The 56,650-nt window shown below is 64.3% G+C and carries 55 protein-coding genes and 1 tRNA gene (1 of these 56 cut by a window edge); 29 read left to right on the top strand and 27 right to left on the bottom strand.

The window, feature by feature from the left end; genetic code table 11:
* The 15 genes from AC6CHY_RS17010 to AC6CHY_RS16940 form a co-directional block, all read left to right on the top strand.
* On the top strand, positions 1–190 hold the 3' end of the coding sequence (locus AC6CHY_RS17010) for a VG15 protein (protein ID WP_498227483.1). It extends 554 nt beyond the left edge of the window; the window shows 190 of its 744 coding nt (coding positions 555–744); its start codon lies beyond the left edge, outside the window; its stop codon occupies positions 188–190.
* 107 nt (positions 191–297) lie between these two features.
* The gene (locus AC6CHY_RS17005) at positions 298–810 is read left to right on the top strand and encodes a hypothetical protein (protein ID WP_498227482.1); all 513 of its coding nucleotides are present in this window, start codon (positions 298–300) and stop codon (positions 808–810) included.
* A 12-nt stretch (positions 811–822) separates the two neighbouring features.
* The gene (locus tag AC6CHY_RS17000; protein ID WP_498227481.1) at positions 823–1,197 is read left to right on the top strand and encodes a hypothetical protein; all 375 of its coding nucleotides are present in this window, start codon (positions 823–825) and stop codon (positions 1,195–1,197) included.
* A 16-nt stretch (positions 1,198–1,213) separates the two neighbouring features.
* Entirely contained in the window at positions 1,214–2,230 is a 1,017-nt protein-coding gene (locus AC6CHY_RS16995) for a major capsid protein (protein ID WP_498227480.1), read from the top strand.
* Between the two features lie 313 nt (positions 2,231–2,543).
* Positions 2,544–2,924 carry a hypothetical protein gene (locus tag AC6CHY_RS16990; protein WP_498227479.1) on the top strand — a complete coding sequence of 127 codons (381 nt, stop codon included), beginning with the start codon at positions 2,544–2,546 and terminating at the stop codon, positions 2,922–2,924.
* A gap of 8 nt (positions 2,925–2,932) precedes the next feature.
* On the top strand, positions 2,933–3,280 hold the full coding sequence (locus AC6CHY_RS16985) for a hypothetical protein (RefSeq protein ID WP_498227478.1): 348 nt from the start codon (positions 2,933–2,935) through the stop codon (positions 3,278–3,280).
* An 809-nt stretch (positions 3,281–4,089) separates the two neighbouring features.
* Complete coding sequence (locus AC6CHY_RS16980) at positions 4,090–4,674, top strand: phage tail tube protein (protein WP_498227477.1); 585 nt, start codon at positions 4,090–4,092, stop codon at positions 4,672–4,674.
* 100 nt (positions 4,675–4,774) lie between these two features.
* Positions 4,775–5,152 (top strand): hypothetical protein, encoded by a 378-nt coding sequence (locus tag AC6CHY_RS16975; protein WP_498227476.1) that lies wholly within the window; start codon positions 4,775–4,777, stop codon positions 5,150–5,152.
* A gap of 93 nt (positions 5,153–5,245) precedes the next feature.
* Positions 5,246–5,839: a hypothetical protein gene (locus AC6CHY_RS16970; protein ID WP_498227475.1), complete on the top strand. Its 594-nt coding sequence runs from the start codon at positions 5,246–5,248 to the stop codon at positions 5,837–5,839.
* Positions 5,840–5,897: 58 nt separating this feature from the next.
* Positions 5,898–9,575, top strand: coding sequence for a peptidoglycan DD-metalloendopeptidase family protein (locus AC6CHY_RS16965; protein ID WP_498227474.1), 3,678 nt, complete (start codon positions 5,898–5,900; stop codon positions 9,573–9,575).
* Positions 9,572–10,426, top strand: a complete 855-nt coding sequence (locus AC6CHY_RS16960) for a hypothetical protein (protein ID WP_498227473.1) — start codon at positions 9,572–9,574, stop codon at positions 10,424–10,426. The genes AC6CHY_RS16965 and AC6CHY_RS16960 overlap by 4 nt, the downstream gene beginning before the upstream one ends.
* A 9-nt stretch (positions 10,427–10,435) precedes the next feature.
* The gene (locus AC6CHY_RS16955) at positions 10,436–11,602 is read left to right on the top strand and encodes a hypothetical protein (RefSeq protein ID WP_498227472.1); all 1,167 of its coding nucleotides are present in this window, start codon (positions 10,436–10,438) and stop codon (positions 11,600–11,602) included.
* Entirely contained in the window at positions 11,599–12,585 is a 987-nt protein-coding gene (locus AC6CHY_RS16950) for a hypothetical protein (RefSeq protein WP_498227471.1), read from the top strand. Before AC6CHY_RS16955 ends, AC6CHY_RS16950 begins: the two co-directional genes overlap by 4 nt.
* A 66-nt stretch (positions 12,586–12,651) precedes the next feature.
* Complete coding sequence (locus AC6CHY_RS16945; RefSeq protein WP_498227470.1) at positions 12,652–13,152, top strand: hypothetical protein; 501 nt, start codon at positions 12,652–12,654, stop codon at positions 13,150–13,152.
* Positions 13,153–13,224: 72 nt separating this feature from the next.
* Positions 13,225–15,099, top strand: a complete 1,875-nt coding sequence (locus AC6CHY_RS16940; RefSeq protein WP_498227469.1) for a hypothetical protein — start codon at positions 13,225–13,227, stop codon at positions 15,097–15,099.
* A gap of 59 nt (positions 15,100–15,158) precedes the next feature.
* Here the strand turns inward: AC6CHY_RS16940 and AC6CHY_RS16935 are convergent, their stop codons facing one another.
* A complete protein-coding gene (locus AC6CHY_RS16935; protein ID WP_498227468.1) occupies positions 15,159–15,389 on the bottom strand; it encodes a hypothetical protein in 231 nt (76 codons plus the stop codon).
* Between the two features lie 86 nt (positions 15,390–15,475).
* Here AC6CHY_RS16935 and AC6CHY_RS16930 point away from each other — a divergent pair, with 86 nt between their 5' ends.
* From AC6CHY_RS16930 to AC6CHY_RS16900, 7 genes are all read left to right on the top strand, one after another.
* Positions 15,476–15,814 carry a hypothetical protein gene (locus AC6CHY_RS16930; protein WP_498227467.1) on the top strand — a complete coding sequence of 113 codons (339 nt, stop codon included), beginning with the start codon at positions 15,476–15,478 and terminating at the stop codon, positions 15,812–15,814.
* Positions 15,815–15,915: 101 nt separating this feature from the next.
* Positions 15,916–16,239 carry a hypothetical protein gene (locus AC6CHY_RS16925; RefSeq protein WP_498227466.1) on the top strand — a complete coding sequence of 108 codons (324 nt, stop codon included), beginning with the start codon at positions 15,916–15,918 and terminating at the stop codon, positions 16,237–16,239.
* Between the two features lie 15 nt (positions 16,240–16,254).
* Positions 16,255–17,727 (top strand): autotransporter outer membrane beta-barrel domain-containing protein, encoded by a 1,473-nt coding sequence (locus tag AC6CHY_RS16920; RefSeq protein ID WP_498227465.1) that lies wholly within the window; start codon positions 16,255–16,257, stop codon positions 17,725–17,727.
* A gap of 10 nt (positions 17,728–17,737) precedes the next feature.
* A complete protein-coding gene (locus AC6CHY_RS16915) occupies positions 17,738–19,162 on the top strand; it encodes a peptidoglycan-binding protein (RefSeq protein WP_498227464.1) in 1,425 nt (474 codons plus the stop codon).
* A gap of 159 nt (positions 19,163–19,321) precedes the next feature.
* The gene (locus tag AC6CHY_RS16910) at positions 19,322–19,552 is read left to right on the top strand and encodes a hypothetical protein (RefSeq protein WP_498227463.1); all 231 of its coding nucleotides are present in this window, start codon (positions 19,322–19,324) and stop codon (positions 19,550–19,552) included.
* Positions 19,553–19,871: 319 nt separating this feature from the next.
* Complete coding sequence (locus tag AC6CHY_RS16905; RefSeq protein WP_498227462.1) at positions 19,872–20,075, top strand: hypothetical protein; 204 nt, start codon at positions 19,872–19,874, stop codon at positions 20,073–20,075.
* A gap of 71 nt (positions 20,076–20,146) precedes the next feature.
* A complete protein-coding gene (locus AC6CHY_RS16900; RefSeq protein ID WP_498227461.1) occupies positions 20,147–20,896 on the top strand; it encodes a helix-turn-helix domain-containing protein in 750 nt (249 codons plus the stop codon).
* A 65-nt stretch (positions 20,897–20,961) separates the two neighbouring features.
* On the opposite strand, the gene AC6CHY_RS16895 is transcribed toward AC6CHY_RS16900, so the two are convergent.
* The 11 genes from AC6CHY_RS16895 to AC6CHY_RS16845 all read right to left on the bottom strand — a co-directional run bounded on the left by AC6CHY_RS16895 (position 20,962) and on the right by AC6CHY_RS16845 (position 31,456).
* Positions 20,962–21,399 (bottom strand): hypothetical protein, encoded by a 438-nt coding sequence (locus tag AC6CHY_RS16895; RefSeq protein WP_498227460.1) that lies wholly within the window; start codon positions 21,397–21,399, stop codon positions 20,962–20,964.
* A 63-nt stretch (positions 21,400–21,462) separates the two neighbouring features.
* Positions 21,463–22,641, bottom strand: coding sequence for a tyrosine-type recombinase/integrase (locus AC6CHY_RS16890; protein WP_498227459.1), 1,179 nt, complete (start codon positions 22,639–22,641; stop codon positions 21,463–21,465).
* Positions 22,642–22,726: 85 nt separating this feature from the next.
* Positions 22,727–22,803 (bottom strand) — tRNA-Pro (locus AC6CHY_RS16885).
* An 84-nt stretch (positions 22,804–22,887) separates the two neighbouring features.
* Positions 22,888–24,426 (bottom strand): ribosome biogenesis GTPase Der, encoded by a 1,539-nt coding sequence (gene der, locus AC6CHY_RS16880; protein ID WP_217389952.1) that lies wholly within the window; start codon positions 24,424–24,426, stop codon positions 22,888–22,890.
* A gap of 141 nt (positions 24,427–24,567) precedes the next feature.
* A complete protein-coding gene (cmk, locus tag AC6CHY_RS16875; RefSeq protein ID WP_498227458.1) occupies positions 24,568–25,230 on the bottom strand; it encodes a (d)CMP kinase in 663 nt (220 codons plus the stop codon).
* The gene (locus AC6CHY_RS16870) at positions 25,230–26,333 is read right to left on the bottom strand and encodes a prephenate dehydrogenase (protein ID WP_217389954.1); all 1,104 of its coding nucleotides are present in this window, start codon (positions 26,331–26,333) and stop codon (positions 25,230–25,232) included. Before AC6CHY_RS16870 ends, cmk begins: the two co-directional genes overlap by 1 nt.
* Positions 26,334–26,337: 4 nt before the next feature.
* Positions 26,338–27,411, bottom strand: a complete 1,074-nt coding sequence (locus AC6CHY_RS16865; RefSeq protein WP_217389955.1) for a pseudouridine synthase — start codon at positions 27,409–27,411, stop codon at positions 26,338–26,340.
* Between the two features lie 30 nt (positions 27,412–27,441).
* Complete coding sequence (gene scpB, locus AC6CHY_RS16860) at positions 27,442–28,071, bottom strand: SMC-Scp complex subunit ScpB (protein WP_217389956.1); 630 nt, start codon at positions 28,069–28,071, stop codon at positions 27,442–27,444.
* Positions 28,068–28,982: a segregation and condensation protein A gene (locus AC6CHY_RS16855; RefSeq protein ID WP_498227457.1), complete on the bottom strand. Its 915-nt coding sequence runs from the start codon at positions 28,980–28,982 to the stop codon at positions 28,068–28,070. The genes scpB and AC6CHY_RS16855 overlap by 4 nt, the downstream gene beginning before the upstream one ends.
* A complete protein-coding gene (locus tag AC6CHY_RS16850) occupies positions 28,982–29,878 on the bottom strand; it encodes a ParA family protein (RefSeq protein WP_336245137.1) in 897 nt (298 codons plus the stop codon). The genes AC6CHY_RS16855 and AC6CHY_RS16850 overlap by 1 nt, the downstream gene beginning before the upstream one ends.
* A gap of 261 nt (positions 29,879–30,139) precedes the next feature.
* Complete coding sequence (locus AC6CHY_RS16845; protein WP_498227456.1) at positions 30,140–31,456, bottom strand: cation:dicarboxylate symporter family transporter; 1,317 nt, start codon at positions 31,454–31,456, stop codon at positions 30,140–30,142.
* Between the two features lie 193 nt (positions 31,457–31,649).
* Here AC6CHY_RS16845 and AC6CHY_RS16840 point away from each other — a divergent pair, with 193 nt between their 5' ends.
* A complete protein-coding gene (locus AC6CHY_RS16840; protein WP_217389958.1) occupies positions 31,650–33,341 on the top strand; it encodes a sensor histidine kinase in 1,692 nt (563 codons plus the stop codon).
* 65 nt (positions 33,342–33,406) lie between these two features.
* Entirely contained in the window at positions 33,407–34,117 is a 711-nt protein-coding gene (locus AC6CHY_RS16835) for a response regulator (protein WP_498227455.1), read from the top strand.
* A gap of 37 nt (positions 34,118–34,154) precedes the next feature.
* Here the strand turns inward: AC6CHY_RS16835 and AC6CHY_RS16830 are convergent, their stop codons facing one another.
* The gene (locus AC6CHY_RS16830) at positions 34,155–36,056 is read right to left on the bottom strand and encodes an AMP-binding protein (protein WP_498227454.1); all 1,902 of its coding nucleotides are present in this window, start codon (positions 36,054–36,056) and stop codon (positions 34,155–34,157) included.
* Between the two features lie 163 nt (positions 36,057–36,219).
* Between AC6CHY_RS16830 and AC6CHY_RS16825 the strand changes: the two genes are divergently transcribed.
* The 4 genes from AC6CHY_RS16825 to AC6CHY_RS16810 are packed head-to-tail and all read left to right on the top strand — an operon-like array spanning position 36,220 to position 40,465.
* Positions 36,220–36,864 carry a GntR family transcriptional regulator gene (locus AC6CHY_RS16825; RefSeq protein ID WP_217389961.1) on the top strand — a complete coding sequence of 215 codons (645 nt, stop codon included), beginning with the start codon at positions 36,220–36,222 and terminating at the stop codon, positions 36,862–36,864.
* Positions 36,865–38,382, top strand: coding sequence for an MmgE/PrpD family protein (locus AC6CHY_RS16820; RefSeq protein WP_498227453.1), 1,518 nt, complete (start codon positions 36,865–36,867; stop codon positions 38,380–38,382).
* A complete protein-coding gene (gene prpB, locus AC6CHY_RS16815) occupies positions 38,382–39,311 on the top strand; it encodes a methylisocitrate lyase (RefSeq protein ID WP_498227452.1) in 930 nt (309 codons plus the stop codon). The genes AC6CHY_RS16820 and prpB overlap by 1 nt, the downstream gene beginning before the upstream one ends.
* Positions 39,312–39,328: 17 nt before the next feature.
* Positions 39,329–40,465, top strand: a complete 1,137-nt coding sequence (locus AC6CHY_RS16810) for a bifunctional 2-methylcitrate synthase/citrate synthase (protein ID WP_498227451.1) — start codon at positions 39,329–39,331, stop codon at positions 40,463–40,465.
* A gap of 103 nt (positions 40,466–40,568) precedes the next feature.
* Here AC6CHY_RS16810 and AC6CHY_RS16805 read toward each other — a convergent pair whose 3' ends face one another.
* From AC6CHY_RS16805 to AC6CHY_RS16740, 14 genes are all read right to left on the bottom strand, one after another.
* Positions 40,569–42,194, bottom strand: coding sequence for a gluzincin family metallopeptidase (locus AC6CHY_RS16805; RefSeq protein WP_498227450.1), 1,626 nt, complete (start codon positions 42,192–42,194; stop codon positions 40,569–40,571).
* A 4-nt stretch (positions 42,195–42,198) separates the two neighbouring features.
* Positions 42,199–44,256 (bottom strand): caspase family protein, encoded by a 2,058-nt coding sequence (locus tag AC6CHY_RS16800; protein WP_498227449.1) that lies wholly within the window; start codon positions 44,254–44,256, stop codon positions 42,199–42,201.
* 186 nt (positions 44,257–44,442) lie between these two features.
* Complete coding sequence (locus AC6CHY_RS16795; RefSeq protein ID WP_498227448.1) at positions 44,443–45,807, bottom strand: hypothetical protein; 1,365 nt, start codon at positions 45,805–45,807, stop codon at positions 44,443–44,445.
* On the bottom strand, positions 45,794–46,312 hold the full coding sequence (locus tag AC6CHY_RS16790; protein ID WP_498227447.1) for an RNA polymerase sigma factor: 519 nt from the start codon (positions 46,310–46,312) through the stop codon (positions 45,794–45,796). Before AC6CHY_RS16790 ends, AC6CHY_RS16795 begins: the two co-directional genes overlap by 14 nt.
* A gap of 47 nt (positions 46,313–46,359) precedes the next feature.
* The gene (locus AC6CHY_RS16785; RefSeq protein WP_498227446.1) at positions 46,360–46,917 is read right to left on the bottom strand and encodes an 8-oxo-dGTP diphosphatase; all 558 of its coding nucleotides are present in this window, start codon (positions 46,915–46,917) and stop codon (positions 46,360–46,362) included.
* A 15-nt stretch (positions 46,918–46,932) separates the two neighbouring features.
* Positions 46,933–47,859 carry a site-specific tyrosine recombinase XerD gene (gene xerD / locus AC6CHY_RS16780; protein ID WP_217389997.1) on the bottom strand — a complete coding sequence of 309 codons (927 nt, stop codon included), beginning with the start codon at positions 47,857–47,859 and terminating at the stop codon, positions 46,933–46,935.
* A gap of 162 nt (positions 47,860–48,021) precedes the next feature.
* On the bottom strand, positions 48,022–48,687 hold the full coding sequence (locus tag AC6CHY_RS16775) for an NUDIX domain-containing protein (RefSeq protein WP_217389969.1): 666 nt from the start codon (positions 48,685–48,687) through the stop codon (positions 48,022–48,024).
* A gap of 4 nt (positions 48,688–48,691) precedes the next feature.
* Positions 48,692–50,380 carry a CTP synthase gene (pyrG, locus tag AC6CHY_RS16770; protein ID WP_217389970.1) on the bottom strand — a complete coding sequence of 563 codons (1,689 nt, stop codon included), beginning with the start codon at positions 50,378–50,380 and terminating at the stop codon, positions 48,692–48,694.
* A gap of 86 nt (positions 50,381–50,466) precedes the next feature.
* Positions 50,467–52,200 (bottom strand): DNA repair protein RecN, encoded by a 1,734-nt coding sequence (gene recN, locus AC6CHY_RS16765; protein WP_498227445.1) that lies wholly within the window; start codon positions 52,198–52,200, stop codon positions 50,467–50,469.
* Positions 52,197–53,231: an NAD kinase gene (locus tag AC6CHY_RS16760; RefSeq protein ID WP_498227444.1), complete on the bottom strand. Its 1,035-nt coding sequence runs from the start codon at positions 53,229–53,231 to the stop codon at positions 52,197–52,199. The genes recN and AC6CHY_RS16760 overlap by 4 nt, the downstream gene beginning before the upstream one ends.
* Before the next feature lie 54 nt (positions 53,232–53,285).
* The gene (locus tag AC6CHY_RS16755; protein ID WP_217389973.1) at positions 53,286–54,092 is read right to left on the bottom strand and encodes a TlyA family RNA methyltransferase; all 807 of its coding nucleotides are present in this window, start codon (positions 54,090–54,092) and stop codon (positions 53,286–53,288) included.
* The gene (locus AC6CHY_RS16750) at positions 54,089–54,307 is read right to left on the bottom strand and encodes a hypothetical protein (RefSeq protein ID WP_217389974.1); all 219 of its coding nucleotides are present in this window, start codon (positions 54,305–54,307) and stop codon (positions 54,089–54,091) included. Before AC6CHY_RS16750 ends, AC6CHY_RS16755 begins: the two co-directional genes overlap by 4 nt.
* A 14-nt stretch (positions 54,308–54,321) precedes the next feature.
* Entirely contained in the window at positions 54,322–55,314 is a 993-nt protein-coding gene (locus tag AC6CHY_RS16745; protein ID WP_498227443.1) for an HAD-IIA family hydrolase, read from the bottom strand.
* Positions 55,315–55,329: 15 nt separating this feature from the next.
* Positions 55,330–56,145, bottom strand: a complete 816-nt coding sequence (locus AC6CHY_RS16740) for a hypothetical protein (protein ID WP_498227442.1) — start codon at positions 56,143–56,145, stop codon at positions 55,330–55,332.
* Positions 56,146–56,301: 156 nt separating this feature from the next.
* Here AC6CHY_RS16740 and AC6CHY_RS16735 point away from each other — a divergent pair.
* Positions 56,302–56,650 (top strand): hypothetical protein (locus tag AC6CHY_RS16735; protein WP_498227441.1); only part of this gene is annotated, 349 nt, incomplete at its 3' end.

Genomic DNA, 56,650 nt, shown 5'->3' with positions numbered 1-56,650 from the left:
TGCTTGCGATTGCCAGGTTATTGCGGTTGATGATGAGTCGGATTATCCGGAGGACTTCAACCCACGCGAGGCGTTCGAAATGTATTCGATTGCTCGCGACGAATCCGGTTCGGGCGATATTCGTGACATCTTGCAAACGATGCGGCGAACGTTTCCTGACCAATTGAAAGACGGCGTTCACGCCCACTAGACCAACCGCCCGGCCAAGCGCTGTGGCGGTTTTTTCATGCTACCCCGTAGCTCGATGCTGCGGGGTTACTTGCCGTGCGATGCGGCTTCTATAAGGAGAGTCACCCCATGCCAGATCCCGTTGATCCGACACCCGTGCCGACACCAACCCCCGCACCCGCTCCTGAGCCGAAGGCTGATGAGCCTTTGGGTGAGGGTGGAATGAAAGCCTTGCAGGCTGAGCGCGAAGCTCGTGCCGCCGCTGAGGCTGAATCCAAGCGGCTCAAGGCCATTGTTGATGCCTCCGAGGCTTCGAAGCTTTCGGACATTGAGAAGGCGCAGAAGGAACGGGACGAAGCGTCGACCCGCGCCTCAACTCTTGAGCGCGAGAACTGGCGTCTTGCGGCTCTGGCCGAACACCCGGTGTCAAAAGATAACCGCGACATCGTCGTCGGCAATGACGCGGAATCGTTCCTGGCTTCCGCTAAGCGGATCTCAGAGCTGGAAGCCGCCGCGAAAGGCACCGCCAAGAGTGGTGTCGTTCAGAAGTCGGGGACGAGCGGAGGAGATCCGGCCCCCACGGGCGGGTCCATTGACACGGGTCGTGACCTCTACACCTCGAAGCACAAACCAACCTCTTAGAAAGGGGCAATCATGCCTCGTCTTACTTCCGAGTCTTTCGGTAGCGGAGATCAGTCTTGGCTTGGGTCCGCGCACGGCATTAGCAATGCGCGCACCGAAGCCGTGGACGTTTCCGCTTTCACTGTCGTCGACGGTTACATTCCGTCCGGCACTCCTGTAGCCAAGGTTGGCGGTGTCCTGGTTCCGTATGACGGCACCGAGGGAACCGTTACGGGTGCTGGCATTCTTGCCGGGTTCATCCTGTTTGACCAGCCCACTGACGGCGTTGCCGATTTCCCGGCTGCACTGCTTGACCACGGTCGCGTAAAGGCTGCCAATGTCCCCGGAACCTTCGTCGCGCCTGTTGCGGCTGCGAAGAAGTCCGCTACCACCATCGTCTTCGTCTAAGAAAGGGGGATAAATCATGGCACTTTGGACTGATTTGATCACTCCAGCCGAACTTACCGGCTACGTCCGTGCAGCTCTTGAGGATCTTGAGGTCAATCAGACTTCGCTTGCTCCGTGGCTGCCCAACACTCAGGTGAGTGACATCACCGTTCGCTTCGTGAAGGGCCGGAATGGCCTTGTTGCTGAGGCTTCGTTCCGTGCGTTCGATGCTGAGCCGGAGATCGCTGGTGGCGTTACCGGTCAGCGTGTGACTCTGGAAATGCTGCCTCTTGGTCAGAAGCGCATTATCTCCGAGTACGACCAGCTTCGTGCGCGTAATGCGTCGGATGAGGTTCTGCGTAACAGCATCCTCAAGGAAGCGCGCAATGTGGCTCGAGCTATTGCCGACCGTATTGAGCGTCTTCGTGGCACGGTCCTGGAGACTGGCAAGGCGACTGTCACTGGCGCTGTCAGCTTCGATGATGACTTCGGTCGCTCTGCCGGCCATAACCTGACTGCGGGTTCCTTGTGGACCACGTCCGCGGTTGACCGTCTGAGCTACCTCCAGACCCTCGTTGACACCTACATGACCACGAATGACGGCCAGGCTCCGGGTGCCATCGTGACCTCCCGTCGCGTGTTCACGGCACTGTCTGCTGGCGACCAGTTCAAGACCACTCTGGTTGGCGGCGCTACTCGCCCGGCAATCCAGTCTGAGGTCAACGACTACCTTGTCGCTGCGGGTCTTCCGCCGTTCACGCTCTACGACCGCCGCACTTCCGGTGGGCGCGTGCTGTCCGATGACAAGCTGATCCTGCTCCCGGCTCCCGTGGCTGCGAACGGTGGCGAGTCCGAGTTGGGTGGCACCTTCTGGGGCCAGACGCTGACGTCGATGGAGCCCGATTACGAGCTGGCTGATGTTGATCAGCCGGGCGTTGTGGTTGGTGCTCACAAGGCAACTTCGATCCCGCACATTGCGACCGTCGAGTCTGACGCAATCGCTCTGCCGGTGCTGGCGAACGCTGACCTTTCCCTGGTGGCAAAGGTTCTGTAGAGCCTGTTCTGGTTGGGGCGTGACCGTGATGGTTGCGCCCCAACCTTTCACCACCACTGCGATAGGAGGCCACTGTGCCGAAGTTTTCTGTTCATGTGGCGCTGTCGTCTCCCGACTTCCGCGCTGTTTCCTTTGCCCCTGGCGATGAGGTTCCTGAGTGGGCTGTCGATCAGGTTGGCGAGCATTGCTTGATGCCCGATGTCGCGCCCGCTCCTGACGCTCAGGAGACCGAGGACGCCCCGGTGGCAACACCTGCTGCCCCTGACTTCACTGCGCCGGCTCCGAAGCGTGGGCGACCGCGTAGGGCCGAATAATGGCGATGCCGTACGCGACTGTCGCGGATTTGCGGGATCTCTGGCCTGACCTTCCGGTTGACCGTGAGGCTGAGGCGGGCGTCAAGCTGAATCTCGCGTCGGTCAAGGTGCGGGCGCTCTACCCTTACACGGATTCCAAGATTGTGGCGGGGACGCTTGACCCTGCTGCGGTCGCGATGATCGTCACGGAAATGGTTTATACGGCCATGAACGTTTCCCCGGCGCTGGAAAATGTTGCGTCGGCGAACGAGCAGGCGGGTCCGTTTGGGCGGCAGCTCACGTATACGAACACTGACGGGAAGCTGTATTTGACGGCTGACCACAAACGTATTTTGCGTGGACGTCTTGACACTGGCGTTCCATTCACGATCTACACGTAGGGGGCGTCATGGCTATGTTTCCGACCCCGTGGACCGCGCAACACTTCCCGTACGTCGAGGGTGCTCGCGATGAGAACTATGAACCAATCGACTCTTGGGCGGAAACGCCTACGGACGTTCCCGTTTATGGTTGGGCGACTCCTGGTTCTGATGCTGAGCATGAGAAGCATCGTACGACGGTTGTTCGTGACCTTGATTTGTATTCTCCGTCGAATCCGTTTGGTCCGAAGGATCGTGTGGGGTTGGCGGGGGATGTGTTTGAGGTTATCGGATATGCCGAGGATTACAACCATGGGCCGTTCTCCTTTTCCCCTGGCTACCGTCTCAACCTAAAGCGGGTGGTGGAACTTGGCTAAGTCAAGGTTTGTTTGGACGCGGAATGTTATGCGGTCGTTGCGTATTTCGCCGATGGTTTTCGATGAGCTCAAAAAGCGTGGCAATGCGATTGCTGCTGATGCGGGTTCGGGTCATGAGGTGACTGCGATGATCACGCGGGGTAAGCGTGAGAAGAATCGTGCGCGTGTTCAGGTTACTGCGGTGACGTTGGATGCGCGGCGTGCTAATGCTTCGGGGCATGCGTTGTTGCGGGCGTTGGGTCGCAATAGTGGCTAATCGGGTGTTGCGGGTTAGTGCTGAGACTGTGGCGATCACTTATTTGAATGCGCGTTTGAGTGGTGGGGTGAAGGCGTCCACGAAGAAGTCCAGTGTGTTGCCGTGCGTGACGGTGGAGCGTGTTGGTGGTTCGCATTTGTCGCCGTCGCATGACTCTACGATGTTGACGTTTCAGGCGTGGGCTTCAACGACTGTGAGTGCTGAGCGGTTGGCTGCTGAGGTGATGTCGTGGCTTGAGGTCATGGATGAGCCGAATGCGTGGTGGTCTGGCGTTATCGGGGGGCTCATCAACTACCCCGACCCTGTTAGCGCGTCTCCCCGATATCAATTCACCGTTTCTTTGATTACGAAGGCGAGTGCGGCATGACACGTATCAAGCACCCTCGAATTGTGAGTAGCCGCATGGATGTTGCGGCGTCCAAAATTGACGACTGGTTAGCGGCTGGCTGGCTGTTAGACGAGCCACCGCCGCCTACTGACCCAACCCCAACTACTCAGACATTCCCCACACCGGGGGATGTCTTTTCTGTTTCACACACTTTAGGAGGCCCACGTGGCTAACAATGCTTTGAACGTTGCGGTTGGTAAGCCGCACCCCAATGGCGGTATCTACCGCGCCCCGCTCGGAACCGCCCTTCCCGTCGATGAGGCTGTCGCCCTCGGAGCAGGATTCGTTAGTTCCGGCTACGTGTCTTCTGAGGGTGTGACTCGTGCGATCTCGCGCGCGTTCTCCGAGTTCAATGCTTGGGGCGGCGACATGGTGAAGAAGGTGCAGGGCAACAAGGGCGTGACCATTGAGTTCTCCCTGATTGAGTCCCGAAACGCCGAGGTGCTCAAGTCTGTCTATGGCGAAGGCGCGGTCACTGTTACCGCGGGCACGCCATCCGCGGGCACGAAGATCGCCATCGCGTTCGACGGCGCGGAACTGCCCGTCGAAGAGTACGTGTTTGAGCTCAAGGAAGGCCTCGGGCGTACGCGTATCGTGTGCCCGCGAGCCCAGAACACGACGGAGGATGTCTCGGTGACTTACTCGGATGAGTCGATCATCGAGTACGCGGTCAGCCTGACTCTCTTCCCGGACGCCTCGGGTAAGTACTTCTACGAGTACACCGACGACGGCGTTGTAGTCCCTGTCTAACTAGGCCAGGTTGGGGCGCGCGTGGTGTGCCCGCGCCCCAACCTTCTTTACCTCTTTTTGGCACACCCCATGTTCAGACTTTTAGAAAGGCACACCAGCCATGACCGAAGCAAAGACTCCCGCTGTCCGCAAGCCCGCTGCTAAGGCACCAGCACGCAAGGCCCCGCAGGATCGCAAGCCGAAAGCTGTTGAAGCTGCCGAGCCGGAAGCAGTAACGATTACTGTTGACGGGTTCTGCTTGATCGTGGACCCTGACACGTTGGATGACTTTGAGCTGCTCGAGAACGTTGCCCGCGTTGAGGATGGCGACTTGTCGCGTCTTCCGCAGGTGTTGCAGCGCATGTTTGGTGCTGAGCAGTATGCGGCGGTGAAGGAACACTTGCGCAATGATGCGGGTCGGATTACGACTGAGGCGGCGGCGACGTTCTTTGAAGAGTTTGGTGCTGCCGCTGCCGCCCAGCGAGCTTCCGGGGAGTAGTCCGTGAGTGCCGTGGCCCGCGTTGTCGGGGGGCGGCTTCACGTTGGCAGTCTGCGGCTACGGGTGCGGCATGAGGCGTTCGATGATCCGGGCGTGTTGCGTCTGATTTCGTCGGGCGCGCTTGGTGCTATGCCGCGAGTGCTGTCTGCGGTGCTGTACGAGGACGATTACTTGGCAGTGCGGCAAGTGCTCGCGGAAGAAGGTGCGGGGGCTGCTGCGGGCATCCTACGGGCTGTCGTCGCACACTCTGCCCCGCACCTGCCAACGTTCATGTGGATGCTGCATGAGCATCCCGGCGCGCTCGGGGCTGACTTTCAAAGGTTCTACCAGATGAAGCTCCGGGATGCCTTGGATGATGAGTCGCCACGCTACCTATCCGAGCTGGCGGTGAACCTGCCTGCTGAGGGTGCGTTGCATCGTGCGGCTAATCCCGATTGGCAGTGGGACATTCACGCGCACCTGGCCGCCGCCCAGATCGACATCCTGCAAATGCTGCGTTGGGAAGCCGCGAAACTGGCCGGCGCAAAGCCTGGTAAGAAACCAGAACCAGTTGAACGTCCTGGCGTGAAGCCAAATAAGGATGTCAAGACGATTGGCAAGGGCGAGGGCTTCGAAAGTATCGAAGACTTTGATGCTTGGTATGCCGAAGAGCAGGCGCGGATGAAGCCCGCCATTGAAACCGAATAATCGATCTAATGGGCACCTCCGGCTGGGGGTGCCCATTGGCGTTCCGTAGGGGGCTTACGTGTCTGAATCCGTGGAATTGGGCGTGGCCTATTTGAGCTTGGTGGCTTCCACCAAGGGCATGAAGCCTTCCGTCCGTGCCGCCATGAAGGAACTGGATCTTGAGACTGGGAAGGCCGCGCAGAAGACTGGCAAGACCTGGCAGGACAAGGTCGGCAAGTCGATGCAGAAGTCACTCAAGTGGGGCGCGCTGGGCATCGCGGGCATTGGCGCTACTGTTGCGACTCTGGCGGCCAAGGGTGGCATTAGTCGAGCGCTGAATATTGAGGATGCGCAGGCGAAGCTCAAGGGCCTTGGGCACGATACGAAGACTGTTGACACGATCATGTCCAATGCGCTGGCTTCTGTAAAGGGCACGGCGTTTGGCTTGGGTGACGCCGCTACCGCTGCTGCTGCTGCTGTGGCGTCCGGGGTCAAGCCGGGCAAGGATCTGATCCGCACTCTCAAGCTCACTGGTGATGCTGCGACGATTGCGGGCACGGATTACGGTTCCATGGCCGCGATCATGAATAAGGCGTCTGCTTCCAATAAGGTGCAGGGCGACATTCTTGCTCAGCTTGGCGATATGGGTATTCCCATTGTTCAGTTGCTGGGTAAGGAGATGAAGCTTTCCGCGTCTGAGGTTTATGAGGCGGGCGAGAAGGGTGCTATTAGCTTTGCTCAGTTGCAGAATGCGATTGAGTCGGGCATGGGCGGTGCGGCGTTGTCGTCGGGCAAGACGTTCCGTGGTGCGTGGGCTAATACGATGGCTGCGCTTGGGCGTGGTGGCGAGACGGTTATCAAGCCGGTCTTGGATTTGTTGCGCGATGGGTTCAATAAGGCGATTCCTGTTATTGACAACATCACGAATGCGTTGAAGCCGTTTATGGCGACGTTTACGGAGAAGGCCCCTGATGTGATCAATGAGATCGCTGGTGGCTTCCGTGCGTTTAGTGAGTCGTTCCGGATTGCTGATGGCGATATTACGTCGTCTGGTTTCCCTGGGTTTATGGAGCGCCTTGGTGGTGCCGCGGGTATCACTTGGGATGTGTTGCAGAACAAGGTTGTTCCGGCGTTGAAGGATGCCGTTGAGTGGATCAAGCAGAATCGTCAGTGGATTGAGCCGTTGACTGTTGCGGTGCTTTCTGGTTGGGCTGCTTGGGTTTTGTATAACGGTGTCACGGGTGCGTACACGAGTATTGCTAAGCGCATTACGGATGTCTTGAAGGGCCAGACTGTTGTTCAGTGGGCGCTCAATGCGGCGATGAAGGCTAACCCGATTGGGCTTATCATTTCTGCGGTTGTGGCTCTTGTTGCTGGGTTCATTTATTTGTGGAAGACGAATGAGGGTTTCCGGAACTTCTTCATTGGCATGTGGAATGGGATCAAGAGCATTGTCGGCACTGTTGGCAAGTTCATTGGTGGTGTTTTCCAGGCTATTGGTGATTGGGTTTCGAAGACTCTGGGCCCGGTGTTTGAGTGGTTGCGGGACACGATTGTTAAGCCGGTTTTTGATGCGATTAGTGGCGCGGTTTCGGCTACGGGTGACAAGGTTGGCGGCGTATTCACTGCGATTTCGGATTTCATTCGGAACACTCTTGGGGCTGCGTTTACGTGGTTCCGCGATTCGGTAGTTACTCCGGTGATGAATGGTGTTCGGGCTGCGATTGATGCGGCGTGGGCTTTCCTTGAGCCGATCTTCCGGGCTATTGGCGATGTTGTGATGAAGGTTCTGGCCCCGGTGTTTGATCACTTGTACAACAATGTGATCAAACCTGTTTGGGGTTTGATCAAGTGGTACATCGATTTCGTTGCGAACGTTCTGCTGTTCATTTTTGACTTGATTGTTTTCACGGTGACGAAGGTTCTGGCTCCTGCATTTGTGTGGCTGTATCAGAACGTTATCAAGCCGATGTGGGCGAACATTCAGAAGTTCATTGGTGTGGCTTGGGCTGTCATCAAGGGGATCTTTACGGCTGCTGTTGGGTTCGTGAAGACGGTTCTTGGTGCGGTGTTCATTTGGTTGTACCACGGGATTATCAAGCCTGTTTGGAATAGTATCAAGTCGTTTATTTCGACGGCTTGGACTGGGATCAAGGCTGTGTTCACGATCCTTGTGAATTACGTGAAGACAACTCTTGGGAACGTGTTCAAGTGGTTGCGTGACTCGATCATCAAGCCCGTGTTTGACGGTATCAAGTGGGTTGTGTCGACGTGGTGGGCTGGCGTGAAGATCATCTTCAACGCGGTTCGTAACTTCTTGCGTGACACTCTTGGGCCGATCTTCCGTTGGTTCCGTGACAGTGTTATCAAGCCTGTTTGGGATGCTATTTCCCGGAAGGTGAAGGATGTTTGGAATAACGGTATCAAGCCGGTGTTCAGGGCATTTGGCGATTTCATTGGTGACAGGGTTGTTCCTGCGTTCAAGAGTGCTGTCGAGAAGATCGGTGACATTTGGGACGGCATCAAGAAGGCTGCGGGTACGCCTGTTTACTTCGTGATGGAAACGATTTATAACCAGGGCATCAAGAAGGCTTTTGATGCGGTTGCGAAGAACATTGGTTCGGATGCTCGTTTGCCGGGTATGGATACGTCTGGGATTCCGCACTTTGCTAAGGGTGGTTTGGCTCGTAAGGGTTGGGCTGTTGTTGGTGAAGAGGGTCCGGAGTTGGTGAACTTCACTGATCCGGGGCGTGTGTATACGGCGGCTGAGACTCAGGCTATGTTGGCTGGTCGTGCGCAGGCTCCAACTGATTCGTTGTCGGCGCTTTCGGGCGCTAGTCCGGGTCAGGCGAAGCTTGCTAATGGTGGGTTCTGGTCTGACACTTGGGGCGGTATCGCTGGCGGCGTGAAGGGCGCGTTCGACAAGGGCGTGAGTTGGGTTCGTGGTGGTTTGGCGAAGGCTGCTGAGCTGGTGTTGAATCCGATCAAGAACCTGATGTCGAACAAGTTGGGTGCGGGCGGGTTCGCCGGCCTGTACTCGGGTGCGTTCACGAGCGCGATTGACAAGGTTATCGGTTGGGTTCGCGGCAAGGATGAGGAGTTCCCTGCTGATGCTGGTTCTGCTGGTTCTTTCTCGGGTCCGAAGGGTATGTTCCATCGTCCTTCTGCTGGTCCTTATACGTCGATGTTTGGTCCTCGTTGGGGCGCTTTCCATGCTGGTGTTGATATTGCTGGTGGCGGCAAGACGTTCGCCGCGTTGAACGGCATTGTTGAGTTCATTGGTAAGGGTGGCGGTCTTCCTGGGCGCACGGGTCACGGTATCCGCTTGGGTCACGGTGGAGGTTTCCAGACTTACTACGGACACAACCCTTACAACGGGGTTCAGGTCAAGGCGGGACAACAGGTCAAGGCGGGGCAGCACATTGGTTATCAGGGTGCTACCGGCAATGTGACTGGTACTCACCTTCACTTCGAGACGCTTCAAAATGGTCGCGCAGTGAACCCGATGTCATACCTTCACGACAGTGGCGGTTGGCATGCTCCGGGAACCATGTCCTACAACGGACTCAAGGAACCCGAAGCAATCCTCACGCCGGGGCAATGGTCGTCCATTGAATCCCTGGCACTGAGTAAGCAGACCGGCAATCAGCGGGTAACCGTTGTTATCGGCAACCGCGAATTCGAAGGTTACATGGACGAACGAGTGGAGGCCGGAATGGGCAAGGTTGCTGTTAGTGCTGGAGGTCGACGCCGATGAGTGTTGTCTTTGGTGAACCGACCCCGTTCTTCCTCGAGCTCGAGCCGTTGAATGATGGTGTTCCGCGTGTGCGGATCACCATCTACAACGTTCCACCGGGGACGACCATTCAGATTCGCCGCACGAGTGGCGGCGAAACAATGGTCGTGCAGGGCATCTTTTCTCAGGTCACTTCTGATGCTGGCGTGTTTGTCGATTGGGCTGCCCCACTGAATGTGGAGGCAACGTACACGGTTTTGGTTGATGGGCAGGCGCAGTATTCGGGGTCGGTTACTTTGACTTCGGATACTGCGTGGATTCAAGACCCATTGCAACCGGATCAGGCGTTGCCCGTGCATCCTTCGTCGGCGGCCATTCCGGGGAACCTGGTGTTGGACGCTGAGGCTTTGGCTTCGGTGGCTTATGCGGCTCCGGGTGAGACTGTCCGAATTATGGGGTCGCGTTATCCGCGGTTCTTTGGTGGGGGCAGGCAGGGCGGCACTGGTGTTGCCCTGCCTTTGTTGGCGATGACACCTGAGATGCATGATGCGTTTCTGGGTGTTATTGCTGAGGCTCCGATCTTGTTGTTCCGTCCGTTGCCGTCGATGCGTCCGTTGCCGCCTGTCTGCTATTTGCGGGCTGACGTGACGGACGCACCGCCGAACACTGTGGCGGGGCGCGAGATAGCCCGCTTCACGGTTGAGGGCGACCTCGTGAAAGCCGTCCTCCAAGCCGCCGTATCAGGGTTCATCACGTACGCGCAGGTTGACGAACTGCTCGCCGGGTATACGTACGGCGACGTTCAAGCTGCCGCTGCTTCGACCATGTACTTGGACTGGCAGAAGAACCCACTCATATTCACATCCCTGTAGGAGGCCATTGTGCGCACCATTCCACCCGCGATGCTTGAGGCGTTGGCCGGCTCAACACCGGACGCACGTTTGTCGTGTGAAGCCTTGTATGGGGGGGCTGTGGCGGCTGCTGAGTTGGATGTGTCGTCGTGGTCGATGTCGTGGCGGTTGGGTGATCAGCAGATGGTGCAGGGCTCGGCCAGTTTCACGGTGCAAGATCCTGATGGGTTGCTTGCACCGTGGAGCTTTGATGAGCCTTTGTCGGTGGGTGGTTCTCGTATTCGGACTTTGTTTGAGTGTGGGGGCGAGTCGCTGCCGATGGGCGAGTGGGTGATTTCTCGGAATCGGCCGAATGAGGTTTGGCGGATTGTTGGCCCGAATCTTACGTGGGTTCATGGTGGTGCGACGGTTCCGTTGGATGGGGCTGATTTGACGCAGTTGTTGGCTGATGATCGGTTTATGTCTCCGGAGGGGCCGGGGTTTGGTGCTACGGCGTTCTCTGAGATTGAGCGGTTGTGTGAGGGCATCATTGGTGTGGTGTTTTCTGGGGTCACTGATCGCGCGGTTCCGGCGAACACGGTCTATCACGAGGAACGCGTGAATGCTGTTGCTGACCTGGTGAAGATGATCGGCGGCGAGTACCGGGTGAATGGTGATGGCCTGCTCGAGGTGTTCAATCCGGCGCGTCCTGCTTTGCCGATGTGGGAGATCACTCCGGGCGAAGAGGGCGCACTGGTTGCTGTGGGGCGTGAGCAGTCGCGGGACAACTTGTATAACGCGGTTGTGTCGACGGGGCAGACGGATGCGGGCGATGAGCTGCGCGCGTACGCGACCTTGGCTTCGGGTCCACTGCGGTTTGATGGGCCGTTTGGTCGCAAGCCAATGTTCCACACTGCTCAGGCTCAAACGCAGTCGGGTGTGCAGGCTGATGCTGATACGACGCTGCGGAATCGGGTGGAAGCGTCTACGACGATTCTTGAGGTTCATTGCGCGCCGTCCCCACTCTATGAGATTGGGGATTGGGGGGTTGTTGCTCAGCCTGTTGTTGATGGGACTGTTTACCCGCTTGTTGGGCGGTGTGTGGAGGTTTCGTTGTCTGGTGGTTCTGATGGTTTTGCGGCGATGAAGCTGTCTATGGAGTGCGCGACTTCTGATGTGTTGGAGGTCGCCCGGTATGTGAGGCGGTCAATGCTGTGAGGCGTCTTGAGGATGTGATTGATCCGGCTAAGGATCGGGTTCGTCTTGTGCCTGGTTATGCGGCTGATGGGAATCTGGTGTCGATTGGCGGTTTGGTGCAGTCGGCTATTTGGACTACGGGTGTGATCGCTGTGAAGGGTGATCCGATTCAGGTGCTTGTGGTTGATCGTCCGGACGCGCCATCCATGTTCTTGGTTATTGGTCGCACGGGCCGTTATGAGGCTCCTGCGCCGGCTCCTGAGAGGCCGTGGGAGGGCACTGTGGCTACGGCTCCGGTGGGGTCGGACACGATCACGGTTGACACGACGGCTTTGGGTACGGTGACGGCAACGTTCGTTGCTTCGTATACTCCCGCGGTGTCGGATCGTGTTGGCTTGCAGTGGTTGGGGAACAAGGTTCGCGTGGTTGGCAAGGTTGGTGTTACACCGACACCTCCACCGGACCCTGAGCCGGAACCTGCCCCGGAGAAGCTGGCCCCTGTCGCACCGCCTCCGCCGAAGAAGTCTACGGGCACGAATACGTTTACGGCGTCGAACTCGGGCACGTTCTCTTCCGGGTACGGGGTTTGGAACAGCTATTACAAGACGGACTTGTACCAGGGGTTCTGGTCTGGTCCGGGGAACAATCGTGGCGCGTGGTTTTATCACGGCAAGCCTGGGTTGTTGAAGGGCAAGAAGGCGACGAAGGTTGAGATTTGGTTGCCGCCTCGCAGGCGCGCGGGTTCTTACAACTCTTCGGTGGATATCAACATTTATTTGCATGGGTCGAAAACGCGGCCATCGGGTGACGTGACCCGAGGCGCGTCCACGTCAATCACGATCCCCGCCAACTTTGGTGGCGGCTGGAAGCCCCTGCCCGCATCGTGGGGCGACGACATTATTAGCGGTGACGGTATCGGCATCGCGGGCGGATCTTACGCAGGTCTTGAGGGCATCGGGCGCAGGTCTGCCTCCGGTCAAATTCGAATCAACTGGGAGGCCTAAATGGCTGCTACATGGAACGGGAATAGTGTCCCGTCTGAGACTGACCCTTGGGCTTTGGTCGCGGACATGGGGAAGATGGCGGCACTGAACAACCGCGTCATCCCCGTGTATTCGAAGGCTGAACGTGACGCACTGGCGGTGACCGCGCCCGCTGGAGTGATCCCGGACGGCACAGTGGTGTTGCGGCTGGATCAGGTTCAGTACGGCGCGGTCATGGATGTGTTCACTGGTGGCGTGTGGGTCGACGGGTTTACCGAGTGGATCAACGTAACACTGAATGCAGGTTTCGCGGTTCAGTCACGTTTCCAGTACGCACGCTTGAACGGCATCTACATGTTCCGTGGTGGCGTGAGTAGCACGGGGCTGACAACTGAGAGCAACTTCAACGTTGGGTTCATTCCTTCCAGCTCTGCACCGGGAACGTTCAACTATTGGACGGTTGCCACGGATAGTGCTAATCACCAGGGGCGCGGCGAGTTGCGGGCTGACGGTCAGGTCTGGTTGCGCACGGGCTCGTCGGTGCGCGCTTACTACATGTACGACGTGGCGCGTTGGGGCCTCGGATAAATCCCACCACCTCTCACCCTTCTTCTTTCGCACCCCACTGTGGGTGCTTTTCTTTTGCCCTAGGAGGCTGTCATGCCACTGACTCATATTCCCGCGCAGATTGCGCTATCGAAGATCACCGGGACGGTTGTCGCCGGAGGTACTGGAACGCTTTACGCGTTCAATGATCCGACCTTCATCACGCCGTTGCAGGCGTACAGCGGAGACGGAACGCCGATACCAACCCCGAATTCGAACGCGGCTGGACGCATCCCTGAGTTCTGGGTGAATATCTCGGATCAAGACCCAGGGATTTATTGGGTGGCTGGCGGGACCGACCCAACCTTCGTGTACTCGGTGAACGGGTTCCGCGGGAAGTCCGCATACCAGCATGCCGTTGAGTCCGGGTATGTGGGGGATGAGGCAACTTTCGGGCTGCTTCTTGCCAATGTTTCGGTGGCGTCAGAAAGTGCTCAGTCTGCTGCTGCTTCTGCTACTCAGGCTGCCTTGGATGCTCAGGACGCTGCTGGTCTTGTGGGTGCTCCTGCTGGTGAGGCTGTTCTTGCTGCGGTGTCTGATGGTGGTGCGGCTCGTGATGAGCTTTTGTCGTCGTTTGTTGAACGTCGCGGTGAGCGTGGTGTCACCCGCACGATCTACGTGCGCGCTGATGGTCTGGACACCAACGATGGGAAAACCCCTGTCACCGCCTTCCGCGAAATCCGAGCCGCCGTCGACTCCCTCGCCGCGGACATGCCCGTGCTCCGTGGCTCCGTTGTCATCGACGTGGGGGCAGGCAGCTACAAGGGTGGCATCCGGTTGCCGAACACTCGCACCATGTCGCAGGACGCGTTCTTGACGATCAAGGGGCCTTCTGTTGGCGGGCATCCGAACGTGCCTACGGTGCTGATCGACTACGCGCTGGACACGGCCCCTACGTGGGGTCTGCTTGCGGAGAATGGTTGGTGGCTCTGGGTCGAGGACATCAAGTTCATCGGCGCATTCAACACCGCGCTGGACTGCCGATCCGACGTGACACTACAACGCCGCAACGTGCACATCGACGGGGCCGCGATTGGTGTCAACCTCACCAACAGCGTCATCGATAACGCAACGGGCGGCATCGTCGAGAACTGCACCAACACTGGCGTGCAAGAAATGTATGGCGCACTTCGCACCTACTCGGGCGGGCCAGGCGGCGCAACACTCTTCCGCAACAACCGGTACGGCATCTACTCGAAAACGAGCCGCGGCGGGCACCTGGATAACGTTGAGTTCGACGGCAACCAAGTGGCATTGCACCTTGACCGGTCAAGCGCCAACGTCACCGGAATAAAGATCAGCAACTCGACCATCGTCGGAATCTCACTCAAGGATTCTGAGATCCACGGCGAACTGTCGATTGTCTGGACAAACAATTTGCGGCGCGTCCTGGTCTACGGTCCAGGCTCGAGCGAGTCAGGGGCTTACGGCTGGGGCGACGAGCCACAGGCAACGTTGCGAACCGGCATTACTCCGCCGATCTGCATCGCGCAGGACTACACGCCCCAGACGGTTACTGGAACGCTGGTCGCAACAACGGTCGCGAGCTTCAATGAGATCCTGCAAGCCGACCGTTATGCAGTCAAAGGGCGGCGGCTCAAGGTGCGGGTTGTTGCATCGACAAATGCGACGCTTGCCGGTGTCGTGTATTTCCGTATCCGCGTTGCCACGTCGAACACGATGACGGTTGCGGTCCCTGCTGGTGTTACGGGTGGGTCGGTCGTTGTTGAGGCTGACATGGTTTGCACGGCGGATGGAAACAATCAGCTATGGAGCACCACCCATATGACGGGGAACGGTAACTCGCGTGGCTATCATGCTGCGACGACGATTGATCTGACGTCGGCGGCTCGCTCGGTTGATGTGCAGGTTCAGCCGTTCGCCACTGGTGATTCGATCACGGTTCACGCGGTCGAAGTCTTCGGCTAAGCCAAATGGAAGTGCTCGCGGGGCACGTATCAGTGCGCGCCCCGCGAGCACTTCAAAAGTCAGCCGCCTACAGCCAACCCGTAGCGAACAGATTGTTCATAATCGATGAACTCGCGGACCTGCTCAACCGATTGCCGGGCGGCCTCGGCAACTTGCTCGTCGCTCGCCCCCGCGTCTCGCGCTTCAAGAATCGACTCCAGCAGGTCTCCTGACCCATCCTGGTCTTGCGGTTCCGACCCGTTACGTTCTTCCGCGTTTCGCACCGCTTCAAGAGCCTCATCAATAGTCATGCGCCCAGCCTACCCGAGCGCCCCGACATTTAAAACCTCCCGAAAGGCACTCCTATGCCCCAACATTCTTACGCCGGGTAGCCGTCATGCCCGACTGGCTCCCGTACCTAATCGCAACAGTCGTCGGCATACTCGCCGCGACCATCGGCTGGATCATCAAAAAAGCTTGGCCGTTCCTCCGCAAAGTAACCCACTTCTTCGACGACCTCATAGGCGAACCCGAACGACCCGGATCACCAGCTAGGCCCGGGCTCATGGAACGCGTCGCAACCATTGAACACGAGGTCCGCACTAACCACGGCACATCGCTCAAAGACTCGGTAAAGCGCATCGAGGCCAAGCAGCTCGAGCAGGGCGAACAGTTGGATGAGCAATCTGACAAGCTCGAAAATCTGCACGACCGCTACGTACGCCCAACCGACTAAACCTCAAGCCCGCCACGTGCGGGCCTTTTCATTGACCGAAAACTCGTCGGGGGGCGAGCCAACACACTTGGGAGAACAAATTGGCTATTCAAACCGCAGCAATGAAAAACCCGGTCGCCACCGCCTACGGGGCAACCGCCACACACGGCGCACTCTACACCACGACCCCCGGCGCAACAGCAGGCACCGAACCCACAGGCGGCACCCCAGCCTACGCACGCAAACCCCTCACGTGGGGCGCACCAACTAACGGCGTCATCCAAGCCGTCGCAACATTCGACATCCCGGCAGGCACAACCATCGTCGGCCAAGGCGTACACACCGCACTAACCGCTGGCACCTACCTCGACGGCGGGGCTGTAACGTCACAATCGTTCGCCACACAAGGCACCGCAACCGTCACGTTCACCTACACCCAGACATAAGGGTAGGCGGTCGGGATGAGTGTCATCCAGCAGGCCACAGGACAGTTCAACGGCAACGCACCCTTCACGGTCGCGCTCCCCGCCGCATCCTCAGCCGCAAACACGGTCATCGTCGTCATCGCAGGCAACGCAGCAATAGCCACCCCCACCGGATTCACCCTCCGCACCAGCCAGGTCAACTGGATGGGCCACTACCTCTGGGACCGGGCAGGCGGGGGGACGTCCTACAGCTTCACCGCCAACGGACAAGGCATCTGGTGGATAGCCGAAGTAACAGGCGCATATGACACCGCACAATCGGCAAACAACACCGCAACCGGCACCACCTACACCAGCCCATCGATCACGCCCGCAACAGGAACCCGAACCCTTATCGGATCACTCGGGAGCATCCAGCCGGGCACGCCTCGAACCGTAACGTTCAGCGCCGGATGGACTGAGCAATTTGATGGGTTCGTAACTGCTGGCGACTACCCCTCGCATGCCCTTGCTGTCCGGGAATCACCTGGCAGCACGGCGTACACGTTCACGGGCACGTTCTCGGCTGGTACGGGTGGCAGGTCTGCGATTATCGCGGCCTATGTTTCCGGTGATGCGGGAACGGCGCTTAGTTGGACGGCGAACTTTGCGGGCGCTGGGTCGCTTTCCGCTACGTCCAATCCGGCACTGGTGAAGGCTGGGGCGCTCTCGGGTTCGGGTGCGCTTGTGGGTGCGTTGAAGCCAGGATTCGCAAAGTCTGCCGCACTGGCCGGCGCGGGATCACTGACAGTCACCCTAACGCCAGCCACAACGGCACAGGGCGCACTCACGGGCGCTGGGACACTCGCCGGGGCACTCGCACCCAACACCCAGATAACAGCCGCCCCAAACGGCACCGGGACGCTCACAGCAACACTCACCGGAACAACCCAACACCAATGGACAGCAACCCTCCAAGGCGAAGGCGCACTAACCGCGACCCTCACCAAAGGCATAAGCATCCATTACGTGTTCAACGGCAACGGGGACAACACCGCCACACTCGCCCCCACCCTCACAATCTCCGCAACCCTCAACGGCAGCGGAACCCTCACCGACGCACAGGAGCCAAACATGGCACAACCATCCCCAGACTGGGGCCTCGTCCTACTCAAATGGGCAGGCACGTACCTCGACGGAACCCCATGCGCCGGACGCCTCAAGCTCGCATTCACAGGCGGCATCCGACAAGACGCCGACATCGAAACGCCACTCTCCATATACCCCGCACCGTTCAGCGTCACCCTGACAACCAAAACCGTGTTGTTCTCCGGGACGCCACGCACGGTCGGGTACGCGGAACTCTGGGTGCCAGCAACCGACGACCCCGACATCACCGGAACCGGCGACGCCTACTACACCCTCACCGAAGAACTCAACGCAGGCGGCGGGCGCACCGCAGTCAAGTTCCTCGCCCCAGTCGCCGCACCAATCGACGGCATCTGGCTCAACACACTCGAATCACTCTAAGGAGCCCGTCGTGCGAGAACAACTAGTCATGGGCTCCACCCAAACATACGGCGGCGTGAGTCGGTGTACGTCCATCACCGTTCATGAGACAGCGAACACGACCGCGGGAGCGAACGCTCAAGCCCACGCCAACCTACAAACAAACGGGAACGTCCGGCAAGCATCCTGGCACATCACCGTCGACGACACCGAAGCGATCCGCTCCTACCCGGACACTGCCCAGTGCTGGCATGCAGGCCCAGAGGCAGCGCACAGTATCGCCGTCGAAATCTGCGTGAACAGTGACGGCGACTACGACAAAGCATTCGCTCGAGCAGGCCAAGTCGTCGCGGACCTACGCGCCGAACACGGACTCACACGCGCAGACGTGAAACAGCACTGGACATGGACCGGCAAAAACTGCCCATCCAACATGATCCTCGCCAACCGCTGGCCCGAATTCCTAAACCTCACCGACCCCAAGGAGAACCACATGGGCAGCATGGTAAGCCCATTCGAAGGACGCCTAACCGCCAACCACCACACAGGCGGCGGATACCGTGGGCACCGCGGCATGGACATCGCACCACCCAAGCCGGGACAAACCGGCAAGCCTGTGTACGCGGCGTTCGCTGGCACCGTGAAAGAGATCCACCGAGGCGCGCGACATGGCAACCGCAACAGCACGTGGGCACCGCAACGCACCGGCAATGGTGGACTCATCGCAAACCCGGACGGCGAGGGCAACGGTTACAACCACGTGACCATGCTCGCATCGCTCAAGGTGGGCGACTGGGTGAACGCTGGCGAACTCATCGGACACAACGACACGTCCGGCACACAGTCCGGCCCACACCTCCACTTCGAAATGTGGGGAAGCTGGAAAGATCCGTACTCGGACTACAACCCGCGCCTCGCATTTGACGCGCACGGAGTCAAGCCAGGTTCCGCACCGGCTCTCATCGTCGCGCCCGTCGCGGTCGTGAAGCCTAAGCCGAAGCCCACGAGCAAGCCCGCGACGAAGCCTAGCTCGAGCGGCAACTCCAAGGCCGACAACATCGCCATCCAAAAGGCACTCAAGGCAATGGGCCTGTACTCCGGGATCATCGACGGCGTCGACGGGTCCATGCAGAAGGCCGCGGTGAAGGCGTTCCAAAAGAAGCACGGGCTCGTTCAGGACTCTTACTGGGGTCCGGTCGCGCAAGCCAAGTACGAGGCACTGGGACGCCCGACGAAGCCCGCCGCAAAAAAGTACACCACCGTCCGCCGCGGCTCCCGTAACTCCACCGTGGGGCGCGTGCAGCAGGCTCTCCGCAGCAAGGGCTACACCAAGCAGATCGTTGACGACGACTTCGGCGCACAAACCGAAGCCAACATGCGCGACTGGCAACGACGCAAGGGCCTCGTGGTCGACGGAATCGCTGGAGCAATCACACAGAAGTCGCTCGGCATCTAATGCTGTATCGGCGTCCCGTGCTCACGGGTACGGCCATGCTGACTGGTGCGGTCCTACTCGGCATTGCGTCCGGCGTCCTATTCCTCGAAGGCATCTTCGCCGCATTCGAACGCCCCCTCAACGCGCGATACCGCGCACACAACCACTGAAAGGCATCTGATGCTGAAAGACATTCTTCCTGCCAAGGTTCGATCCACTTTGTACACTGTGTACGCAATTCTGGCACTCGCACTCGGTGCAACTCAGGTCGGATTCGCGTCCGCTGATGCAGGACAGCCTACTTGGCTGACTGTCACGCTGGCCGTGTTCGTGTTCGTTGGTGCCGGTCTTGGCTTCACTGCTACGGCGAACACCCCGAGCACTGCCAAGCGCGGCGTTCACCTGGACTAGCACGCCGCACAAGTTTCCCCGTTAGCGGGGGTCGCGTCACGGCGACTGGACCGTGACATCGTCGGACGGCGCACCGTGCACAGGTGCGCCGCCTGACACAACCCATGTTCTCCCTACAGAAAGGCGCTCAACATGCGCAAGCTCTACGTAACTCTCTCTGCCGCTGTCGTCGCTATGGTCCTCGGAGCTGGCCCCGTCGCCGCAGCTATTCACTTGGATTGATCTAGACACATGAAACGCGCCTCATCCTTCACCGGGTGAGGCGCGTTTTGTGCGTTACGGGGTTGCGTACATTACCGAGTATCGCTAGACTTGGGATATGAGCAAAACACCAGACCTCAACGAAAACCTAGCCCACCTATCAAACCAAGTGCGCGCCGCCGAAGTGAAGCTAGCCGAAGCACGCGAAGCACGCGACCAACTGATTCGCAAGCAAGTCGCCTACAACGAGCGCACCATGTACGCCATCGCAAAGATCACCGGCATCACACAAGCCGGCGTCCGCAAAATCGTCAACAAGTAACCACCCAAGTAAAAGCCCCCGCGAAGACTGGCATCTTCCGAGGGCGCGACCGAATCACGGAAGGATTCGATATGCAACAGGATACCACCCAAGCAACACTCACAGTCAAAGGCTTCACCCCCTACGCACAAATACCCCGATGGATCATCCGGTCAGGAGACGCCCTCTCCCACGGCGCAGTACGACTCTACGGCGCGATCATGACCTACGCGGACAACGACACCAAAGCCGCATTCCCAGGCCGTGAGAAGTTGGCCGAAGACATCGGAGCAAGCGTCGCCACAGTCAAACGCGGCATCAAAGAACTCGAAACATACGGCGCACTCATCGTCACCCGCCGACGCAACCAGCGCACCGGAAACTTCTACTCCAACCACTACGTCTTGGTGTTCGAAAACCCGCGGGTCATCAGTGACCCACCGCCAAGAGCCATGGATGACCCGGTAACTACATCCAAGGTAACTAGACCCACCTCTTGCACGTCCGATGAATCAGACAAGCAAAACACTTTCACGGTCGAACAAAGTTCAACCGCGACAAATCCAGGAGAGCTCAGCCAAGGGCAACGCAAGATCCTCCGCGGACAACTAGTCGTCATAGGCAAAATGATCGAGGGTGGAAGAAAGTTCCATGACGCCGACGTGCAATACGAATGGGACACCTTCATTGGCATGGTCGAAGAAGCTTTCCCCGCCGACTTCGACGCGCAGTTCAGTGACTTGCTCTGGAATCAGAAGTGGACAGTCAGCGCCAAGGTCGCCACACCCTACGGTGCCGGCGTCGAGCTGAACAAGATCATCAACACCGCACTAGGCCAATAAGCACAAAGATGCCCCCGAACCTTCCGGAATTACCGGATAGTTCGGGGGCGCTTTTTTGTTCACAACTATTCACATGTGAACCGCGCCATGGGATCTTCCATGATCTGCTCAACAGTCAGCCCAGGGAACATCCCATCTGGGCCGTGAACACCTTCCGCATAATCACGCAAGCACTCAGGGTCGACTTCCGCGGCGGGGGCAGGAGTGTACGCGGGCAACTTATCAAACTCAGCCTCAGCATCACGGAACCCCTCACACACCGCCACCACATCCGGATCATCCAAATGAGCCTCCAGGGTGTCGCCCTCCAAGTCCGCGACACCCTGCGCCCACTCACGCAAACACTCGTCAAACGCCGCCGTGTCACCGCTGGGGGCCTCCGCAGTGGTCGACTGGGCAACCGGAGCCGCTGGTGATCCTGGGGCCGCAGAAGGCGCAGGAGAACCGCACGCCGAAAGGGTGAGCAAAAGACCAGCGGCCAAAATACCAAGTGAGTGCTTCATGGTTCGAGTATCATCCTTCAAAGTTAGAAAAGCAATGGGGAAAGTGGGTCGAGTTCTCATGCTTCAAGCTCTACACGCTTGCGACCCCGCGACGGCCTTCACGGGGTCGATGTCGAACAGCCCACCCATCGCTGCGCCCATCGTCTCGGCACCCCGGCGCAGCGCCTCGGGCATAAGGTGCGAGTAAATCTTGGATGTCGTATTGATCGACTCGTGGCCCATCAGGCGGGACAGGTCGAAGATGCTCATCGGCTTCTCTCCGCTCAGCATCCATGAGGCGTACGTGTGGCGCAGGTCGTGGATGCGCGGCGACTTCTTTAGGCCAGCAGCCTGTGCAGCCGCTACAGCCGGCTTCCACGCCTTGTGGAAGATCGCTTGCGAGGTCACCTCTCCCCCGGCCTTCATTCGGAACACCTGCCCATCAGCCGCACACGCCTGTACCTGGGGCGCAACAGCTCTCGCTAGGGCCGGGTCCATCGGGACGGTCCTGCGCGCCCTCTCGGTCTTCGGTGGGCCTATCGTGCGCCCGTTCTTCTGGTCGCGCTTCCATGCCTTAGTGACGCGCACCGTGTACTCGCCGCCCTGGTCGCTGAAATCTCCCGGTGCCAATGCGGTTGCTTCACTGAACCGTAGCCCGGTGCCGACAAGGAAAAGGATGAACGGGTGGAAGTGCTTGTCCATGTGTTGCAGGATTAGCGCCAATTCGGCCTTGGTGAGGAAGGTCGTCTTGTCCTCGGTGTGGTCGTTCTTTGGAAGTCGCGTGTGCTCGCATGGATTGTCTGCGCGGTACTTCTTGTAGATCGCCGTCTTGATGATCGAGTACAGGAAGCCGTGTGTATTGCTGATCGTCTTGGGTGACAGGTCTTTGCCGCGCATGTAGGTGACCCACTCGGCGAGGTCTTCTTCGGTGAGCAGGTTCACCGGCATGTCGCCCAGTGTGGGGTTGATGTGATTCTCAAGCATGCGTTCGTAGGTGTGCATGGTGTGAACGCTGATGTCGCTTAGTCGCTTGAGGTGGGTCTGTGCGACGTCTCGGATTTTGGGGCTATCAGAGGACGCGGCGAGGATTTGACGCTCTGCCTTGAGGGCGTCGTGGTCGCATGCTTCGAGCACCTTTTTGAACATCAGCGCTTGGGGCTCGGTATCGAAGGATTCGTTGTGCTGCTTGCCTTGTACGCGCCACTTCACCTGATAGGAGGTGGTGATCCCCTTCGCGTTTTTGCGGGGTATGAGACTAGCCATGTGCCCAAGTTTAACTGACCTTGGGAACGGAAGCGAGAGAAATGGGAACAGGCCCGGAAACATCTGCATGTTTCCGGGCCTGCATTGGTCGGGCTAGCGGGATTCGAACCCACGGCCTCCTGACCCCCAGTCAGGCGCGCTACCAAGCTGCGCCATAGCCCGGTTGCTTTCGCAGCCGTTCTCCCTCACTCTCGTGAAGGTGCCGTCTGCGAAAAGCTCCGTGATTACCCTACCCTATTTTTTGGGCTACTTCGAACGCTGGCGCTTTTCGCGCACTCGCATCGAGACTTCAATGGGGGTTCCCTCGAAGCCAAAGGTCTCGCGAAGCCTGCGGGTAATGAACCGGCGGTACCCCGGATCCAGGAAACCTGTGGTGAACAGCACAAATCGCGGCGGACGCGAGGAGGCCTGGGTGCCGAAGAGAATACGCGGCTGCTTGCCTCCGCGCAGGGGGTGCGGGTGCGCCGCCACAAGCTCGCCCAGGAAGGTGTTGAGCTTGCCGGTGGAGATGCGCTTGTCCCAGGATTCCAGGGCCGTGTGCAGGGCGGGAACGAGCTTGTCCTTGTGCCATCCGGTCTTGGCCGAGATGTTCACGCGCGGTGCCCACTCGACGTGTGCCAGGTCGGTTTCGATCTCGCGCTCCAGGTAGCGGCGGCGGTCATCGTCCATCAGGTCCCACTTGTTGAACGCGAGCACCAGGGCGCGGCCCGAGTCGATGGTCATCTGCAGGATGCGGACATCCTGCTCGGAGAGGACCTCGTCGACGGCCAGCAGCACGACGGCGACCTCGGCCTTTTCCAGGGCGGCCTGGGTGCGCAGCGAGGCGTAGTAGTCCGACCCCTGGGCCATGTGCTGGCGGCGGCGGATGCCTGCGGTGTCAACGAAGCGCCAGACCTCGTCTCCGAGTTCGACGAGTTCGTCGACCGGGTCGCGGGTGGTGCCGGCAAGGGTGTCCACGACAACGCGCTCGGAGCCGGCCATCTTGTTCAGCAGCGAGGACTTGCCGACGTTCGGGCGGCCGACCAGCGCGATGCGGCGCGGGCCGCCGCGCGGGATGATCCCGCCGAAGGCGGAGTACTCGGGAAGCTTGGAGACCACGGCGTCAAGCAGGTCCGCTGCGCCGCGGCCGTGCAGGGCCGAGACCGGCCAGGGCTGGCCGAAGCCAAGGCCCCAGAGGAAGGAGGCGTCGGCTTCCTGGTTCGCGTCGTCGACCTTGTTGGCGACCAGCAGCACCGGCTTCTTCTTCCGGCGCAGCATCTTCACCACTGCCTCGTCGGTGGCGGTCGCGCCGACGCGGGAGTCAACAACGAAGAGGATGACGTCGGCGATGTCCGCTGCGACCTCGGCCTGCTCGGCCACGCGGGCGTGGATGCCCTTGGCGTCGTGCTCCCAGCCGCCGGTGTCGACCACGGTGAAGTTGCGTCCGGCCCATTCGGCCTGGTACGAGACGCGGTCGCGGGTCACGCCCGGAACGTCCTCCACGACCGCCTCGCGGCGGCCCAGGATGCGGTTGACCAGCGTGGACTTGCCCACGTTGGGGCGCCCGATGATGGCCAGCACCGGCGGGATGACCTCGTCGGCGTCGTCGTCGAAGTCATCGCCCAGGTGTGCCAGCAGTTCGGCGTCCTCGGGGTCAAGTTCGTAGTCATCGAGGCCGGCCAGCAGCGCGGTGGCGCGTGCGTCGGCATCCTCGTCGCTGATTTCAGCCAGGCGGTCGGCGATGTGGTCCTCGTTGTTGAACGGGACGTACTCGGCGCCCTCGTCCGGAAGCAGGCTCTCACTCATGGTGTGGTTCCTTTGCGTTGCGTGCCTCCACCAAACGCGGAAGCCGGTATCAATTCAAGCATGTACCCCGCCTCGGCGTGCAGCTTTTGCTGCGCACCGACGCGGGGCGGTGATCCGCCGGCGGCGGATCGGGAGGTTGTATTAGTCGGCCTGGGCCTTGATGGCCTCGAGCACGGCCGTCACCGTTTGCTCGAAATCCATATCCGAGGAGTCCACGGTGGCCACCCCGTCGGCGGCGACGTGGAAGTTCACCACGGTCGAGTCCTTGGCGTCGCGGGCGAGCACCTGGGCCTCGAGTTGGGCGTTGGACTGGGTTCCGCCCAGCTGCAGGCCGCGGCGGCGCAGGCGCGCCTCCTCCGAGGCCGTGAGCAGGATGCGGGCGTCGGCGTCCGGGGCCACCACGGTGGTGATGTCCCGGCCCTCTGCCACGATGCGGTCGTGCGCGGCGATGATGGCCCGCTGCCGGGAAACCAGTTCGGCACGGGCTTCCAGGTTGGTGGCTACCGCCGAGACCGCCTCGGAGACGAAGGGCTCGCGGATCGCCTCGGTGACGTCGGTGCCGTGGATGGTGATGCGTTCCACGTCCGGGTCGGTGGAGATGAACAGGTCGGCTGCCCTGACCGCCGCGGCGACTGCCTCGGCGTCGGAAAGGTCAGTGCCGGCATCCAGCGCATGCCAGGTCACCGCGCGGTACATCGCCCCGGTGTCAAGGTAGGCGGCGCCCAGGCGGCGGGCGGTCTCCTTGGAAACCGAGGACTTTCCGCTGCCGGAGGGGCCGTCGACTGCGACCGTGATTTTCTGCATTACTGCACAACCTTCCATCCAAGTGCACTGAGCACCGTGATCAATTCTTCCCGGCGTCCGGGGATGACGGAGATGTCAACCAGCCCGACCTGGTGCCCGGCGGAGTGTTCCATCCGCAGGTCCTCCATGTTGATGCCGGCGTTCCCGACGTCGGCAAGCAGCCTGGCCACCTGGCCGGGCTTGTCCTTGACCGCGACGGTGACCAGCGCAAATGCCTGCGGCGGGGCGCCGTGCTTGCCCGGGATCCGGGCCTGCCCGGCGTTCCCCTCCCCCATCAGCTCGGCGAGGTCAAGCAGCGCGCCGGGGGCGGTGGGCTCCTCGAGCGTGCCGATGAGCCGGTCCAGGTCCTCGCGCATGCCGCGCAGGATGGGGACCAGGGAACCTGCATTGTGGCTGAGGATCTGGATCCACAGCTTCGGGTCCGAGGCGGCGATCCGGGTGGTGTCGCGCAGCCCGTTGCCGGCAAGCGCCAGCGAGTGCCCCGGTGCGTTCAGCAGCCGGGAGGCAATCAGCGAGGAGGCCACCTGCGGGAAATGCGAGATCAGCGCGACCGAGGCATCGTGCTCGGCCGCGTTCATGCGCGCGACGGTGGCACCCAGATCGATGGCAAGCGCCTCGGCGGTCTTCACCGAGTCGCCGCGCGAACCGGCATGGGCGCACACGACCCACGGCATGGAGGTGAACAGCTCGCCGCGGGCGGATGCCGGGCCGGAGCGCTCGCGTCCGGCCATCGGGTGCGTGCCCACGTAGCGGCCCAGGTGCGCCTCGGTGATGCGCGGATCCTTCCGAACGGCATCGAGGATCGAGCCCTTGACGGAGGCGATGTCCACCACGGTGGACATCGGGAAGTCGACCAGGGCCTGCGCCACGACAGCGGCGGTGACGTCCGGCGGGGCGCCGACGACGACCAGCTCGGGTGCCAGCGGGCGCCCGGGGACGTGAATGGTGCCCGCGCCGATGTCCTGTGCGACGGTTTGTGCGCTGGGCGAGGGGTCGGCAAGCCAGACGTTCAGTCCGCGCTGGCTCAACCCCAGCCCGACGCTGGTGCCCAGCAGCCCGGTGCCGATGACCAGAATCGGTCCGGCAAGGTGCGTGGTGGGCATGTGGCTACATCCCCACCATTGCCAGCAGGTGCCCGACTTCCTGGTTGCCCAGCGGGCGGATGGTGCCCTGCTTCTGGTCGCCGAGGCGGATCGGGCCGACCTGGACGCGGACCAGGCGGGTCACCGGGTGTCCGACCTCCTCGAAGAGGCGGCGCACGATGCGGTTGCGGCCCGAGTGCAGGATGACCTCCACGAGCACGTGGCCCGGGGTGGAGTCGATCAGGCGGAAGGAGTCGACCGACTGCCAGCCGTCCTCAAGCTTGATGCCCTTCTTCATCTGCGCGCCGATGCCGGCGGCCATCGGGCCGCGGACCTGCACCAGGTAGGTCTTGGGGACCTCGAAGGACGGGTGGGCGAGCCGGTTGGCTGCCTCCCCGTCGTTGGTCAGGATCAGCAGTCCCTCGGTCTGGTAGTCCAGGCGCCCGACGTGGAAGAGGCGCGACTGGCCCTGCTTGCGGATGAAGTCGGAGATGCACTTGCGGCCTTCGGGGTCTTCCATGGTGGAGACGACGTTGCGCGGCTTGTTGAAGACGAAGTACTTCATGTCGGCGTTCAGCTGCAGGCGCATGCCGTCCACGTGCACGGTGTCGCGCTCGGGGTCGATGCGGATGCCCGGTTCGGTGATGAGCACGCCGTTGACCTCGACGCGGCCGTTGGCGATCATTTCCTCACAGACGCGGCGCGAGGCCACCCCCGCGTTGGCCATGACCTTCTGCAGGCGCACGCCCTCGAGGTCCGAGTGCGCGGCGGCAGCCTGTGCCCGCTGGGTGGGTCGGGTGCGCTCGGCGTTGACCGGGCCAAGGTTCTTGCCGAAGCGTTCCTTGCCGAAGGCCTGGGGGCCGGTGTACTTCTTCTTGCCCGGGGCACCTGACTTCTTGCCCTGCTTGGGTCCGCCGTGCGCCTTTGACCAGGAACCGGTCGAGGACTCGGAACCGGATTCGGATCCCGAACGCGGGTTTGACGAGCGTGGATTTTGGTTGGAACGGCCAGCACCGGTTGCTCCTCGGCCGCGGCCGTTGCCGGAGCCGGAGCCTTGTGGGCGCTGGTTGCCGCGGCCTGGGCGGGATCCCTGGTTCATGATCTGTCCTTATGTTGTTTCGTGGTTCGCCTATTGCCAGGGCGAATCAACGTCGTATTCGTCGATGTCACCCACTCCGGGAAGATGCGGGGAGAGCCTGGGCAGCTCGGAAACGCTGCCCAATCCCAATCTTTCCAGAAAGTACGAGGTGGTCTGATACAACGTGGCACCACTTTCACCATCGTCGGGTGCTTCGTGGATCAGCCCGCGCGTCAGGAGCGTGCGCACCACAGAATCGACGTTGACCCCGCGAATCGCCGCGATCCTTCCGCGGGACACCGGTTGCCGGTAGGCGATAACTGCCAAGGTTTCCAGCGCTGCCTGGGTAAGTCTTGCCGTTTGGCCGTCGATGACGAAGCGTGAAACGAAGGGAGCAAATTCACGTCGGGAGAAGATGCGCCAGCCGCCGGCCAATTCACGCAGCTCAAAACCGCGTGGTGTATCCCCACCATCATACTGTGCCCGCAGCCTTTCAAGGGCCGCTGTGACGCGTTCCTCACTGACCTCCAGCACCTGTGCCAGGTGGCCGGCGGCGATGGGCTCGTCGATGACCATCAGCACCGCCTCGATGCCTGCCTCCAGCCCCCCGGGCAGTGCGTCGACTGCCGCCTCCGCGGCCCCCGGCACCTGCCCCGCGACGGATTCGGCTGTGTGGTTCATGGGTTTCCCCCCTGTATGGCTTGCGCAGAAGTGGTGGATGTCTCGGGCGGTTCGGCGGCCGCGGGTTCGTATTCCTCTTCCAGCGCGGCCGGATCCCAGTCGGCGTCGGGTTCAAGCCAACGCACGTTCAGCGCATCCAGCGGTGCATCCTGGGAAAAGGCGATGACCTGTTCGCGGTACATTTCCAGCAGCGCGAGGAAGCGGGCGACGACCTCCAGGTGGCTGGCTGCGTCCGCGATCAGTGCGGCGAAGCTCAGGAAGCGGTGTTCCTTCAGCAGGGCCGCCAGGATCCCCGCCTGTTCGCGCACCGAGACCGTGCCGCCGTGCAGGTGCCCGGTCCCGACCTCGGTGGGTGCCGGCGCCTTGGGCGCCAGGGCGGTTGCTGCCAGCTGCGCCAGCGCCTCGGGGGTGGTCTTGAACACCAGCTCCGGGAGCAGCGCGGCGAAGTGCGCCTCCAGGCCCGCCTGGCGCGGGAAGCTGGTGGCCTCCTCGTGCAGCTTCCCGGCGATCCAGCCGGCTGCGTGCTTGAACGCCTTGTACTGCAGCAGCCGGGCAAAGAGCAGGTCGCGGGCCTCGAGCAGGGCCATGTCCTCGTCGTTTTCGATGTCGCTGCCCGGCAGCAGGCGGGAGGCCTTGAGGTCAAGCAGCGTCGAGGCGATGACCAGGAACTCGGTGGTCTCATCCAGCGCCTTGGAGCCGGCGCGGCCCCGGAGCAGCTTCAGGTAGGCGATGAACTCGTCGGTGACCTCGGCCATGGCGACCTGGGTGATGTCCATCTCGCGCTTGGCGATCAACGAGAGCAAGAGGTCAAAGGGGCCGGAAAAGTTTTCCAGCGAAACCCGAAAGCCACCGGCCGAATCGTCGGTGACGATTCTGCCGGTGGCGGTGTTTTCGGCGGCGGGTGCCGTCATTACGGGGCGCCGCCGCGGGAGATCAGTTCCCTCGCGAGCTGGCGGTAGGCCTCGGCGCCGGGGTGTGCCGCCGCATAGGTGGTGATGGGCTCGGCGGCGACATTGGCGTCGGCGAACTTGATGGTCCGGCGGATGACCGTTTCGAAGACGGTGTCCCCGAAGGCCTCGACCAGCCGGCCGACGACCTCGCGGCCGTGCAGCGTGCGCGGGTCGTACATGGTGGCCAGCACGCCGTCGATGGCCAGGGCCGGGTTCAGCCGGTCCTGGACCTTCTCGATGGTCTCCACCAGCAGGGCCACGGCGCGCAGCGCGAAGAACTCGGCGGTCAGCGGGATGATGACGCCGTGTGCGGCGGTCAGCGCGTTGACGGTGAGCAGGCCCAGCGAGGGCTGGCAGTCGATGAGCACGATGTCGTAGTCGTCGGTGACCGAGCGCAGCGCGCGTTCCAGGACCTGTTCGCGGGCAACCTCGTTGACCAGCTGCACCTCGGCGGCGGAGAGGTCGATGTTGGCCGGCAGCAGGTCCACGTTCTCGACGTCGGTGGTCAGGATGGCGTCGCGGATCTCGGTCTTGCGGTCCATCAACACGTTGTAGACGGTGACGTCGAGCTCGTGCGGGTTGGTGCCGAAGCCGGCGGACAGGGCGCCCTGCGGGTCGAAGTCGACCAGCAGCACCTTGCGCCCGTACTCGGCCAGGGCCGCGGCGAGGTTGATGGTGGAGGTCGTCTTGCCGACCCCGCCCTTTTGGTTGACCATGGCGATCACGCGGGCCGGGCCGTGGGAATCCAGTGGCAAGGGCTCGGGGAAAATCGTCATCGGGCGACCCGTGGGTCCCAAGGGGGTGGGTTCCTTGAGCAAACCCGCGCCTCGCGACTTGCTGCCCTGTTCCTCGCTCACGGTATGAACCACGCTTCCGTTCGTTGTGCGATCTGGTTGACTACTTGTTTCAAGGGTATAGGTTGCGCACCGGGCTTTGCCCAATCGGCGGCACGGCGAGCCTTTACCTTGAAGTTGAAGTCCAATGTTATGGGCGGGCCGGGAAACCGTGCCCCGCGGCGCCGCCCCCGGCCAACGGGGCACGGAGCGCCCGGCGGCATTAACGGCACCGGCCGCCGTGCTCGCGTGGGCGAGCACGGCGGCCATGGCTGCGCGTTGGGGCTAGTGCTCGTTGGCTGTCAGCGAGAGCTCGTCGAAGGGACGGTCCCCGGCAAGCACCGCGCGGGCCTGCTCCATATCGATTTCCCTGGTCCACTTGCCGATCAGCAGCGTGGCCACGGCATTGCCGGTGAAGTTGGTCAGCGCGCGGGCCTCGGACATGAACTTGTCGATGCCCACGATCACGCCCATGCCGTCAAGCAGTTCGGGGCGGTGCGACTGCAGGCCCGCGGCCAGCGTGGCCAGGCCCGCTCCGGTGACCCCGGCGGCGCCCTTGGAGGCGACGATCATGAAGACCAGCAGGGAGATCTGCTCGCCGATGTTCATCGGCATGCCCATGGCCGTGGAGACGAACAGCGCGCTCATGGTCAGGTAGATCGCGGTGCCGTCGAGGTTGAAGGAGTAGCCGGTGGGAACCGTGATGCCCACGACCGGCTTGGAGACGCCCACGTGCTCCATCTTGGCGATCAATCGCGGCAGGGCCGACTCCGAGGAGGAGGTGGAGAAGATCAGCAGGTACTCGCGGGCCAGGTACTTCAGCAGCGCGAAGATGTTCAGCCCGGTCACGGCGCGCAGCAGCGAGCCGAGGATGACCACGATGAACAGCGCGCAGGTGGCGTAGAAGGCACCCATGAGGATGGCCATGGAGCCGATGGCTGCCCAGCCGGTGGCGCCGACGACCGCGGCGATGGCGCCGAAGGCACCGAGGGGGGCGATCCACATGATCATCATCATCAGGCGGAAGACCACGGCCTGGATGTGGCGGATGGCCCCGAGCACCGGCTCGCCGCTCTTGCCCATGGACTGCAGGGCGAAGCCCACGAAGAGTGCCAGCACCAGGGTCGGCAGCACCGGGATGTCGCCCGGGATCAGTTCGAGCAGGAACTTGACGGTCGCGTTTTCGGTTCCGCCGGCGGCACCCTCGTAGGGCTGCAGTTGCAGGCCGGAGCCCGGGTGGACCAGGTTGCCGACGAACAGGCCGATGGCCAGGGCGAAGGTGGACATGGTGATGAAGTAGAGCAGCGCCAGCCCGCCGACCTTGCCGACCGTGGCGGCCTTGGCGATCGAGCCGATGCCCAGCACGATGGTGCAGAAGATCACCGGGGCGATGATCATCTTGATCAGCGCGACGAACCCGGTGCCCAGCGGCTTGAGCGCCTTGCCCAGGTCCGGGGCCAGCAGGCCGATGGCGGCACCGGCCACCACGGCGACGATCACCATGATGTACAGCCAGTGGGTGCGGTCCTTCTTGAGCGGTGGTTCCTGGTTCTCGATGGGGTCCTTTTCCAGGACTCCGCTAGCTGCCGGCGTCGTTGCCATGATGGCTCCTTCTGGGATGTTGCTGCGGTGGGGGCGGGCGCTTCGACGCGCCGTGAGCTCTTCATCCATGGTGGGGCCCGAAGTGATCGAGATCTCCCTTGTGTTCATAATGGTCATGGCGCGCTTGTTGACGTGCCACCCTTGAGGTGCGCGATGTGCGCCGCCCGAGGACCGAGAGAAGTGGAGGCCGCCCATGCCACGAGCGGTTTTGGGATCCCCCGCCGCCACCCGGCGCGGCCGCGGGCCGTATTCGCTGGCCGCGCGCATCTTCGCCGCACAGCTGGCCCTGGTGGCGCTGGTGGTGTCGGCGGTCAGCGGCGCCGGGTACCTCAACGCCCGCGCCCAGGCCCACGACTTTGCCGCCAAGCGCGTGCTCTCTGTGGCCGAGACCCTGTCCCACGACCCGTTCGTGATCGACGCGGTGCAGGGCCCGGATCCCTCGGCGCAGCTGCAGCCCTTTGCGGCACTGATCCTCCAGCACGCCCAGGTGGACTTCGTGACCATCATGGACACCGACCGGACCCGCTACACCCACCCCACCGCCGGCGAGATCGGCCGCAAGTACGTGGGCAGCGTCGAACGCGCCCTGGCCGGGGCCAGCGAGGTGGAAGACTACCCCGGCACCCTGGGCCCCTCGGTGCGCGCCATCTCCCCCGTCCGGGACGCCGGCGGCGAGGTGGTCGCCATGGTGTCGGTGGGCGTCACCCTGCAGTCCCTCAGCATCACCCAGGCCGCGATCATCCCGGCGACGCTGCTGGTGGGGCTGCTGGCGGTGGGGCTCGGCGGCGCGTTCACCTACGCGCTGGGCCGCTACCTGCGCCGCGCCACCCTGGGCTACGGCCCGGAGGAGCTGCGCCGGCTCTACGCCTACTACTTCTCCGCCCTGCACTCGCTGCGCGAGGGCCTGGTGCTCATCGACGCCAGGGGCAGGCTGGTGCTCTACAACGACCAGGCCGCCCAGTTACTGGGCCTGCCCCCGGCCGGCTCGCTGCGCCCGCTGCCGGTGGTGCAGGTGGGGCTGCCGGAAACCGTTGCCGAGCTCTTTGCCTCCGGGAGGCGCGCCACCGACGAGATCCACCTAACGAACAACCGGGTGCTGGTGATCTCCCAGCAAAAGGCCGAGCAGCCGGATTCGGATCCCGGGGCGCGCGTGCGCTGGACGCTGCGCCGCAAGCAGGTGGAATCCTCGCTGGGCACCGTGGCAACGCTGCGCGACCACACCGAGGTCCAGGCGCTGACCGGGCAGCTCGAGTCGCTGACCACGCTCACCGAGGCGCTGCGCGCCCAGACCCACGAGCATGCCAACCGGCTGCACACCGTGGCCACGCTCATCGAGCTGGGCCGCGAGCGCGAGGCGCTGGAGTTCGCGGTGGCCGACCGGCAGGAATCCCAGCGGCTGACCGACGAATTCGTGCAGGCCGTCGACGAGCCCTACCTGACCTCGCTGTTGGTGGGCAAGGCGGCGCAGGCCCACGAACGCGGAATCACGCTGACCCTGTCCGCGTCCGGGCACCTGCCGGCCGGCGCCCTGGATGCCAGGGACCTGGTGACCATCACCGGAAACCTGCTGGACAACGCCTTCGATGCCGCGGCCGGGTCCGAGCAGCGCCGCGTCTGGGCCGATTTCGCCGCCGACGACGAATCGGTGGTGGTCTCGGTCGCCGATTCCGGGCCGGGCGTGGACCCGGATTTGCTCGACGAGTACTTCCGCCTGGGCGTCTCCTCCAAGCCGGTGGCCCCGGGCAGCGGATCGCGCGGGCTGGGCCTGGCGCTGGTGCGCCAGGCGGTCGCGCGCCTGGGCGGGTCGCTGGAAGTGGATAATGATGCCGGGGCCATTTTCACCGTGACGCTGCCGCTCTCCCCCGGGCCGCGCCCACGCCCCTGAGCACGCCGGGCCAGCACGCCCGCCCCGATCACCCCCGACGACCTAGCCCCAGGAAGCACCGGTACATGGATCCGCACAGAGACCTCCGCGTTCTCGTGGTTGACGACGAGGCCACCACCGCCGCCGCGCACGCCAAGTTTGTCGCCCGCGTCCCCGGCTTCGAGGTGCACGCCATCGCGCACAGCGGCCAAGAGGCCTTCGCCGCCCTGGATGCGGCGCAGGCGGCGGGCACCCCCATCGACCTGGTGCTGCTGGACATGAACCTGCCGGATTTGCACGGCCTGGACGTCGCGCGGCGGGTGCGCGGTCGCGGCAGCACCGTGGACATCATCGCGATCACCGCGATCAGGGACCTGACCGTGGTGCGCACCGCCATCTCCGCCGGCGTGACCCAGTACCTGATCAAGCCCTTCGGCTTCGCCGCGTTTTCCGAGAAGCTGGAAAACTACCGCAACTTCCGCCTCAACCTGCGCACCATTGGGTCCTCTGCCTCGCAGGAGTCGATTGACAACGCGTTTGCCGCGCTGCGCTCCGTGGGCCCGGCGCCGCTGCCCAAGGGGCTGATCGCCGAAACCCTCGGTGCCATCGCCGAGACCCTGCGCTCGGCGAGCGCAGCGCTCTCGGCCACCGAGGTCTCCGAGCTGCTGGATCTCTCCCGGGTCACCGCGAGGCGCTACCTGGAGCACCTGGCCGAGACCAAGGCGGTTGCCAAGGCCCCGCGGCACGGGACCCGGGGCCGCCCGGAGTATGAATACACCTGGCGGCGCACCGACTGAGGCCGCGGCCGGCGCGCGGCCGCCCCGCTTCCTTGGATCAGCCCGCGGGCCGCAGGAACGGGATCAGGTCCTCGATCACCGCGGGGTCCTCGATGGTGGAGGGCACCGCGTACGGCTTGCCGTCGGCGATCTGCCGCATGGTCTTGCGCAGGATCTTGCCCGAGCGGGTCTTGGGCAGCGCCGCCACGATGCGGACCTCGCGGAAGTCCGCGACCGGGCCGATGTGCGCCCGCACCATCGCGACCAGTTCCCCGGCCAGCTCCTCCTCGGAGATCGCCGCCCCGCTCTTGAGCACCACGTACCCGCTGGGCCGCTGGCCCTTGAGTTCGTCGGCCACCCCGATGACCGCGCATTCGGCCACCGCCCGGTGGGAGCCCAGGACTTGTTCCATGGCGCCGGTGGAGAGCCGGTGCCCGGAGACGTTGATGACGTCGTCGGTCCTGCCCATCACGAAGAGGTAGCCGTCCGCGTCGAGGTAGCCCGAGTCCCCCGTGGCGTAGTGGCCCGGGAAGTGCTCCAGGTAGGTCTCGATGAAGCGGGCGTCGTTGCCCCACAGCGTGGCCAGGGTGCCCGGGGGCAGCGGCAGCTTGATGGCGATGTTCCCCTCTTCTCCGGCCGCCACCTCGGCCCCGAGCCCGTCGAGGATCCGTACGTCGTAGCCCGGCACCGGGACCGTGGGCGATCCCGCCTTCATTTCCAGCACCTCAAGTCCCACGGGGTTGGCGGCGATGGGCCAGCCGGTCTCGGTCTGCCACCAGTTGTCCACCACCGGCACGCCGAGCTTTTCCCCTGCCCACACGTAGGTGTCCGGGTCAAGCCGCTCACCGGCCACGAAGAAGTTTTTCAGGCTGGACAGGTCGTACCCGGCCATGAGCTCGGCCGCGGGGTCGGCCTTGCGGATGGCGCGCAGCGCTGTCGGGGCGGTGAAGAACGTGTCCACATTGTGGTCCGCGATCAGCCGCCAGAAGGCCCCGGCATCGGGGGTGCCCACCGGCTTGCCCTCGTAGAGCACGGTGGTGGCCCCGGCGATCAGCGGGCCGTAGACGATGTAGGAGTGGCCGACCACCCACCCCACGTCGGAGGCCGTGAGCATGGTGGAGCCGGGTCCCACCCCGTAGATGTTGCGCATCGAGAAGTCCATCGCCACCGCGTATCCGCCGGAATCGCGCACCACTCCCTTGGGCGCGCCGGTGGTGCCCGAGGTGTAGAGGATGTAGAGGGGGTGTGTGGCCGGCACCGGAACCGCGGCGGCGGGTTCGGCCCCCGCGGCCAGCTCGTCCCAGTCGTGCCAGGTGGTGTCGGTGCCCGCGTACTCGCTTCGCTGGTGCGCGAAGCCCTCGCGGTGGGAAACGATGACGGTGGAAATCTTGTGGCTTGCCATGCCGATGGCCTCGGCGACGGCCGGAAGGTACTCGATGCGGCGCGAGGGTTCGATGCCGCCGGTGGCGGTGACGATGGCGGCGGGGGCGGCGTCGTCGATGCGCGCCGCCAGCTCCTTGGGGGCGAAGCCGCCGAAGACCACCGAGTGGACCGCGCCGATGCGCGCGCAGGCCAGCATGGCGATGTGCGCCTGCGGGATCATCGGTAGGTAGATCAGCACCCGGTCCCCCGTGCCGATCCCCTGGTCCCGCAGCACGCCGGCGAAGGTCTCGACCTTGGCCAACAGCTGGGCGTAGCTAAAGCGTTCCTTGATGCCCAGCACCGCGGAATCGTAGATCAGTGCGGTGTTCTCCCCACGGCCCGCGGCCACGTGGCGGTCCAGGGCGTTGTGGCAAACGTTGAGGATCCCGTCGGGGTACCAGGCGTAAATCGGTGCTCGGCTGGCATCCAAACCCGTGGCAGGCGGCCGTTCCCAGTCGATTGTTGCCGCTTCCCTGAGCCAGAAGGCCGCGGGGTCGTTCTTGGCTTCGGCAAATCTCTGCGCGTATGTCGGTGCCATGCGAACCGTCCATCCATTCGTGTCGCGTGCTTGTTTCGGGCTTCACCGAGCATATGACTGTCGCCACACATTTTCAAGATCAATGTATACACAACCCCAAAGTTTTCGAACCAATTTCCATCGATTACGTGACTTCTCGGGTTTTCTGTATACAATTGGTGGCATGAGGGCAAGCGACAAGGCCTACGAGGCACTGCGAACCGACATCGTCGAATGGCGGTTGCGTCCCGGTGCCGTGCTGGGCGAAGTGGAACAGGCCGAACGCTTGGGTGTTTCACGGACCCCGCTGCGCGAGGCACTGGCGCGACTGGTCGCCGACGGCCTGGCTGTGCAGCAGCGCGGCCGCGGCACTGTCGTCTCCGACGTCTCCCACGAGCACGTCGATGACCTCTTTGCCTTGCGCCGGGCCCTTGAGGTCGAATCTGCCCGCATTGCCGCGCGAAACGCGGAGCCCGCGGTCTTTGCCGCGCTGCGCTCCCGCTTCATGGAAGCTGGACGCTCCACCGACCCGGAAACCCGCGAGGCCTACTACCGGCTCGCCGGCGAACTTGACCGTAGCATCGATGCGGCAGTGGCCAACCCCTATATCGAGCAGGCCCTGCGCTCCCTGCGGGTGCACCTGGCCAGGGTCCGCCGCCTGGCCCAGGACGACCCCGAACGCCTGGCAACCTCGGCCCTCGAACATGCAGCAATCGCAGAGGCCATCGCCGCACAAAACCCGGAGGTCGCCGCGGCGGCCACGCAGTTGCACCTTCACCACAGTCTTGAACACATCAAAAACCATGCCGGTTCCAGAGAGGACACCTAAATGATCAACCACCCAGTACGCGTCTACCGCAGTGAAGAAAACCTTGCCCGCGAGGACCAGCTCGCGCACAAGATCGCCACAGTCGCCGCCGACCCCGTAGCGGTCACCGCCGAGGTCACCGAGATGATCATCAACCGCATCATCGACAACGCCTCCGTTGCCATTGCCTCGCTGAACCGCGGCCCCATTGTCGCCGCCCGCGCCCAGGCCCTGACCCACGCCCCGTCCACCGGCGGCAAGGGCGCCTCCGTCTTCGGCATCACCGAGAAGGTCTCCCCCGAGTGGGCGGCCTGGGCCAACGGCGTGGCCGTGCGCGAGCTCGACTACCACGACACCTTCCTCTCCGCGGAGTACTCCCACCCGGGCGACAACATCCCGCCGATCCTGGCCGTCGCCCAGCACACCGGCGCCTCGGGCAAGGACCTGATCCGCGGCATCGCCACCGGCTACGAGATCCAGGTCGACCTGGTCAAGGCCATCTGCCTGCACAAGCACAAGATCGACCACGTGGCGCACCTGGGCCCGTCGGCCTCCGCCGGCATCGGCACCCTGCTGGGCCTGGATGTCGAGACCATCTTCCAGGCCGTCGGCCAGGGCCTGCACACCACCACCGCAACCCGCCAGTCGCGCAAGGGCGAAATCTCCACCTGGAAGGCCCACGCCCCGGCATTCGCCGGCAAGATGGCCGTCGAGGCGGCAGACCGCGCGATGCGCGGCCAGACCTCCCCGGTGCCGATCTACGAGGGCGAGGACGGCGTGATCGCCTGGATGCTCGATGGCAAGGACGCCGCCTACGAGGTGCCGCTGCCCGAGGCAGGCGAGGCCAAGCGCGCCATCCTTGACACCTACACCAAGGAGCACTCCGCCGAGTACCAGGCCCAGGCCTGGATCGATCTGGCCCGCAAGCTGAACCGCGAGCACCCGGAGGCAGCTGACGCCAAGAACGTCGCCTCGGTGCTCATCAAGACCAGCCACCACACCCACTACGTGATCGGCTCGGGCGCCAACGACCCGCAGAAGTACGATCCGACCGCCTCGCGCGAGACCCTGGACCACTCGATCCCCTACATCTTCACCGTCGCCCTGCAGGACGGCGCCTGGCACCACGTGGATTCGTACTCCCCGGAGCGCGCCGGCCGCCCCGACACCATCGAGCTGTGGAACAAGGTCACCACCGAGGAAGACCCGGAGTGGACCCGCCGCTACCACTCGCTGGACATCAACGAGAAGGCCTTCGGCGGGTCGGTGGAAATCACCCTCGCCGACGGCACCGTGATCACCGACCAGATCGCCGTGGCCGACGCCCACCCGCTCGGCGCCCGCCCGTTCGCCCGCGAGCAGTACATCAACAAGTTCCGCACCCTGGCCGCCGGATTGGTGGAGGACGACGAAATCGACCGCTTCATCGCCGCGGCCGAGAACCTGGAGAAGCTGGGTGCCGGCGAGCTCGATGCGCTGAACATCGTTGCGGCACCGGGCGTCATCGACCTCGCCGCCGCCCCGAAGGGATTGTTCTAATGTTGTACTCGACCGTCACCCCCGAGCAGAAGCGCGCGGCCCTGCGCGAGATGCTCGTTCCGGGAACCGCGCGCCAGTTCCCCGGGGCCTTCAACCCGCTCTCGGCCCTGTTGATCGAGGAAAAGGGCTTTGACGGCGTCTACATCTCCGGCGCCGTGCTGGCCAACGACCTGGGGCTGCCGGACATCGGGCTGACCACGCTCACCGAGGTGGCCACCCGCGCCGGGCAGATCGCCCGGATGACCGACCTGCCGGCCCTGGTCGATGCCGACACCGGCTTCGGCGAGCCCATGAACGTGGCCCGCACCATCCAGGAACTCGAGCATGCAGGGCTGGCCGGCTGCCACATCGAGGACCAGTTCAACCCCAAGCGCTGTGGCCACCTGGACGGCAAGAACGTCGTCGACCTGGACACCATGGTCAAGCGCATTGCCGCCGCAGCCGACGCGCGGCGCGACCCGAACTTCCTGATCATGGCGCGCACCGACGTGCGCGGCGTCGAGGGCCTGGGAGCCGTCGTCGACCGGGCCAAGGCACTGGTGGATGCCGGCGCCGATGCCATCTTCCCCGAGGCCATGAAGGACCTCTCCGAGTTCGAGGCGGTGTGCGCGGCCGTGGATGTCCCGGTGCTGGCGAACATGACGGAGTTCGGCAAGTCCGAGCTTTTCACCCGCCAACAGCTTGCGGCCACCGGCGTGGCCATGGTCATCTACCCGGTGACCCTGCTGCGCAGCGCCATGGGCGAGGCCGAGCGCGTGCTGGATGCGATTGCTGCCGACGGATCCCAGGAGTCTCGGGTAGATTCAATGTTGACGCGTGCGCGTCTGTACGAACTGGTTGACTACGAGGCGTACAACCGCTTTGACACCGGGATCTTCAATTTCCAGGTTCCGGATCTGGATATCCACACCAATAACGCGAATCTGTAGGAATCAGGAGCGAAGTGATGACTGAAACTGAGATCAAGAAGGGCCTCGCCGGGGTCGTTGTCGACTACACGGCCGTTTCCAAGGTCAACCCGGACACGAATTCGCTGCTTTACCGTGGATACCCGGTCCAGGACCTGGCGGCCGGCAAAAGCTTCGAGGAAGTGGCGCTGCTCCTGTGGAACGGCGAGCTGCCCAGCGAAATCGAGCTCACCGACTTCGTGGCCGCCGAGCGCGCCGGGCGCGCGCTGGCCTCCAACGTCAAGGCCGCCATCGACCTGCTGCCGCTGGATTGCCATCCGATGGACGTGGCCCGCACCGCGGTCTCGGTCGTTGGGGCAAACCACGCCCTGGCCGGGGATTCATCCCCGGAGGCCGAGCTGATCAAGGCCAAGGAACTCTTTGCCGCGTTCCCGGCGGTGGTCGCCTACGACCAGCGCCGCCGCCGCGGCCTGGGCGTCATCGAGCCGCGCGAGGACCTGGACTACTCGCAGAACTTCCTGTGGATGACCTTCGGCGAGGAGGCCGCCCCCGAGGTGGTCGACGCGTTCCGCGTGTCCATGGTGCTCTACGCGGAGCACTCCTTCAACGCCTCCACGTTCACCGCACGCGTGGTGACCTCCACGCTTTCGGACCTGCATTCGGCCGTCACCGCGGCCATCGGCGCGCTCAAGGGACCGCTGCATGGCGGAGCCAACGAGGCCGTCATGCACACCTTCCAGGAAATCGGGATCGACAAGAACGAGTCCCGGGAGGATGCCGCGGCACGCGCCAAGGCCTGGATGGAAGACGCCCTGGCGGCCAAGAAGAAGGTCATGGGCTTCGGGCACCGCGTCTACAAGCACGGCGACTCCCGCGTGCCGACCATGAAGGCCGCGCTGGACAAGATGATCGCCTATTTCGGCCGCAGCGAGATGCTGGGGCTCTACGACGGCCTGGAGGCCGCGATGGACGAGGCCAAGGGCATCAAGCCCAACCTCGACTACCCGGCCGGCCCGACGTACCACCTGATGGGCTTCGACACCGACATGTTCACGCCGATCTTCATTGCCTCGCGCATCACCGGCTGGACCGCTCACGTGATGGAACAGCGCGCGGCCAACGCGTTGATCCGCCCGTTGTCCGAGTACAACGGCCCGGAGCAGCGCGCGCTCTGAGCCAACGTAAATGGCCGCCTGGCGGGAGACATGGTGCTCCCCCGGGCGGCCTTTTCCGTGCCCGGGTCCATGCGCCTGAATGCTCCCTCGCCGGTGTTGCGGATCAAGCTGATGGAGGCCCCGCGGCCGCCGGGGGATGGAACATCGAGGCACCGATGCGCTGGGCGGCGCTTCGGGCCTCGTCGGCCCGGTCGAGCAGTTCCTGCTGCCTCCCCGCATCAAGCAGCGGCTTCAACGCGGCGAAACACAGGCGTCCGCCCTCGTCGAAGCGCAACAGGCCCCCGCCGCGCAACACCACCGCGGATGTGGTCCGCAGGCCCAGCCTCGCGGCCTCGGACCGGGCCAGGCGCAGTTCCTGGACGAAGGAGGCCCCGATCTCGGAAACGGCGAACCCGTCGGGGCTGATCCGCAGGCTGGGGCGCACCCTGTCGATGGTGATCTTGGCGGCCGGATCCAGTTTCGCCGCGTCCAGCAGCGCGGGGTTGTCCCAGATGAAGCGCAGCACCTCGTCGGGGTCGGAACCCAGGGCGGAGAGCCGGACCGGGTAGTTCAGGTCGTGCAGGGCCGAGATCCCGTCCAGCGCCCGTTCCGGGCCGGTGACGATTCCGACCTCCGCAAAGCAGGCGCGCAGGGTGCCGCGGTAGTTGCGCCCGTCCTGCGGGACCACCACCGCGTCGGCGGCCAGGATTCCGCGCAGCAAATCCTCCCAGCCCACATCCACCGGGGCCATGTAGGCCAGGCCGCGCAACAGCATGTTCAGCACCCGCTCACCGATCCGCGCTCCGGCGGCCGCCACCTGGTGGACGCTGGACCGCCGCCCGGGGCGTCCCAGCTCGGCCCGCCACAAACGCAGCACGGTTCCCAGCACCGCGCGAACGACCCCGGCGGCCCGGCGGTGCGGTTCCACGTCCTCGCGCCAGTCCCGGGGCAGGTCGCCGGTCAGCGGATCGCGGGCGGACCGGCCGTGGCTGAACAGGTTGTCGGCGAAGCGGAAGAGCCCCGAGGCCAGCAGCGTCGAATCGACGGATTCCAGGGTTCCCCCGCAGGCTGCAAGTTCCCCGGCAATGATCTTTTCCACCACGGGTTCTGCGGTGAACACCCCCAGCATGGCCAGCAGGTCGGCCAGGGCCTCGTGCAGCGCCAGCTGGTCGGCGCCGGCAAGCGCATCTCCCCAGCGCGGGCGGTACCCGTCGACTACCGCATGGGTGACCTCGTGGGCCACCAGGTCCCGGTACAGCACCAGCGGGAGCTTGGTCCGGTGCCGCGAATCCTCGATCATGCCGAACCGGATGGAACAGTCGGGCCGGGTGTAGCCGGTGTTGCGGTAGTCGATCCGGTCATTGGCGTACAGTTTCAGCCTGGCCCCGCCGGCCCAGCCCATGCGCCGCCCCAGCGCCCTCTCGAACGAGGCCAGGGTGTGTGCCGCCACCGCGTAGGCCTGCTGGGCCAGGAAGCGGCGGTCGGTCGGAAGCCGGGACGGATCCGGCCGTGGCCCGATGTCCTCCGCCCCCCATTGGCCGTTTCCCAGAACCTGGTTTTCCCTCCGGCCCCGCGGGCCCAGCACCACCACCTCCAGGCGCGCGCCCAACGGGCCGGTGAGCAGCCGTTCGCTGGGAACACGCAGGGTGTGGGTCATCAGCAGACCCGCGGAGTCCAGCGAATGCGGTCCCTGGGCAAGCACCGTCAGCGAGCTCAGGTCCCCGGCGCGATGCGGCGGCAGGACGTGCATCGCCTCACCTGGCCGCGGCGGCGAAGGCGCTCCCCCACGGAGAGTCCTTGGCCGCGGCCGGCCCCTCAAGCTGGGCGCGCTGGTCAAAGCGGCCCTTGGCCAGCGACTTGGTGACCGCGGCGAGTATCGACCGGCGGCTGCGGGTGGGGTCGGTGCGCAGCTCCCCGAGCAGGTAGTAGGTGAACGCGCCGTTGTAGCGTCCGTCGAACACCGCATCGGCAGAGGTCTGGTCGGAGCGGCAGCCTGCCAGCAGCACCGGGCGAGTTCCCCGTGCCGAGCGCGACACCAGGTCGCGGAAGGCCCGCGGATCCGCCGTCGCGGTCCGTTCCAGGCCGATCGGCGTGGGCGGGGGCACGAACCGCGGGCGGCGCCCGGGCAGCAGGTCCAGCGCCTTGAGCCCGTCGCCGCTGTGGCAGGTGTCAAGGACGACCTCCACCAGCACCCCGGGCCCGGCCCGGGAAATGAGGTCGTGCAGCTCGTCGTCGGAGATCAGCGTGGCGGGATCCCACTGGTCCCCCGCCTGGTCCAGGTCGTAGGTGGCAAAGGCCTCGTCGGCCTGGTCCGCCTCGTCGCCCGAGGCGTCGGGGATCTGGGTCCCGTGGCTGGAGAAGGTGAAGACCAGGTGCTTGAGCCCGTCGGCCGCCGCCCGGTCCATGGCCTCGCCCAGCCTGCCCATGACCGCCGCCTTGGTGGCCGCGGCGTCGGTGAGCACCTCGATCTGGCCGTCGGCGAATCCGTATCCGGCCCCCAGCATCTGCGCAAAGTCGTTGGCGTCGTTCACGCAGCCGTTGAGCCACGAGCCCCGGGGCAGGTTCTGGAAGTCGTTGATGCCCACGCACAGGGCGTACCGGTCCCCGCCCGCCCCGGGCCGGGCAAGGACCGGGGCGGGCGGCACCGCGAGCGCCGGCGCCGGGTGCACGGCGGCCGCGGGCGCCGGCACCGGCCGGGCGGCGTCGTAGCCGATGACGTCCTCGCGGCCCAGCACCCGGCACAGCACGCTGGTCATGGTGTCGGGGTCGTTGTCGAAGGAACCATGGGAGGTCGCGGCGCTGCGCCCGGCTTTCGGGCCGCCGCCGGCTATCGACCAGGTCGCGTCGGCCCGGTCGGAGGCGAAGAGCCGGGTCAGCTGGTCGTCGGCGGCCACCGATTCGGCCAGGCCCAGGAGCGGGGTGTTGGGGTCGACCTCCAGCGAGGCGCGGATCAGGCACAGAAGCGAGCGGCGGTAGACGCCGATGACGTTGTCCTCTTCCTCCAGCTCCCGGTTCATGGAGAACATGCCCAGGTGGTCGACCCCGTTGGCGGCGCCCAGCAGCGGCAGCAGCCGCGCCTTGAAGTCCTCGGTCGTGATGGCCGGGGCCAGCAGGTTCAGCGTGGAGAATCCCCTGCCGGCATCAAGGCCCGCGTAGGCCGGCAGGAAGTGGGAATGGAAGATGGACCCGGCCGAGTGCCCCGCCGCGTGCAGCTGGACCGCCTGCGGGTTGCCGTCCACGTATTCGGCCAGCGCCCGGGCCACGTACAGGGCACCGCCGTCGTCTGCAACGGATTGGGCGGCGCTGAGCTTCATCTGGCCCCAGATCTTGGGTCCCACGGGCCTGGCAAGCAGTTCGAAGGCCTTGTTCCAGGCGTCCTGGAGGAAGCCGCGCTCGGCCGGGGCGCCGAGGGCCGCCTCGCGCGGGGCGGCGCCGAGCAGGGTCTCAATGGCGTCGAAGAGCCCGGTTTCCCAGATGAAGAAGATCGGGTAGACCCCGTTGGCCAGCAACCACGGGATCTGCCGCGCGGCCCCGGCGATGCCCGAGTTTTCATCCACGAGGCCGCCGTGCGCCCAGAAGAGCAGGGGCACGTCGCGGCCGCCGTTGACGGCGACGAATTCGGGCAGGTGGCGCGCGAAGATCGCCTGGATGTCCTCCGGGGTGGTGCGCAATTGTCCGCCGCTGGAGAAGCGGCCGTCCGAGAGGTTGACCAGATGGGGCTTGAGCGCCTGCGGGTCGATTCCCGCCGCAAGGGCGGCCCGGGCCGCGCCGTCCCCCTCGGGGCCCGTTCCCCGGGCCGTCAGCAATGCCATTGATCCGCTCCTGTCAGGTGCCGTGCGGTGGATACCTCAGCAATAGCATGGACCGCCGGGCATTACCAGACCGTTATCGACCGGGGCGGTACAGGGGGGGCTATCGGGATGCCGGCGGCAGGCCGTTCACCACCGTCCGGGGGATCCGCCCGGCTCTGCGGACGGATACCCCGGAGCCAACGCCCTCTACCTAATCTCGAGCGAGGCGGCCACCTCACGGGCCCGAAGGTACTCGCTGGACTGCAGGTAGGCGGTCCGTTCCGTCGCGTCCTTGAACCCCAGGTAGCCGGTCCAGGCCTCGGACTGGAGCATCTTCCCGTCCAGGTGGAAGGACGTGGCCAGGTCGCACAGCCTTCCCTCCGTGGCGCTGTCGGCCGGAACCAGCGAAACCGTGGAGCGCTCGATCCCGAACACGTCGGTTTCGGTGACCAGGCCCAAGGCCAGCTTCCCTTCGTCCACCGCCACGGAGGTCGGGCTCAGGCCGTGCAGCGTGTAGGTCCCCGAGGGGTCGTCGCAGGTTTCGGATTCGTCCTGGCCCGCGCGGTCATCGGTGAACAACCCCAGGTTGAAGACCGCCTTTCCGTGCGAATCGAAAAACATCAGCTGGTAGACGGAAGCCTCCCTCGGATCCGCGACGGCCGACTCAAGCACCTTGCCGTTCTGGTCGCGCATGATCTCGTACATGTCCCACGACGGGTGGGTGACCTCCAGGAGCGTGTTGCCGTAGGTGATGCGTTCGGCACCGGTCTCGGTCTCCATCCACGACGGCTCGTTCGGCCCGAAGAGGGTCTCGGCGACTTCTGCGGGAATGCCCTTGTCCTTGATGGCCCGGTTCATGCGCTGCTCGGCAGTCTCATCCGCCTCGTAGGTGTAGCCACGCAGCAGGGGCCAGCTAAGGTATTCCTGATGCACTTCCACGCCGTCCTCGGCGAGCTTCACGGGCGAACTGGCCCAGTGCCCGGCTTCGGGATCCCACTTGGCAATCAGCATGCCGGCGGCCACGTCGTCGACCATGAGCTCGGTGCGGTACTGCTCCGACGGCGTGAAGGCTGCAAATCCGTCCAGGCAGCCGATGAGCGCGAAGGCCCCGGCCTCGAGGCCAGGATTGCTGAGCTTGCCGTTGACGTCGGCGAATTGCATTTCGGGGAGGGACAGCGCCCGGCACGCCGCGTCGTCGGCGAAGTGCGCGCCGTCGTAGGCGGGGAACAGCCCGTTGGGCAGCTGCAGTGATTCCGGCTGCGAGGTCGGATCGGCCGTGCCGGTCCCCGAGGGCGCGGGGGCCGTGGGGCTCGGCGTGGGTGTGATGGCCGGGAGCGGGTCCGGAAGCGGGGCGTTCCACGGCGACCAGACGACGACCGCCGCCACCGCGGCGGCGGTGACCATGGCACCCAAGGCCACGGGGACCCACGAGCGCCGCGGCCTGGCGCTCTTGTGCACCGGCTGTTGGGCGAATACCGGGCCGGGCTCGTCGAGGTCAAGGGGCAGCGGCCCGCCGGAGTCTCGGTGCATGCGGGGGTCGGCGTCTCGAAGGAGCTGTTCAATGTTGTCCATTTGAGGTTCCACCCTTCAACATCTGGTTGGGGGCCTTCTTCGAGAAGGCCTTGCGCGCCCTGAACAGCCGTGACTTGGCCGAATCGGGCGAGCATCTGAGGATCGTCGAGATTTCATTCAGGCTCAGGGAATCCCAATAGGCGAGCATGAGGATTTCGCGTTCCTGCGGGCGCAAGGAGTTCAGGACTTCGCGGACCGCGGCGCCGGGATCGTTCTCCGGCTGCGGGCGGCGGGCCAGTTCGCTGCTGCCCAGCTTCTCGATGAGGCTGCGTTGGCGGCGTTGGGCCCTGTACTCATTGGCGACCAGGTTCCGCGCCGTCACCAGCAGCCACGGCAACGCATCTTCCGACGGCTCCTTCTGGTGCTGCCAGGCGATGCGGAAGACGTCGTTGGTGATCTGCTGGGCGGACTGCACATCGCTGGTGCGCCGGTACACGTATCCGTAAACGCGCTGGGAGTACTGCCGGTGCAGTTCTTCCACATGCAACGCGGTTCTCGCTCCCATGGGTTCCCTCCCCCTCACGGCACCCGGGTTCGGGTGCTCCCTCATGCCTAGGTAATGTCCGGGAAGTCGGCTTCGGTTGCATCAAGGGCGGGAATTCCGTTTTCCGGCCAGTTGACGGTGGAAAAACGGTCCACCGATTCGTTGTCGGGGGCAAGCCGCACCATGGCGTCGAAGCGTTCGCCGGCCAGGATCCGCCCCAGCCACAGCGCCGAATCGTCCCACATCCGCTCCAATGGCAGGTTCGCCACCGGATGCCATTCCGGGGCAAGTTCGGCCGAGGGCAGGGCAAGGCCGGTGAAAGCCCAAGTGAGGTAGATCGTGCAGTCCATGTCAGCGTCGGGGTTCGCGGGGAAGCGGAAGTAGACCCGGGCTGCGGGCAGCAGCGACGAGGCGTCGGCGACCAGCGAGGTTTCCTCGAGGAGTTCGCGCACCGCGGCGGCCTCGGGACTCTCCCCCGGCTCGATCTTTCCGCCCGGGGCAACGACCCGGCCGGCACCGAACCCGCGTTGTTTCAGCCCCAGCAGCACCCGGGTGCCGTCGGTTCCACTCACCACCGGCAGGCACAATACGACCCTGGTGGGGGTTTTGGCGGACGCTTGGGGCATGGCGGGGAACCTTCCCTAGTTGTTGGCCCGCGGGTGGGCGGCCGCGTAGATCTCTCGCAGGGTGTCAGCGGTGACCAGCGTGTAGACCTGCGTGGTGGTCACCGAGGCGTGGCCCAGCAGCTCCTGGACCACGCGCACGTCGGCGCCGCCCTCGAGCAGGTGGGTGGCGAAGGAATGGCGCAGGGTGTGCGGGGAGACGTCCTGTTCAATGCCCGCGCGCTCGGCGGCCTTGGTGAGCACCGACCAGGCGGACTGGCGCGAGAGCCGCCCGCCGCGCTGGTTCAGGAAGAGGGCCGCGGTGCCCTTGCCCTTGGCCACCAGTTCGGGCCGCCCGCGGACCAGGTAGGCGTTCAGCGCATCGATGGCGTAGGACCCCAGCGGCACGATGCGTTCCTTGGAGCCCTTGCCGAAGAGCCGAACCACCGCCGGCCCGCTGGCGGGGCGTTCCAGGTGCAGGTCGTCGACGTCCAGGCCCACGGCCTCCGAAATGCGGGCACCGGTGGAATAGAGGAATTCGAGGATGGCCTTGTCGCGCAGGCCGGCGGAGGTCTCGATGGAGACCGAGTCCAGGATCGCGGTGACCTGTTCGACGCTGATCGCCTTGGGCAGCCGGCGCCCGGGGGCCGGCGGATGAAGGTCGACGGCGGGGTTCGTGGGTGCCAGGCCCTCCAGTTCCCAGAACTTGTGCACCCCGCGCACCGCGACGATGGTGCGGGCGGCAGACCGGGCGCTGAGCGGGGCGGCGCCGTCCGCCCCGTCGCGCACCGCCTGGGCAAAGGAAGTCAGGTGCCCGAGGTTGACCTGGGCGGGCTCGTGCACGTCCCTGGTGTGCAGGTAGGACACGTATCGGTACAGGTCCCGGCGGTAGGCGCTGACGGTGTTCTTGGCCATGCCGCGTTCCACGGCCAGGTGCTGCAGGTAGGTCGCCAGGTGCTTGCCCATGGGCAGGGTCGCCGGGTCGGGCGCGACGACAGCCGGCGCGACGGCGGCCGGGGCCGGGGCCGGGGCGATGGGTGTCAGCCGGATCGTGGCCGGGACCGAACCGACCTCGGCAAGCCCGATGGTGGCCGGCTCGAACGTGTCCGGGGACATGGCGCCCCTCCCCTAGAGCCTTGGCTCGTGGGAGCGCAGCCGGGGATGGGCCTCGAACGGGGTGTCGACCGGGCGCAGCGAGGCGTAGCCGTCGGCGCGGGCCGCGACGGCGGCCAGCAGTCCGGCAACCGCGGAGGGGTTGTGGATCCGCCCGCCCAGGACGCCGGCGACGGCCTCGTCCAGGGGAACCCAGGCCAGGGTCATGTCGGCTTCCTCGTCCGTGCGCTCATGGAGCTCGTGGTCGGGGACCGGGTGCGCATGGCGGGCCAGGTAGATGCGGATCGCCTCCGAGGAGGATCCCGGGGACAGGAACAGGTCCACCAGGACCGCCCAGTCCTCGGCGACGAGGTCCGCTTCCTCGGCGAGTTCGCGTGCGGCGGCGAGGTGCGGCGGCTCCCCCTCAATGTCCATGAGCCCGGCGGGGATTTCCCACAGGTTCATGCGCACGGGGTGGCGGTACTGGTTGATCATCAGCACCTCGTCGGCCTCGTTGAGCACGAGCACCGCCACGGCACCGGGGTGGTCGATGTAGTCCCGCACCAGCGGGGCCGCGCCGGGCGCAAATTCAAAGGTGTCCTGCACTACGTCCCAGATGCGCCCGTCGTATACGGTCTCGGACTTAAGCAGGCGGCGAGGGCTGAACGAATCGCCCAGCGCCTCGCCGTCTGTCGTTGCCATGGTGCTACTTGCCGGCCTTCTGGTGTGCCAACCCGGCCTTGACCAGCCCTGCAAAGAGCGGGTGCGGGCGGGTGGGACGGCTGGAGAGCTCCGGGTGGGCCTGCGTGGAGACGTAGTACGGGTGCACGTCCTTGGGCAGTTCCACGAACTCGACCAGCTTGCCGTCCGGCGAGGTGCCGGAGAAGACCAAGCCGGCCTCCGCGATCTGCGCACGGTAGGCGTTGTTGACCTCGTAGCGGTGGCGGTGGCGCTCGGCGACGGCGGTCTTGCCGTAGGTCTCGGCGATGACCGAGCCCTCGGTGAGGGTCGCGTCGTAGAGTCCCAGGCGCATGGTGCCGCCCAGGTCGCCCTTGCCGTCGACGATGTCCAGCTGCTCTTCCATCGTGGCGATGACCGGGTGCTTGGAGTTCGGCTCGAATTCGGTCGACGAGGCGTCGGCCAGTCCCACGACATTGCGTGCGTACTCGATGACCATCGACTGCAGGCCCAGGCACAGGCCCAGGGTCGGCAGTCCGGTTTCGCGGGCGAACTTCAGTGCGCCGAGCTTGCCCTCGAGCCCGCGGATGCCGAAGCCCCCGGGAACACAGATCGCGTCGACCCCGGCCAGGGCCTTCTTGGCGCCTTCGGTGGTGGAGCAGTCGTCGGAGGGAACCCAGCGGATCTGGACCTTGGCCTTGTTGGCGAAGCCGCCGGCGCGCAGCGCCTCGGTGACCGAGAGGTAGGCGTCGGGCAGGTCGATGTACTTGCCGACCAGCGCAATTTCCAGGTGGTGCCTGGGGTTGTGGACTGCGTCAAGCAGCTTGTTCCACTTGGACCAGTTCACGTCCTTGAACTTCATGCCCAGGTGCTGGACGATGTACGCGTCCAGGCCCTGTGCGTGCAGCACGACGGGGATGTCGTAGATGCTCGGGGCGTCGGCGCAGTTGATCACTGCTTCCGGATCGACGTCGCAGGTGCGGCCGATCTTCACGCGCATCTCGTCCGGGATGTCCCGGTCGGAGCGGATCACCAGGGCGTCGGGCTGGATGCCGATGGAGCGCAGCGCCGCCACGGAGTGCTGGGTCGGCTTGGTCTTCAGTTCCTGGCTGGGGCCGATGTACGGCACCAGGGAGACGTGGACGAAGAAGACGTTGCCGCGGCCGATGTCCTGGCGGACCTGGCGGGCCGATTCGAGGAACGGCTGGGACTCGATGTCGCCAACGGTGCCGCCGATTTCGGTGATGATCACGTCCGGGGCCTTCTTGCCCTTGCCCGGCTCGGTGGCCGGCAGGCGCATGCGGCGCTTGATTTCGTCGGTGATGTGCGGGATGACCTGCACGGTGTCGCCGAGGTAGTCGCCGCGGCGTTCCTTCTCGATGACCTCGGAGTAGACCTGTCCGGTGGTCACATTGGCCATGCCGGTGAGGTTTTCGTCCAGGAAGCGCTCGTAGTGCCCGATGTCGAGATCGGTTTCGGCGCCGTCATCGGTGACAAAGACTTCACCGTGCTGGAAGGGGTTCATTGTGCCCGGATCCACATTGAGATACGGGTCTAGCTTCTGCATGGTGACGGAGAGCCCACGTGCCCGCAGAAGGTGACCGAGGCTGGAAGCCGTCAATCCCTTTCCGAGGGAAGAGGCCACGCCACCAGTGACGAAGATATGCTTTGTCGTTTCAGACGACCGGGAATCACGAGAAAGATTACGTTGCACCACGGGGTTCTACCCTATCACCTTTTCGTTGTTGGACGGTTGGGAAAGACTCTACAGGCTCGCTCGATCCGACAGGCGGAATCCGGGGTTCAGGAAAGCGAACTCACAAGCAGTTGCGCCTCGCCGAGAAGCTCCTCGGCATGCGCCTGCGCCGTGGACGAATCCTCCTGGCCGGCCAGCATCCGCGCCAATTCGCGCACCCGCTCGGCCTCGTCCAGGAGCACCACGTCGCTGGCGGTGAATCCCGCGCCGTCGGCGGCCAACGCGTTCGACGACTTGATGACCCGCACATGCCGGTCGGCATAGGCCGCCACCTGCGGCAGGTGGGTGACAACTATCACCTGGACGTGCTTGGCCAGCATGGCCAGGCGCTTGCCGATCTCGACGGCCGCCTTGCCGCCGACGCCGGCGTCCACCTCGTCGAAGACGAAGGTCGGGACGGGGTCGACGGCCGCCAGCACCACCTCGATGGCCAGCATCACCCTGGAGAGCTCGCCACCCGAGGCCCCCTTGCCCAGGGGACGCGGGGAGGAACCCGCGTGTGGCTGGAGCAGCATGGTGATGGCGTCAATGCCGAAGCGGTTGGGGTCGGCCAGCTTTTCGAGTTCGAGAACGAACTTCGCATCCGGCATGGCCAGGGCGGCCAGCTCGGCCGTCACGCGGGCGGCCAGGTCCTTGGCGGCCTTGGCGCGCAGCTTCGAGAGCTTCGCCGCCAGCTCGGCGACCTCAAGGCGCAGCGCCTCGGTTTCGGCGCGCAGCGCCTCGATGCGGCCGTCGTCGCCCTGGATCTCGGCCAGCCGCTTGCGCGCGGTGTCGGCCCAGGCGATCACCTCGTCGATGTCGGGTGCGTACTTGCGGATCAGCCGGTTGAGGTCGGCCCGGCGCTCCTCGAGCGCCGCGAGCCGTTCGGGTCCCTCGGCGTCCAGGTCGGAGAGGTAGCCGGCCAGGTCGGTCGACACCTCGGCGGCGAGGATGCCGATCTCGCCGAGCCGCTCGGCCAGGGACTTGATGTCCGCGTCATCGGCGGCCACCTGTTCCAGGGCGTGCCTGGCGATTTCCACCAGCGAGATGACGCTGGGCGCCTCGTAGTCCTCGGTGTTCAGGGACTCGTGGGCGAGGTTCGCGTTGGAACGCAGCGCCTCGATGTTTGAAAGCTTCAACGACTGGTTCTTCAGCTCGGCGTCCTCGGCCGGCTGCGGGTCGACGGCGTCGATTTCCTCCAGTGCAGCCTGCAGCGACTCGGCCTCGCGGATGCGTTCGCGGGATGCGGCCGCGAGTTCCTCCAGCTCGGCGGAGGCGTTGCCCCACTTGTCGAAGGTCTCCTGGTAGGTGGCCAGCAACTTGGCCAGCGGGGCGCCGGCAAACTTGTCCAGCGAGGCGCGTTGCGCAGCTGCCCCCTTGAGCCGCAGCTGGTCGGTTTGACCGTGGATCGCGATCAGGTCCTCGCCCAGCTCAACCAGCACGCCCACCGGGGCGGCCCTCCCGCCAACGGAGGCGCGGCTGCGTCCCTCGGCCGACAGGGTGCGGGTGATGATCAGCTCGGCCTGGTCATCGAAGCGTTCGACCAGAGCCCCGGCTTCCTCGGCACGGTCCAGGACCTTGCTGGTCGCGGGCAGCACGAGCGTGGCGTCGGCCACCGCCTGCTTGGCGCCGTGGCGCACGGCCCCGGCGTCGGCGCGGCGCCCGAGCAGCAGCCCGAGCGCGGTGATGACCATGGTCTTTCCTGCACCGGTTTCACCGGTGACCACGCTGAAGCCCGGGCCCAGCGGCAGGGTCGCCTGGGAGATGACACCCAGGTCGCTGATGCGTATTTCCTGTATCACAGTTGCCTCCGATGATCCTTGTCCCCGAGGGTTTCCGGTTCGGGCTTGGGCGCGTGGTGGCGCGGCTCGATGACCTGCACCGCCGGGGTGATGACCGGCAGGGCGGTCGTGGCCGTCTCGCGTTCCCCGGGTTCAACGGGTCCGCGCCAGCCTTGGATGGGTAGTTCGAACTTGTTGACCAGTCGTTCGGAGAACGGCGTCTGGTTCACCCGTGCCAGGCGCACCGGCTTGGTGGAGCGGGTGACTTCGACGCGGGCCCCGGGCGGCAGTTCGATGGTGCGCCGGCCGTCGCACCAGAGCACCGCTCCGGCATCGGTGCGGGTCAGGATCTCGATTGCCAGCAGCGAGGTCGGGGCGACGACCAAGGGCTTGGCAAAAAGCGCGTGGGCGCTGATGGGGACCATGACCAGGGCCTCGACCTCGGGCCAGACGACCGGCCCGCCGGCGGAGAACGCATAGGCGGTGGAGCCGGTGGGGGTCGCCATGACGACGCCGTCGCAGCCGAAGGTGCTCAGCGGGCGGCCGTCGACCTCCATCACCACCTCGATCATGCGTTCGCGGTTGGCCTTTTCGACCGCCGCCTCGTTCAGCGCCCAGGTGTGGGCGATCCGGCGGTTGTCCAGCCAGACCTGCACGTCGATGGTCATGCGTTCCTCGACGGTGTAGCGGCGCTCAACGACCCATTGGACGGTTTCCTTCAGGGCCGTGCGTTCGCTTTCGGCCAGGAACCCCACGTGCCCCAGGTTCACCCCGAGCAGCGGCACCCCGGCGTTGCGCACAAGTTCGGCGGCCCGCAGCACGCTGCCGTCCCCGCCAAGCACCACGCCCAGGTCGATGTTCTCGAGGCTGGTGTCTTCGTCGAGGATCTCGACCTCGATGTCCTCGCCCTCCGGGGTGTTGCGCACTGCCTGCATTTCCAGGCGGCGCATCACCGGGATGAGTCCGGCATCCCGCAGCCGGGAACAGGTGTCAACCGCTGCTGAAAGGGCATCGTTTCGTCCGGTGTGGGTGAGGACCAAAATCCTGCGCATGAGTTCCTTCCTCGGCGGACCGAAGGTTAGGACATCGGTTCAGATGCCACCAGTCTAAGAATAGTCAACGTCCGGCCAGGCGTCGGTCCCGACGCGGGGTTGTGGGGAAGCCTCCGGATTGTGTCCGGTGTCCTTGCCCAGCCACAGGAAGAATTCGACATTGCCGTCCTGGCCAGGCAGCGGACTGCGTGCCAGCCCCTTGACGCCCAGTCCTGCATCGTGTGCCGAGGCCATCACCACATCCACGGCCTTGCGCCGCTGGTCGGGGCTGTGCACCACCCCGGTGCGGGAGAGTTGTTCGCGGCCGATTTCGAATTGGGGCTTGACCATGAGCACCAGGTCGCCGTCCTGCTCGGTGGCGCCGGCCAGGGCGCCCATCACCAGGGTCAGCGAGATGAATGACAGGTCGGCCACGACCAGGGCCACCTCTCCCCCGATGTCTGCGGGGTCCAGGTAGCGCACGTTCATGCCCTCGTGGACGTGGACGCGGGCATCGGCGCGCAGTTCGGGGACGAGCTGCCCGTGCCCCACGTCGACGGCCTCGACGTGGTCCGCGCCGCGGCGCAGCAATACGTCGGTGAATCCGCCGGTGGACGCGCCGGCGTCAAGGCAGCGCTTTCCCGCGACCTCGATGAGGGAGAATGCGGCCAATGCGCCGGCAAGCTTGTGGCCGGCCCGGCTCACGAATTCCTCGCCCGCGGCGGCCTGGACGGTGATGGCCGAGGTTTCGGCAACGTTCTTGGCGGCCTTCGTGGCAATCATGCCGTCGACGCGCACGCGCTGGTCGGCGATCAGCCGGGCGGCGTCGGTGCGCGAACGGGCCAGGGACCGGGTGACCAGTTCCTGGTCGAGGCGGCTCATGCCTGCTCCAACGAGGTGGCATCCAGGTCGGCGGTCAACGAGGCCTGCAGGTCCTCGAAGATGGCCAGGTGTTCGGCAACGGGCGTCGAGGCCAGGGTTTCCAGTACCCCGAGGTCGGTGGTCGGCCGGCCGGATTCCGTGGATGCCGCCGGACGCGGCCCGGGCACAGGAGCGCCGGGGCCGTCGTTGTCAGGTGGTGTGTGGTTGTTGCTCATCATCACCCTCGAGCCTATGGCTTGCTACCGACGATTTGGGAAAAGCTGAGCTTCGGTTCCACGGCGTGTTCCTGTCGTGGGTGTGCGAGCCACCAGGCCGCGCATGCCGCACGCCAGGAATCCAGGTTCGCTTCGTCGCCATCGATGGTGATGGTTTCGCCGTTGACCGAGGCCAGGGCCGTGCCGCAGCGGATGCCGAATCCGGTGACCTCGATGACGGGGTAGGTCTCGTAGAGCCCGGAGAGGTCGGCAAGGATGAAGTCGGGGCGCTCGGCGGTGCGGGCGGCCAACGCCGTGCGCACCGAATCCACGCCCGTGAGCACCAAGGCGGTGCTGTAGCCGGCGTTGTTGCCGCCGAGGATGTCGGTGTCGAGCCGGTCGCCCACCACCAGCGGGCGGGTGGCCTGGAAGGTTTCCGCCGCGCGGCGGAAAAGCAGTGGCTCGGGCTTGCCGGCTACCAGTGGCTGTGCATCTGTTGCGGCGGCGACGGCCTCAACCAGGGATCCGTTGCCCGGGGCGATGCCCTCGGCGCGCGGAATGGTCCGATCGGTGTTGGTGGCGACCCAGACGGCCCCACCGTGGATCGCGTAGGCTGCTTCGGCCAGGTCCTTCCAGCCAATCGAGGGGTCGAAACCCTGGATGACCCCTTGGGGCACATCCAGGTGGCTGGCTACGATTTCCATTCCGAAGGAACTGACGCAGTCGCGTAGGTAGGAGCTGCCCACCACCAGGACCTTGGAACCCTGGGGCAGTTTTTGGGCAAGGAGTTCGGCCCCCGCGTCCGCCGAGCCAAATACTTGCTCGGCAGACGCGGGAGCGCCCAGCTGAATCAGGTGCGCCGCAACGGCACCCGGCGATCGTGAGGCGTTGTTCGTGATGTACGCCAGGACGACCGAGTGGTCCTGCAATCGGTTCAAGGCATCGATGGCCTTGGGAATTGCACCGTTGCCGGCATAGACGACGCCGTCGAGATCGGCGAGCAGCGCGTCATAACCTGAGATCAGCATGGATGAATCGAGTTCCTACTTTTCGTCGTTTTCGTCCTGATCGATGACCGGGGACGTTCCGTTGGTCTCGGTGACGGCCGGGGCCTCTTCATCGAGTTCCGGGTTCGATTCCTCGGCCACTTCCTCCAGCGAGGAGGCATCGACAACGTCGACGGCGTCTTCGTCGGAAATTCCCTCTTCTACTGCATCTTCCGAGGATTCGTCGCTGTCTTCCGAGGAAGGTGATTCCGAGTCGACGATGTCGCGGGCACGCGGGCGGCGCGCATCGGTTTCATCGTCTTCGCCGAGGTCGATGATGTCCGGTTCGGCGAACTCTCCGGTGCCAAGAGCTTCCTCGGCCACGGAGATCTGCTTACGCCAGGTCGCTGCTTCTTCATTGCGGCCCAGGTTTTCCAGGGCATCGGCGTAGGCCGAGAAGAGACGCGGGCTGTAGCTGAACGCGCGGTTCAGGTCCAGCTGCGGGATCTCGAGTTCAGCCAAGGCTGCCTCGAGGTTGCCCAAGTCGTTCTGGGCACCGGAAGCGACCATGGCCATTTCGACCTTGCCGTTGGTATCCAGGGTCTCGATGACCTCGCTGTGGGCAATTTCCAGGGCCTTTTCCGGACGACCGATTCCACGTTCGGAATCCGCGATCAAGGGCAGGTGCAGGTTGTTGCCGCTGATGCGGCGGTGGGTGCGGAATTCGCGCAGTGCTTCGGCGAACTCGCCGGCAGCGTATGCGGCGAGGCCGACGGCTTCACGAACAACTGCAACGCGGCCGCCACGACGGGAAGCTGCGATGGTGTGCTCGTAGGCAAGCTGCGGATCGATGTCGATCAAGCGGCCGGCCATGACCAGGTGCTTGGAAACCCATTCGTTGTTGACGTCGTCAAGGTAACGCAGTTCCGCACGGGTGATGCGGTCCAGTTCCTTGCCAGTTACATCGTCATCAATTTCCGGTGAACGTCCGCGTTCCGGGCTGTTGGAGCTGCGAAGGTCGGCAGGGTTGTGAGCGCGACGGATCGCTTCGTCGCGCTGTGCCTCGAGGTCAGCGGTGCTGCTCTCGGCGCGGGGCTTGAATCCGCCGCGGTCTTCGCGGGGCTTGAAACCGCCACGATCTTCACGGGGCTTGAATCCGCCACGATCCTCGCGGGGCTTGAATCCGCCACGATCTTCACGGGGCTTGAAGCCGCCTTCACGGCGATCGTCGCCGCCACGGAATCCACCACGGTCCTCGCGAGGCTTGAAGCCGCCGCGATCTTCACGAGGCTTGAAACCGCCACGATCCTCGCGGGGCTTGAAACCGCCACGGTCCTCGCGGGGCTTGAAACCGCCTTCACGGCGATCGTCGCCGCCA

The organism is Paeniglutamicibacter sp. GQ140, assembly GCF_059759235.1.
Note: the sequence above shows the minus strand (reverse complement) of the source record. Positions and strands in the feature narration are given on the sequence as shown.

What these genes read in the sequence shown, in the direction of transcription:
- AC6CHY_RS17005 (WP_498227482.1), top strand. Translation starts at nt 298, where the DNA reads ATGCCAGATCCCGTTGATCCGACACCCGTGCCGACACCAACCCCCGCA.
- AC6CHY_RS17000 (WP_498227481.1), top strand. Translation starts at nt 823, where the DNA reads ATGCCTCGTCTTACTTCCGAGTCTTTCGGTAGCGGAGATCAGTCTTGG.
- AC6CHY_RS16995 (WP_498227480.1), top strand. Translation starts at nt 1,214, where the DNA reads ATGGCACTTTGGACTGATTTGATCACTCCAGCCGAACTTACCGGCTAC.
- AC6CHY_RS16990 (WP_498227479.1), top strand. Translation starts at nt 2,544, where the DNA reads ATGGCGATGCCGTACGCGACTGTCGCGGATTTGCGGGATCTCTGGCCT.
- AC6CHY_RS16985 (WP_498227478.1), top strand. Translation starts at nt 2,933, where the DNA reads ATGGCTATGTTTCCGACCCCGTGGACCGCGCAACACTTCCCGTACGTC.
- AC6CHY_RS16975 (WP_498227476.1), top strand. Translation starts at nt 4,775, where the DNA reads ATGACCGAAGCAAAGACTCCCGCTGTCCGCAAGCCCGCTGCTAAGGCA.
- AC6CHY_RS16960 (WP_498227473.1), top strand. Translation starts at nt 9,572, where the DNA reads ATGAGTGTTGTCTTTGGTGAACCGACCCCGTTCTTCCTCGAGCTCGAG.
- AC6CHY_RS16945 (WP_498227470.1), top strand. Translation starts at nt 12,652, where the DNA reads ATGGGGAAGATGGCGGCACTGAACAACCGCGTCATCCCCGTGTATTCG.
- AC6CHY_RS16940 (WP_498227469.1), top strand. Translation starts at nt 13,225, where the DNA reads ATGCCACTGACTCATATTCCCGCGCAGATTGCGCTATCGAAGATCACC.
- AC6CHY_RS16935 (WP_498227468.1), bottom strand. Translation starts at nt 15,389, where the DNA reads ATGACTATTGATGAGGCTCTTGAAGCGGTGCGAAACGCGGAAGAACGT.
- AC6CHY_RS16930 (WP_498227467.1), top strand. Translation starts at nt 15,476, where the DNA reads ATGCCCGACTGGCTCCCGTACCTAATCGCAACAGTCGTCGGCATACTC.
- AC6CHY_RS16925 (WP_498227466.1), top strand. Translation starts at nt 15,916, where the DNA reads ATGAAAAACCCGGTCGCCACCGCCTACGGGGCAACCGCCACACACGGC.
- AC6CHY_RS16920 (WP_498227465.1), top strand. Translation starts at nt 16,255, where the DNA reads ATGAGTGTCATCCAGCAGGCCACAGGACAGTTCAACGGCAACGCACCC.
- AC6CHY_RS16910 (WP_498227463.1), top strand. Translation starts at nt 19,322, where the DNA reads ATGCTGAAAGACATTCTTCCTGCCAAGGTTCGATCCACTTTGTACACT.
- AC6CHY_RS16905 (WP_498227462.1), top strand. Translation starts at nt 19,872, where the DNA reads ATGAGCAAAACACCAGACCTCAACGAAAACCTAGCCCACCTATCAAAC.
- AC6CHY_RS16900 (WP_498227461.1), top strand. Translation starts at nt 20,147, where the DNA reads ATGCAACAGGATACCACCCAAGCAACACTCACAGTCAAAGGCTTCACC.
- AC6CHY_RS16895 (WP_498227460.1), bottom strand. Translation starts at nt 21,399, where the DNA reads ATGAAGCACTCACTTGGTATTTTGGCCGCTGGTCTTTTGCTCACCCTT.
- AC6CHY_RS16890 (WP_498227459.1), bottom strand. Translation starts at nt 22,641, where the DNA reads ATGGCTAGTCTCATACCCCGCAAAAACGCGAAGGGGATCACCACCTCC.
- der (WP_217389952.1), bottom strand. Translation starts at nt 24,426, where the DNA reads ATGAGTGAGAGCCTGCTTCCGGACGAGGGCGCCGAGTACGTCCCGTTC.
- cmk (WP_498227458.1), bottom strand. Translation starts at nt 25,230, where the DNA reads ATGCAGAAAATCACGGTCGCAGTCGACGGCCCCTCCGGCAGCGGAAAG.
- AC6CHY_RS16870 (WP_217389954.1), bottom strand. Translation starts at nt 26,333, where the DNA reads ATGCCCACCACGCACCTTGCCGGACCGATTCTGGTCATCGGCACCGGG.
- AC6CHY_RS16865 (WP_217389955.1), bottom strand. Translation starts at nt 27,411, where the DNA reads ATGAACCAGGGATCCCGCCCAGGCCGCGGCAACCAGCGCCCACAAGGC.
- scpB (WP_217389956.1), bottom strand. Translation starts at nt 28,071, where the DNA reads ATGAACCACACAGCCGAATCCGTCGCGGGGCAGGTGCCGGGGGCCGCG.
- AC6CHY_RS16855 (WP_498227457.1), bottom strand. Translation starts at nt 28,982, where the DNA reads ATGACGGCACCCGCCGCCGAAAACACCGCCACCGGCAGAATCGTCACC.
- AC6CHY_RS16845 (WP_498227456.1), bottom strand. Translation starts at nt 31,456, where the DNA reads ATGGCAACGACGCCGGCAGCTAGCGGAGTCCTGGAAAAGGACCCCATC.
- AC6CHY_RS16840 (WP_217389958.1), top strand. Translation starts at nt 31,650, where the DNA reads ATGCCACGAGCGGTTTTGGGATCCCCCGCCGCCACCCGGCGCGGCCGC.
- AC6CHY_RS16835 (WP_498227455.1), top strand. Translation starts at nt 33,407, where the DNA reads ATGGATCCGCACAGAGACCTCCGCGTTCTCGTGGTTGACGACGAGGCC.
- AC6CHY_RS16830 (WP_498227454.1), bottom strand. Translation starts at nt 36,056, where the DNA reads ATGGCACCGACATACGCGCAGAGATTTGCCGAAGCCAAGAACGACCCC.
- AC6CHY_RS16825 (WP_217389961.1), top strand. Translation starts at nt 36,220, where the DNA reads ATGAGGGCAAGCGACAAGGCCTACGAGGCACTGCGAACCGACATCGTC.
- AC6CHY_RS16820 (WP_498227453.1), top strand. Translation starts at nt 36,865, where the DNA reads ATGATCAACCACCCAGTACGCGTCTACCGCAGTGAAGAAAACCTTGCC.
- prpB (WP_498227452.1), top strand. Translation starts at nt 38,382, where the DNA reads ATGTTGTACTCGACCGTCACCCCCGAGCAGAAGCGCGCGGCCCTGCGC.
- AC6CHY_RS16810 (WP_498227451.1), top strand. Translation starts at nt 39,329, where the DNA reads ATGACTGAAACTGAGATCAAGAAGGGCCTCGCCGGGGTCGTTGTCGAC.
- AC6CHY_RS16805 (WP_498227450.1), bottom strand. Translation starts at nt 42,194, where the DNA reads ATGCACGTCCTGCCGCCGCATCGCGCCGGGGACCTGAGCTCGCTGACG.
- AC6CHY_RS16800 (WP_498227449.1), bottom strand. Translation starts at nt 44,256, where the DNA reads ATGGCATTGCTGACGGCCCGGGGAACGGGCCCCGAGGGGGACGGCGCG.
- AC6CHY_RS16795 (WP_498227448.1), bottom strand. Translation starts at nt 45,807, where the DNA reads ATGGACAACATTGAACAGCTCCTTCGAGACGCCGACCCCCGCATGCAC.
- AC6CHY_RS16790 (WP_498227447.1), bottom strand. Translation starts at nt 46,312, where the DNA reads ATGGGAGCGAGAACCGCGTTGCATGTGGAAGAACTGCACCGGCAGTAC.
- AC6CHY_RS16785 (WP_498227446.1), bottom strand. Translation starts at nt 46,917, where the DNA reads ATGCCCCAAGCGTCCGCCAAAACCCCCACCAGGGTCGTATTGTGCCTG.
- xerD (WP_217389997.1), bottom strand. Translation starts at nt 47,859, where the DNA reads ATGGGCAAGCACCTGGCGACCTACCTGCAGCACCTGGCCGTGGAACGC.
- AC6CHY_RS16775 (WP_217389969.1), bottom strand. Translation starts at nt 48,687, where the DNA reads ATGGCAACGACAGACGGCGAGGCGCTGGGCGATTCGTTCAGCCCTCGC.
- AC6CHY_RS16760 (WP_498227444.1), bottom strand. Translation starts at nt 53,231, where the DNA reads ATGCGCAGGATTTTGGTCCTCACCCACACCGGACGAAACGATGCCCTT.
- AC6CHY_RS16755 (WP_217389973.1), bottom strand. Translation starts at nt 54,092, where the DNA reads ATGAGCCGCCTCGACCAGGAACTGGTCACCCGGTCCCTGGCCCGTTCG.
- AC6CHY_RS16750 (WP_217389974.1), bottom strand. Translation starts at nt 54,307, where the DNA reads ATGAGCAACAACCACACACCACCTGACAACGACGGCCCCGGCGCTCCT.
- AC6CHY_RS16745 (WP_498227443.1), bottom strand. Translation starts at nt 55,314, where the DNA reads ATGCTGATCTCAGGTTATGACGCGCTGCTCGCCGATCTCGACGGCGTC.
- AC6CHY_RS16740 (WP_498227442.1), bottom strand. Translation starts at nt 56,145, where the DNA reads ATGGCCGGCCGCTTGATCGACATCGATCCGCAGCTTGCCTACGAGCAC.